47 protein-coding genes, 1 tRNA gene, 1 pseudogene and 1 riboswitch (2 of these 50 only partly in view) are annotated in these 57671 nt (G+C 42.5%); of the genes and pseudogenes, 29 read left to right on the top strand and 20 right to left on the bottom strand.

Annotated features, from left to right (window positions below; genetic code table 11):
• Both QUD05_RS17170 and QUD05_RS17165 read left to right on the top strand, forming a co-directional pair.
• Positions 1-426 carry the 3' portion of a protein tyrosine phosphatase family protein gene (locus QUD05_RS17170; RefSeq protein ID WP_289797129.1) on the top strand. The gene continues 18 nt to the left of window position 1, outside the view, so only the last 426 of its 444 coding nucleotides appear in the window; the start codon falls outside the window, past its left edge; the stop codon is at positions 424-426.
• Positions 419-1199: pseudogene (locus tag QUD05_RS17165) on the top strand (chromate transporter). Before QUD05_RS17170 ends, QUD05_RS17165 begins: the two are co-directional and overlap by 8 nt.
• 288 nt (positions 1200-1487) lie before the next feature.
• Here the strand turns inward: QUD05_RS17165 and QUD05_RS17160 are convergent.
• From QUD05_RS17160 to QUD05_RS17145, 4 genes are all read right to left on the bottom strand, one after another.
• Positions 1488-2795: a CO2 hydration protein gene (locus QUD05_RS17160; protein WP_289797128.1), complete on the bottom strand. Its 1308-nt coding sequence runs from the start codon at positions 2793-2795 to the stop codon at positions 1488-1490.
• 134 nt (positions 2796-2929) lie between these two features.
• Positions 2930-4426, bottom strand: a complete 1497-nt coding sequence (locus QUD05_RS17155; RefSeq protein ID WP_289797127.1) for an NADH-quinone oxidoreductase subunit M — start codon at positions 4424-4426, stop codon at positions 2930-2932.
• A 182-nt stretch (positions 4427-4608) separates the two neighbouring features.
• Positions 4609-5322, bottom strand: coding sequence for a carbonic anhydrase (locus QUD05_RS17150; protein ID WP_289797126.1), 714 nt, complete (start codon positions 5320-5322; stop codon positions 4609-4611).
• A 51-nt stretch (positions 5323-5373) separates the two neighbouring features.
• A complete protein-coding gene (locus QUD05_RS17145) occupies positions 5374-7251 on the bottom strand; it encodes an NAD(P)H-quinone oxidoreductase subunit F (RefSeq protein ID WP_289797125.1) in 1878 nt (625 codons plus the stop codon).
• Between the two features lie 1186 nt (positions 7252-8437).
• Here QUD05_RS17145 and QUD05_RS17140 point away from each other — a divergent pair.
• From QUD05_RS17140 to QUD05_RS17085, 12 genes are all read left to right on the top strand, one after another.
• Positions 8438-9787, top strand: a complete 1350-nt coding sequence (locus QUD05_RS17140; RefSeq protein WP_289797124.1) for an efflux RND transporter periplasmic adaptor subunit — start codon at positions 8438-8440, stop codon at positions 9785-9787.
• 280 nt (positions 9788-10067) lie between these two features.
• Complete coding sequence (locus tag QUD05_RS17135) at positions 10068-13241, top strand: efflux RND transporter permease subunit (RefSeq protein WP_289797123.1); 3174 nt, start codon at positions 10068-10070, stop codon at positions 13239-13241.
• Positions 13242-14056: 815 nt separating this feature from the next.
• The gene (locus tag QUD05_RS17130) at positions 14057-14260 is read left to right on the top strand and encodes a hypothetical protein (protein ID WP_289797122.1); all 204 of its coding nucleotides are present in this window, start codon (positions 14057-14059) and stop codon (positions 14258-14260) included.
• Between the two features lie 131 nt (positions 14261-14391).
• Complete coding sequence (locus QUD05_RS17125) at positions 14392-15756, top strand: LLM class flavin-dependent oxidoreductase (protein ID WP_289797121.1); 1365 nt, start codon at positions 14392-14394, stop codon at positions 15754-15756.
• Between the two features lie 242 nt (positions 15757-15998).
• On the top strand, positions 15999-17537 hold the full coding sequence (locus QUD05_RS17120; RefSeq protein WP_289797120.1) for an amidohydrolase family protein: 1539 nt from the start codon (positions 15999-16001) through the stop codon (positions 17535-17537).
• 176 nt (positions 17538-17713) lie between these two features.
• Positions 17714-18382: a carboxylesterase family protein gene (locus QUD05_RS17115; protein ID WP_289797119.1), complete on the top strand. Its 669-nt coding sequence runs from the start codon at positions 17714-17716 to the stop codon at positions 18380-18382.
• Positions 18383-18536: 154 nt separating this feature from the next.
• Positions 18537-19139: a GDSL-type esterase/lipase family protein gene (locus QUD05_RS17110; protein ID WP_289797118.1), complete on the top strand. Its 603-nt coding sequence runs from the start codon at positions 18537-18539 to the stop codon at positions 19137-19139.
• Positions 19140-19248: 109 nt separating this feature from the next.
• Positions 19249-20247: an aldo/keto reductase gene (locus QUD05_RS17105; protein WP_289797117.1), complete on the top strand. Its 999-nt coding sequence runs from the start codon at positions 19249-19251 to the stop codon at positions 20245-20247.
• Positions 20248-20317: 70 nt separating this feature from the next.
• A complete protein-coding gene (locus QUD05_RS17100) occupies positions 20318-21373 on the top strand; it encodes an aliphatic sulfonate ABC transporter substrate-binding protein (protein WP_502911434.1) in 1056 nt (351 codons plus the stop codon).
• Between the two features lie 100 nt (positions 21374-21473).
• Complete coding sequence (locus QUD05_RS17095) at positions 21474-23339, top strand: ABC transporter ATP-binding protein (protein ID WP_289797115.1); 1866 nt, start codon at positions 21474-21476, stop codon at positions 23337-23339.
• Positions 23340-23788: 449 nt separating this feature from the next.
• On the top strand, positions 23789-23977 hold the full coding sequence (locus tag QUD05_RS17090) for a hypothetical protein (RefSeq protein ID WP_094347334.1): 189 nt from the start codon (positions 23789-23791) through the stop codon (positions 23975-23977).
• A 41-nt stretch (positions 23978-24018) separates the two neighbouring features.
• Positions 24019-24264 (top strand): type II toxin-antitoxin system RelE/ParE family toxin, encoded by a 246-nt coding sequence (locus tag QUD05_RS17085; RefSeq protein ID WP_354666183.1) that lies wholly within the window; start codon positions 24019-24021, stop codon positions 24262-24264.
• On the opposite strand, the gene QUD05_RS17080 is transcribed toward QUD05_RS17085, so the two are convergent.
• The 7 genes from QUD05_RS17080 to QUD05_RS17050 all read right to left on the bottom strand — a co-directional run bounded on the left by QUD05_RS17080 (position 24189) and on the right by QUD05_RS17050 (position 33918).
• Positions 24189-24359: a hypothetical protein gene (locus QUD05_RS17080; RefSeq protein ID WP_289797114.1), complete on the bottom strand. Its 171-nt coding sequence runs from the start codon at positions 24357-24359 to the stop codon at positions 24189-24191. The two genes, QUD05_RS17085 and QUD05_RS17080, sit on opposite strands and share 76 nt — an antisense overlap.
• Before the next feature lie 20 nt (positions 24360-24379).
• The gene (locus QUD05_RS17075) at positions 24380-25957 is read right to left on the bottom strand and encodes a tetratricopeptide repeat protein (RefSeq protein ID WP_289797113.1); all 1578 of its coding nucleotides are present in this window, start codon (positions 25955-25957) and stop codon (positions 24380-24382) included.
• Positions 25914-27260, bottom strand: coding sequence for a P-loop NTPase fold protein (locus tag QUD05_RS17070; RefSeq protein ID WP_289797112.1), 1347 nt, complete (start codon positions 27258-27260; stop codon positions 25914-25916). The genes QUD05_RS17075 and QUD05_RS17070 overlap by 44 nt, the downstream gene beginning before the upstream one ends.
• 277 nt (positions 27261-27537) lie before the next feature.
• The gene (locus QUD05_RS17065; RefSeq protein ID WP_289797111.1) at positions 27538-28884 is read right to left on the bottom strand and encodes a hypothetical protein; all 1347 of its coding nucleotides are present in this window, start codon (positions 28882-28884) and stop codon (positions 27538-27540) included.
• Positions 28885-29244: 360 nt separating this feature from the next.
• Positions 29245-30090: a hypothetical protein gene (locus QUD05_RS17060; RefSeq protein WP_289797110.1), complete on the bottom strand. Its 846-nt coding sequence runs from the start codon at positions 30088-30090 to the stop codon at positions 29245-29247.
• A 515-nt stretch (positions 30091-30605) separates the two neighbouring features.
• Positions 30606-32621: a pentapeptide repeat-containing protein gene (locus QUD05_RS17055; protein ID WP_289799989.1), complete on the bottom strand. Its 2016-nt coding sequence runs from the start codon at positions 32619-32621 to the stop codon at positions 30606-30608.
• A gap of 283 nt (positions 32622-32904) precedes the next feature.
• Complete coding sequence (locus QUD05_RS17050; protein WP_289797109.1) at positions 32905-33918, bottom strand: zinc-dependent alcohol dehydrogenase family protein; 1014 nt, start codon at positions 33916-33918, stop codon at positions 32905-32907.
• 336 nt (positions 33919-34254) lie between these two features.
• Between QUD05_RS17050 and QUD05_RS17045 the strand changes: the two genes are divergently transcribed.
• Together QUD05_RS17045 and QUD05_RS17040 are read left to right on the top strand one after the other, a co-directional pair.
• The gene (locus QUD05_RS17045) at positions 34255-34935 is read left to right on the top strand and encodes a HEAT repeat domain-containing protein (protein ID WP_289797108.1); all 681 of its coding nucleotides are present in this window, start codon (positions 34255-34257) and stop codon (positions 34933-34935) included.
• 75 nt (positions 34936-35010) lie between these two features.
• Positions 35011-35577, top strand: a complete 567-nt coding sequence (locus tag QUD05_RS17040; protein WP_289797107.1) for a phycobiliprotein lyase — start codon at positions 35011-35013, stop codon at positions 35575-35577.
• A gap of 101 nt (positions 35578-35678) precedes the next feature.
• Here the strand turns inward: QUD05_RS17040 and QUD05_RS17035 are convergent, their stop codons facing one another.
• Positions 35679-36182 carry a 2TM domain-containing protein gene (locus tag QUD05_RS17035; protein WP_289797106.1) on the bottom strand — a complete coding sequence of 168 codons (504 nt, stop codon included), beginning with the start codon at positions 36180-36182 and terminating at the stop codon, positions 35679-35681.
• A 415-nt stretch (positions 36183-36597) separates the two neighbouring features.
• On the opposite strand from QUD05_RS17035, the gene QUD05_RS17030 reads away from it, so the two are divergent.
• Positions 36598-37314 carry an ROK family protein gene (locus tag QUD05_RS17030; protein WP_289797105.1) on the top strand — a complete coding sequence of 239 codons (717 nt, stop codon included), beginning with the start codon at positions 36598-36600 and terminating at the stop codon, positions 37312-37314.
• A gap of 644 nt (positions 37315-37958) precedes the next feature.
• Positions 37959-38513 carry a peptidoglycan-binding domain-containing protein gene (locus QUD05_RS17025; protein ID WP_289797104.1) on the top strand — a complete coding sequence of 185 codons (555 nt, stop codon included), beginning with the start codon at positions 37959-37961 and terminating at the stop codon, positions 38511-38513.
• A 167-nt stretch (positions 38514-38680) separates the two neighbouring features.
• On the opposite strand, the gene QUD05_RS17020 is transcribed toward QUD05_RS17025, so the two are convergent.
• From QUD05_RS17020 to QUD05_RS17005, 4 genes are all read right to left on the bottom strand, one after another.
• Positions 38681-39337 (bottom strand): DUF4276 family protein, encoded by a 657-nt coding sequence (locus tag QUD05_RS17020; RefSeq protein WP_289797103.1) that lies wholly within the window; start codon positions 39335-39337, stop codon positions 38681-38683.
• Complete coding sequence (locus tag QUD05_RS17015) at positions 39334-40428, bottom strand: AAA family ATPase (RefSeq protein ID WP_289797102.1); 1095 nt, start codon at positions 40426-40428, stop codon at positions 39334-39336. The genes QUD05_RS17020 and QUD05_RS17015 overlap by 4 nt, the downstream gene beginning before the upstream one ends.
• Before the next feature lie 551 nt (positions 40429-40979).
• Positions 40980-43400 carry a sucrose synthase gene (locus tag QUD05_RS17010; RefSeq protein ID WP_289797101.1) on the bottom strand — a complete coding sequence of 807 codons (2421 nt, stop codon included), beginning with the start codon at positions 43398-43400 and terminating at the stop codon, positions 40980-40982.
• 1878 nt (positions 43401-45278) lie between these two features.
• Positions 45279-45351 (bottom strand) — tRNA-His (locus QUD05_RS17005).
• A 124-nt stretch (positions 45352-45475) separates the two neighbouring features.
• Here QUD05_RS17005 and QUD05_RS17000 point away from each other — a divergent pair.
• From QUD05_RS17000 to QUD05_RS16965, 8 genes are all read left to right on the top strand, one after another.
• Positions 45476-45859, top strand: coding sequence for a DUF4359 domain-containing protein (locus tag QUD05_RS17000; RefSeq protein ID WP_289797100.1), 384 nt, complete (start codon positions 45476-45478; stop codon positions 45857-45859).
• Between the two features lie 383 nt (positions 45860-46242).
• Entirely contained in the window at positions 46243-46968 is a 726-nt protein-coding gene (locus QUD05_RS16995) for a sirohydrochlorin chelatase (protein WP_289797099.1), read from the top strand.
• Complete coding sequence (gene cobA, locus QUD05_RS16990) at positions 46965-47744, top strand: uroporphyrinogen-III C-methyltransferase (RefSeq protein ID WP_289797098.1); 780 nt, start codon at positions 46965-46967, stop codon at positions 47742-47744. The genes QUD05_RS16995 and cobA overlap by 4 nt, the downstream gene beginning before the upstream one ends.
• Positions 47745-47822: 78 nt before the next feature.
• A riboswitch (cobalamin riboswitch) is annotated at positions 47823-47984 on the top strand.
• A 22-nt stretch (positions 47985-48006) separates the two neighbouring features.
• Positions 48007-48420, top strand: coding sequence for a DUF1636 family protein (locus QUD05_RS16985; RefSeq protein WP_289799988.1), 414 nt, complete (start codon positions 48007-48009; stop codon positions 48418-48420).
• Between the two features lie 222 nt (positions 48421-48642).
• Positions 48643-49446: a cobalt-precorrin-6A reductase gene (locus QUD05_RS16980; RefSeq protein ID WP_289799987.1), complete on the top strand. Its 804-nt coding sequence runs from the start codon at positions 48643-48645 to the stop codon at positions 49444-49446.
• A gap of 77 nt (positions 49447-49523) precedes the next feature.
• Positions 49524-50012, top strand: a complete 489-nt coding sequence (locus QUD05_RS16975) for a PEP-CTERM sorting domain-containing protein (RefSeq protein WP_289797097.1) — start codon at positions 49524-49526, stop codon at positions 50010-50012.
• 168 nt (positions 50013-50180) lie between these two features.
• Complete coding sequence (locus QUD05_RS16970) at positions 50181-51056, top strand: inositol monophosphatase family protein (RefSeq protein ID WP_289797096.1); 876 nt, start codon at positions 50181-50183, stop codon at positions 51054-51056.
• Positions 51057-51195: 139 nt separating this feature from the next.
• Positions 51196-52176, top strand: a complete 981-nt coding sequence (locus QUD05_RS16965; RefSeq protein ID WP_289797095.1) for a 2-dehydropantoate 2-reductase — start codon at positions 51196-51198, stop codon at positions 52174-52176.
• Between the two features lie 175 nt (positions 52177-52351).
• Here the strand turns inward: QUD05_RS16965 and QUD05_RS16960 are convergent, their stop codons facing one another.
• Positions 52352-52558 carry a hypothetical protein gene (locus QUD05_RS16960; RefSeq protein WP_289797094.1) on the bottom strand — a complete coding sequence of 69 codons (207 nt, stop codon included), beginning with the start codon at positions 52556-52558 and terminating at the stop codon, positions 52352-52354.
• Between the two features lie 112 nt (positions 52559-52670).
• Between QUD05_RS16960 and QUD05_RS16955 the strand changes: the two genes are divergently transcribed.
• Together QUD05_RS16955 and QUD05_RS16950 are read left to right on the top strand one after the other, a co-directional pair.
• A complete protein-coding gene (locus QUD05_RS16955; RefSeq protein WP_289797093.1) occupies positions 52671-54161 on the top strand; it encodes an ABC transporter permease subunit in 1491 nt (496 codons plus the stop codon).
• Positions 54154-54888, top strand: coding sequence for an amino acid ABC transporter ATP-binding protein (locus QUD05_RS16950; RefSeq protein WP_289797092.1), 735 nt, complete (start codon positions 54154-54156; stop codon positions 54886-54888). Before QUD05_RS16955 ends, QUD05_RS16950 begins: the two co-directional genes overlap by 8 nt.
• Here the strand turns inward: QUD05_RS16950 and QUD05_RS16945 are convergent.
• A complete protein-coding gene (locus QUD05_RS16945) occupies positions 54885-55373 on the bottom strand; it encodes an NUDIX hydrolase (protein WP_289797091.1) in 489 nt (162 codons plus the stop codon). The two genes, QUD05_RS16950 and QUD05_RS16945, sit on opposite strands and share 4 nt — an antisense overlap.
• Before the next feature lie 63 nt (positions 55374-55436).
• On the opposite strand from QUD05_RS16945, the gene QUD05_RS16940 reads away from it, so the two are divergent.
• Positions 55437-56057 carry an NADPH-dependent FMN reductase gene (locus QUD05_RS16940; RefSeq protein WP_289797090.1) on the top strand — a complete coding sequence of 207 codons (621 nt, stop codon included), beginning with the start codon at positions 55437-55439 and terminating at the stop codon, positions 56055-56057.
• A 1083-nt stretch (positions 56058-57140) separates the two neighbouring features.
• On the opposite strand, the gene cas2 is transcribed toward QUD05_RS16940, so the two are convergent.
• Both cas2 and cas1d read right to left on the bottom strand, forming a co-directional pair.
• Positions 57141-57428, bottom strand: a complete 288-nt coding sequence (cas2, locus tag QUD05_RS16935; RefSeq protein WP_069070563.1) for a CRISPR-associated endonuclease Cas2 — start codon at positions 57426-57428, stop codon at positions 57141-57143.
• 53 nt (positions 57429-57481) lie between these two features.
• Positions 57482-57671, bottom strand: the 3' portion of a protein-coding gene (gene cas1d / locus QUD05_RS16930; protein ID WP_289797089.1) for a type I-D CRISPR-associated endonuclease Cas1d. 815 nt of this gene lie beyond the right edge of the window; the window shows 190 of its 1005 coding nt (coding positions 816-1005); its start codon lies beyond the right edge, outside the window; the stop codon is at positions 57482-57484.

Raw genomic sequence — 57671 nt, 5'->3', positions numbered from 1 at the left:
GTTAGTGACGACTTGAGCGCTGCTCCTCAACTAACTTCTGAAGAGTTAAAACAGGCAGCCCAAGAGGGATTTAAGTCAGTGCTGAACCTGCGTTCTCCCGATGAAGCAGGTTTTCTCAGTGACGAACAGCAGCAAGCTCAAGCGGCTGGACTGCAATATGCTAATGTCCCATTAAAGCCTTCAGAAGCAAATCAAGAGCAAACAGAGTTAGCAATTCAGGAGATTGAGAACTTACCCAAACCAATTTTAATTCACTGTGCTGCTGGAGCAAGGGCTGGTGGTATCGCCTTGATTGCCAATGCTATTAGTGAAGGTCTGACTTATGAGGAAATTAGTCAGAAAGCGCAAAAGCTTGGTTTAAACTTAGAACAACCGCACCTCAAGCAATTTTTACTTGAAAAGTATATTGCCAAGCAAAATGACTAACTCAACACTAAGTCGTTTGGGTGAACTCGCCAACCTGTTTTTTAAATTGGGCGTCATCGGCTTTGGAGGCCCAGTTGTCCATATTGCCATGATTGAAGATGAAGTGGTTAAGCGGCGTCAATGGTTGACAAGGGAGCATTTTCTAGATTTGCTGGGTGCAACTAACCTAATTCCTGGGCCAAATTCCACAGAAATGGCTATCCACAACTGTAACCAACGTTTCTTTATGGCAATTGGGTTGGTTTTTTCTCAAAGTCGGTAGTGTTTTGTTTGGTGGTGGCTACCTTTTGGTGGCTTTTCTGCAAGGGGGATTAGTTCAAGAATACGGCTGGCTGACACAACAACAGTTATTAGATGCGATCGCAATTGGTCAATTTACCCCTGGGCCAGTACTTTCCACTGCTACGTTTATCGGTTATGTGATTGCTGGCATACCTGGCGCAATTGTTGCCACCATTGGAATTTTTCTACCTTCTTTTGTTTTCGTTGCTGTCCTCAATCCCCTAATCCCACGCTTACGAGCCTCTTCTTGGACTAGAGCATTTTTGGATGCTGTGAATGTTAGTGCCGTAGCGCTAATGGTTGTGACTACTCTGCAACTGGGGGCAGCGACTTTAACATTACCACAAGCCCCATTTGTAGATTTTCTCGGCTTGGCGATCGCGATCGTCTCAGCCATTTTGGCTATTCGCTTTCGCATCAATGCTGCATGGCTAGTCTTTGGTAGCGCCTTCATTGGCTGGGGTGCTTTACTCTTGGGCTACACTCGATGAAATTCCAAGTATTTTAGATTACTAGCATCTCTTAGCTTGGCATCTCTTTATTAATGATCGCATTTCCGAGTCATATCATGTCCGCTTGATTACTTACTAAACCCCAAGAACCCCACCCCGCCAAAGCTGCGCTTTGTCTCCCCTCCCGAAGAGCGGGGAGGGGCTGGGGGTGGGGTGCAATGACTGTGGAAATCATAACTAATTATGCGGACATGATATCATTTGCAAAAAAATGAATGTAGAGACGTACACTGCTACGTCTCTACAAAGGTTTTAGATGGAGATATTTTATCGATAATCTTGACTTTGAATGCTCCCTAAACGGGCAGCATCACGAATGTTGTAGTCAGCACGGGTAAAGCGATTTAGCTGCATTTCAAAAAAGTCTCGATTAGCTTGTAAATGCTTGGGATTTTGGTCATCTAAAGGATATAAAAGTGCAGTTCGCAAAGCTTGAATTACCGCAGAAGTGACACAGTACATTGACCGTTGAAAACTCACTCCTAACTGAATCAACATATCTTCTTCACCCCGGCAATGTTGGCTGTAATAATCAATAAGATATGGTGGCAAAAAATGCAACATATCTTGCATTAATAATGTGGGGGGAATGCCAGCAGTACCCACTGGAAATACATCAGCGTAAAGAATACCATAGTGAAAGTCTTTCTGGTCTTCTGGTACTTGACGCGCTTGAGCATTATAAGATTTTGTGCCTCGGAAGGGTGCAGTGCGGTAGAAAACTGCTTCTACGTATGGTAATGCGGCTTCGTATAACCACATGAAACCCTTAGATTTGGGGACAATTTCGTAGCATTCACCACGAATATAAACGTGATGGTAAATGGGACGACCTGCGATCGCAAATATACCATTAACTAAGAAGCTCATTGCCTCTGGAACACTGCTAATGGTACCTTCATCATAGCGATCAGACATTTCAAAGAATACTGGGGCCATGATTTCCCAGAATAAGCCCAGATTAGCGTAGTATGACATCTGGCGGCACTGTTCCAAAAACATATCGGGGAACAGCTTGTAAAGCCCCAGCATGACGGGGTTTCCTTGGAAATAAGCTTTAATTGCCCTGTCGGCGTTGGCTTTGTATTCGTCTGAATCTAGGTAAGGGTCAAATTGTCCACCCATCCCTCTGTGCCACAGCATCGCCCGCATACAAGCTTCCGCAAATTCCATGTTAATGCGATCGTGGAACAAGTGATGCAACAACTTCGGCATTTTGAAGGTTTCACCCTTTTCGATAAATGCCAAAAGTTCTGGATGTGCAGTAGCTTCACCGCGCCAAATTCGTAAATCGGCATCATCGCCAGCGTAATGATTATGCAGTTCTAAATACTCTTTGGGTAAGAAGTATTTAAAAAACGGTAACGGGTTTAAAAATTCGCGTTCGGCAATATAAAGTAGGTCACGCCAGTAGAAATCCATCGGCACGGCATAAGCTTTGTATAAACCGATGATTTGCATCAAATTTTCTGGAGTATCGGGTAACATTGCACCGCCAGCTTCTAAGCGGTGAATTACATCAGCAAATTCATGATTAGAAGGAGGTAATTTAATTGCTGTTTTAATTGCTGTCATAGTAATAGTAAATTGCTAGAGACGCGATTTATCGCGTCTGGGGGATAGGTTTTGAAACGCAATTTCTCGCGTTTGGAGGGATAGATTTTAAGACGCGATAAATCGCCATCTCTACAAGTGTTTTGATGTATTTTCTATTTCAGGGCGACTTCAGAGATTACGGTTTTTTCCAAAGAGGGAATTGCAGCCACCATTGTTGTAGTTGTAGATTCACTCCAACGCACTAACCAAGTGGGTTGCACTCCCAAAAAGATAATGAAAGCTGCCAAAATTAAAGCTGGGATTTTCTCAGACCAAAGAACTTTGGGATAGTAAGCTAAGTTATCAAGTCTGCCAAAACAAGTGCGGTTCAGGAGGATGAGAAAATAAACTGCGGTTAATCCACTAGCTACTACACACAAAATGGTTGGGATGGGAAAGGCAGAGAAGCTACCTTGAAAGACGATAAATTCCGCGATGAATCCTGTTAAACCGGGAATACCTGCGCTAGCCATCCCACTTAAAACTAGTAAAGCGCTAATTAGGGGTAAGCCGCGTATGGGACTCATTAAACCGTTGAGTTTATCTAACTCGCGGGTACCGACTTTGGCTTCTACGACTCCCACCAAGTGGAAGAGAATTGCCAAGATGATACCGTGGCTAAACATTTGGGCGACTGCACCAACGAGTGCTAAGGGAGTACTAGCAGCACCAGCTAGCAAGATATAGCCCATGTGACCAACGGAACTATATGCTACCATACGCTTGATATCTGTTTGAGCGATCGCAATTACTGCCCCATAGATAGCGCTGATTGCTCCCCAAATTGCTAAAGTCGGTGCAATAATGCTCCAAGCATGGGGAAACATACCCAACCCAAATCGCAGCAGTCCATAAGTTCCCAGCTTTGCTAACACGCCACCGAGAAGAATGGCAATTGGCGCTGAAGCCTCAACATAAGCATCGGGTAGCCAAGTATGGAAGGGAATTAAGGGAATTTTAATGCCAAAACCTAATATTATTCCTGCTAGCAAAAGGATTTGCTTTGTTGTTGACAGATTTTCTGTAGAGACTGCATCAAAAGCAAAATTGGTAGAACCACTCAGCCACACCATACCCAAGAATGTCGCCAGAATCAAGGCTCCCGAAACAGCAGTATAAATCAGGAATTTCATCCCAGCATAACCCCGTTTTGTCCCTCCCCAAATGGAAATTAGCAAATAGAAGGGGATTAATTCTAGTTCGTAGAATAAGAAGAATAGCAGCAAATTCTCCGCGAGAAAAGCACCTGCGACTCCTCCACTAACTAATAAAATCATCGAGTAGAACAGCCGAGGACGTTCAGTTTCTTTATTGCTACTGTAAATCGAAATCCAGGTGAGCAGGCTATTTAACACCAACATCAAGATAGAAAGCCCATCAACACCTAATTGATAGCTCAAGCCAAGGGTTTCATTCCAGGGTAAATACTCTTTAAATTGCATTCCTGGATTGCTAATATCAAATTTTAGCAGGATAAACAGGTTCCAAAAAAGAACTATTCCAGAAAAAATTAATGCTGTTAAACGAATACGATGATTAGGGAAGCTTACGGGTAATATTGCTATAAGAGCGGCGGCTAAAATCGGGAGCCAAATCAAAACACTTAACATGGTAATTTAGGATTTAGGAAAATTGGTAATTGTTATAGTTTTTCTCGTTTTCAGTCAGAGATTGGAAACGCACATCATTGCGGCTCTGCCGCGAATTCGTGAGGCAGAGCCTCTGAAATTTGCATTCCCAGTCGAAGACTGGGAACGAGATTTAAAGTAACTAATGACAAAGGACAAAAAAGCTAACTGACTACGTTAATTTTTCCGGTATCTAAATCGTAATAGCCACCGACTATTTTCAGCTTTTCTGCTTTGATTAACTCAGATAAAACTGCCGATGATTTCAATTTTTCAACTTGCGCTAAAATATTTGCTTTACAAGCATTTTCTAGCTTATCTCCTGATTGCTCTTTTGAGCTTTCTACACTTGGTTTAATAGCTTCAAGCAAACTTCCAATTCGCCCTGGTACTTGAGCACCTTTAATTGCCGCCTCTACTGCACCGCATCTTTCATGCCCCATGACCATAATGACTTTAGTGCCTAATACTAAGCTGCCAAATTCTAAACTACCAATTAGCTGTGTTGTGGCAATATTACCAGCTATACGGCAGACAAATAAATCTCCAAGTCCTTGGTCAAAAACAATCTCTGAAGGTACTCGTGAATCTGCACAGCCTAGAATAGAAGCAAAGGGATTTTGACCTTTGGCAACTTCGACTAAACGTGATTGATTTTGGTTGGGATTGCGGCGTTTTGCTTTAACAAATCTGTCATTTCCATCTAATAATTCTTGCAGTGCCTTATCGGGGGTAATCTCATCTTGTGCTGGTTTTGTTTCGGCTGCAAGCAAGTTTGAACCAAGTCCGGCTGTCAATACACCTGTACCGATCGCACCTGCACCAAACTTCAATAAACCTCTTCTGGAAAGATTGATTTGGGGATCTTGTATGCTCATGAAATTCTCCTCACAATATTAAACTGTTAGCTTTTAGTAGGATAGTTACTCCTATCCAATTGTCGAGATTTGAAAAACCATATTTAAAAATTGCATTCCCCAAAATGGCCAAGTTACCCACATTCCTAAAAAACTCACTCCTAAAAGAACAGTGAATGCATAAAATTGGGTTTGTCCAGAGGTGCTGTATTTAAGACCTTCACCACCTAATAGCGAAAATAAACCAACGAAGTTAACGATGCCATCGACTACAAAGCGGTCAATCATATCGGCAAGTTGGGAAATTTTGGCAACTCCAAAAATTATGGTCATTTTATAGAGTTTGGGGGTGTAAAAGTCGTATGCGAACAAGTCCTGCAAACCTTGCCAAGGGAGGCGAATCGGTTTAGGAATATTGCTTAAATAAATCACGCCAGTGATACTGCAACCGAAAATACTCGACCAAATTAAAAGCAGTGCGACATCTTTATTTAGACTTGCCCAATCTGGTAAAAGTGATAAGCTTTGCAACACTAAAGGAAGATGTAGACTTACACCAAGTAAAATCATTGTTGGCAAAATCATCGGCCAGTGAGCTTCCGGCGATCGCTGACTCATTTGTCTAGCTTTACCGCCAAAAACTAAACTAAATTCTCTGGTTAAACTCACGGCTGTTAAAGCATTTACCGCGATTACTACTCCCACTAACCAAGGTTGCGTTTCCCATAATCCATCTGCTAGTTTCACCAGCGCCCAAAAGCTACCCAGTGGTGGAAAACCAATTAATCCCAATGTCCCAACGATAAAAGCGATCGCCGAAATCGGGCGACGCGTCCACAATCCGCCTAATTGGGTAACATCTTGGGTAATGCTATTCCAAATAATTCCCCCAGTACTCATTACCAACAAGGCGGCGGATATGGCGTGAGTGAGTACTAACAATAGCGCCGCTTCGTATTGTTGCGTTCCTACAGCGATGAATATTAAACCCATATATGCGCTGACAGAATAAGATTGGCAGCGTTTAAGATCGATTTGAGCGATCGCAATTAAAGAAGCACCCACGGCTGTCACCGCACCAATCGCAACCATCGCCGAGGAAGCTATGGGCGAGATGGTTAACACAGGTTGCAATTTAATTAGCACCCATGCACCACTAGCTACTACTACCGAGTTCCGCAAAATCGTACTAGGAACAGGGCCTTCCATTGCTTCATCTAGCCATAAATGCAGGGGAAATTGGGCACATTTACCCATCGGTCCAGCAATTAAAGCTAAACTTACCAGTGCCATAGTTGTCGGGTTGACGTTAGCAGTAGCCGCCCACTTAGCTAGTTCTGGATAACTCCAAGTTCCAGCTAAAGGCCATAATGCCAACACGCCCATCAGTAAGAATAAGTCTCCCACCCGCTTAGTTAAGAAAGCGTCTCTCGCACCTGAGACTACCAACGGTTGGCTAAACCATAAGCCAACTAGTAGATAGGTTCCTAGCGTTAGGACTTCCAAAATTACATAGCTGAAGAACAAATTATTACACAAAGCAAGGGCACATAATCCCGCTTCAAATAATCCTAATAAAGAATAGAAGCGTCCCCAACCCCAATCCATTTCCATGTAGCCGATGGCATAAATCTGCGCCAGCAAATTCAAGCCAGTAATCACAACTAAAGCGCCGACACTCACCGAGGATATATCCAAAGCAATGGTTAAGTCTAAACCAGCCGTAGATAACCACGGAATAAATACTTCTTGGGCTGGATAATTCCAAGTTGCTTGTAAGGCGATCGCACTATGTACAAACGCCAAAAATGTCATCACCAAGTTTAGATAACCCGCCGGTCTTGGCCCCGTTTTCCTAATGATCCCTGGCGACCAAGGCACGGCTAACAAGCCACCTATTAAGGCGTAGCACGGAACTAGCCAAACAGTCTCTAGTAGAAACTGAGCCATTAACTTACCTCTAAATTTGTCATCAAAAACTATGGGTTTTGAGTCAACTGGCGTTGATCCCAGTTAACCCAGGGATGTCTACGACGGACGACGCCTACGCAGAACATACAAATTTATGTTTATTTAATTTTGTTAGAAACAGCTTACCGTTATATCTGTCAAAATGGAATTAGTTAATTAAATAAATTTAAGATAATAACTCTAATTATTTCTTATATGATCAACTATTTCAGCAAGGAATAATAGGTATTTATTCTTAATCTATGCATTGAGTAAGGAATGAATCAATAGTTATCATTAGTTTTATCAATTGATATTAAGCTTCTATTGTTACAAAGGCGGTTAGAAACCACGTCTACACAGGCAAAACGAGAGACACGGGTTTTGCCAAGAGGAACATTAGACCACCAAGCTCACATCCGGGAGAGATTAATGGCGGCAGCAGTAGCGAATTTCAAGGTACAACACTCCTAGTTCATCCCGCATTGTCGTATATACGTTTCCTTGGGGAAAGTATTTTCGTGCTATAGGACTCATATTTGATTTCTGAAAAAACTCAGTACACCTTAGAGGTTGTTTGAAAAGTGGTTGGCTGTAATTTTAATCACCCCCCTTAATCCCCCCCTTTACAAGGCTATGGTGTACACACAAGTGCTTTCCACATACGTTTCAACTCTTTTACCCACATTTTTGTCAGATGTCAGAGTTAAGCTGTCATACTTACCGATATCCCGCCCAGAACTAAAGTTCAGGGCTAATAGCTGAAGTCCACTTCAGTGGACTGAATAATCAATTTAGTCCACTTAAGTGGACTTGGGCTATGTATGAGACTCGGAATTTATTCCGAGGCGGGATGGGAACGCAGTGCGAGATTTATTAATAAAGATATGGCTGCGACAAGACTTGTGTGTACAGGGTAGTTGTAAAGGGGAGGGTTAGGGTGGGGTAAAAAATATTTGATACATCAATCATGACTTTTCAAACATCCTCTAACATCCCTCTCCACTCTTCGGACTATCTTTGACATTTCTCTGTCATATTTATCCAATAAACTACAAGAAAGGTAACGTAAATTTACTTTATATCTAAATAATTGACTGTTGATAGCGAACATTGGACTATTCATTGTTCACTTTCAACGGTTAATAGTTAGTACTTAACCCTCAGTAGCCCACCGTTAATCGCTATGGATACTTCTGAAACTGAAGTTTCAAAGGTTGAAACCCAATCAGATAGTTCTGTGCCTTCTGAGTTAGCACCGACTCGCTCAGGTAAACCTTGGTTCTGGAGATTGCTGATTTCATTTTTGGCAACTGGTGGCATTATCCTCTGGCGGATGTTCGCTCCTGGTGGCACACCACCCTCTTCTGTGGCACAGCAGCAAGGGCCACCTCCAAAGCCAATTGAAACAATCTCCCTCGCAAGTGGAAGTGCTACCAGAAGTGTCCAGTTGTTGGGACAAGTAGAAGCCACTCAGCAGTCAACAATCCGCGCTCAAACTGGCGGAATTGTCAAGCAAATTTCAGTGCAACCAGGCGATCGCGTCAAAGTCGGAATGGCGATCGCTTTACTGGATGATACCGATCAGCAATTGGCAATTAGCCAAGCACGAGCGCAACTGGCACAACAACGGAGCAATCTAGCACGCTTGGAAGTTGGCACTCGTCCTGAAATCATTGCTCAACGGCAAGCGGCTGTCACATCTGCGAAGGCGCGAGAACTGGAAGCACAGGATAACCTGAAACGCACTAGCGATCTTGTTAAAGAGGGTGCTTTATCTCAAAGATTGTTAGTGGAAGCCCAAGCACAATTGAATAACATTCAAGGAGAACGGTTAGAAGCTGAGGCAGAACTTGCCGAAGCTAAAGCTGGGCCGATTCAAGAAGAAATCGCCGCCCAACGAGCAAATGTAGAAGCAGCTAAAGCCACCTTAGCTCAAGCAGAATTAGCCCGACAGCGCACGCGGATTCTGGCATCGGAATCGGGAATAGTGCAGACTCGCCACATCAGCAATGGTGATTTGGTACAAAGTTCTGGTGAAATTGTCACCTTAGTAGCAGGCGATCGCTTCGATATTTTCCTAGAGTTACCAGAAGAACTCAGTGGTAAAGTTACCCCAGGGATGACAATCGATCTGACAACTCGCGCTCTACCGCAATGGAAGCAACGCGCCACCATCACTGCTGTAGTTCCTTCTGCCGAAACTGCTTCACGTCGCCAGCGTGTGCGTGTCCAAATTAACAAACCCCCGTCAGGATTAATACCAGGAATGGCGATCGCAGGTAACTTGAATATGCCCTCGAATCGCTCCAGCTTTGTGGTATCACGAGATGCATTAACCAGAAGACAAAACGAGTGGCTAGTTTTTGCAGTTGCAGATGGCAAAGCTAAACAAATTCCAGTCGAGATGGTTTCTGACATGGGTAAAAATGTCGCAATTTATCATCCCACTTTACGCACCGGTCAACGCATTGTGTTACGTGGTGGTGATGGATTGCAAGATGGTGCGCCTGTAAAGATAGTTGATCCAACTTAAAACATAACCCGATGTGTGACTTATTCTTGAAACCCCACTTCCATTCCTCTCCCCGAAAGGTCGATAGGCTTTGATTCTTGCTCCCCTTCCCTTGTAGGGAAGGGGTTGGGGGTTAGGTCTGAGAGAAAGTCGCACACGGCGTAACATAGGTTGCACCACACTTCCATAGACTTCTTGCAGAAGTTGGTTAAAGAGGAAGAATCGTCTCTTTCTCCTTTAACCTTTCCTTCAAAATACTGGAAACCCAGTTTAAATATGATTTTCTGAATTACCAATTAATATGAACTTTATTGAAACCGCCGTTCGTTGGCGACATGGAACTTTTGTTTTGTTTTGCTTGCTGGCAATGTTTGGGGTATTCTCCTTACTAAAGTTACCCCTAGAATTGCAACCAGGAGGCGATCGCCCGGAAATTACAATTACAACTACCTATCCCGGCGCAGGGCCAACAGAAGTAGAAGACCTGATTACCCGCCCCATCGAAGAACAGATGGAAGAGGTGCTAGGTGTCCAAGAAATTAGCAGTACTTCTCGTGCTGGACGCAGCAGCATTACCTTGGAATTTGCTCAGGATGCCAACGCTAAAGAGCGGATGGTAGATGTTCTCAACCGCTTGCAGCAGGTGGAAAGCTTGCCACCAGAAGCACAGGAATCGAGTGTGGAACTGGTGGGTGGTAACAGTTCACCAATGATGTGGATTCCCTTTGATACCAAAGAAGGATTTAAACCGGATGCAAATCGTTATCGGGACTTAGCAGAAGAAGTTGTAATTCCCCGTTTGCGGCGAGTCGAGGGAACTGGACAATTTCTGTTAGTAGGTGGACAAGAACGAGAAGTCGAGGTGAAGGTTGATCCAAAAGCATTAAGCGATCGCAACCTGGGAATTGGGGATGTAGTGCGAGTCCTTCAACAAAACAACCGTGATATTCGGGGTGGGCCATTAATTCTCGGACGACGGGAATATCGAGTCCGCACAACCAGCCGATCGCAAGATTTATCAGAACTTGAAGGCTTTGTGTTGCGACGCGACCAATCGGGCACTGTTTACTTGCGAGATGTGGCAAAAGTACAGATGGGACGCAAACCCCAAGATGGGGCGTTGGTGTTCAACGGCAAACCTGGGGTAGCAGTCGGTGTAATTCGCCAAATTGGGGCGAATGTGCCAGAGGTGGCTAAAGGCATTCGGGCGGAAATTGCGGCACTCCAAACTGAGTTTGACAAGCAAAATCAAGGTATTCGCTTTGTCTACAACTATGACGAGAGTCAGTATATCAATCAATCCATCGAATTTGTCCAAGGCAACTTAGTTAGTGGGGCGCTGTTAGCAACCATTGTCTTGGTTTTGTTCCTTGGTTCCATGCGTACCGTTGCAGTGGTGGCAATTACAATTCCCATTACACTGATTATGGTGTTTATTGTCATGTCTGCATTTGGACGCACATTAAATATCATCAGTTTGGCGGGATTGGCGTTTGCAGTGGGTATGGTCGTAGATAATGCGATCGTTGTGATTGAAAATGTCTTCACCCACATGCAGCAAGGTAAAAGTGCGATGCGGGCAGCCATTGAAGGTACGCAAGAAGTTTGGGGCGCAATGCTTGGTTCCACGTTAACTAACGTAGTGGTATTTGTACCATTGTTAATGGTGACGGGTGAAGCTGGGCAACTCTATGCTGATATGGCGATCGCACTTTCTGCCTCTTCTCTATTCTCCCTGTTTGCGGCATTAACTTTAGTACCCATGCTATCGGGATTGTTCCTGAAACAATCGGAAGCCATGCAAATGATGCAGGGTGGTGAATACCGGGGCGGTAATTGGTTTGAACGGATGGTGGCTAAAACCTCTGCGGTGTTTCGTCATTTCCAAACCAAACTGGAAAACTTTCTCGTCGCTACTGTTAGTTGGTCACTGGGGCGTAAGCGTATTGGGCGCAGATTAATTGTGCTGTCGATTCCGATTGTTTTGCTCGTGACTAGTATTTTTCTTTTACCACCTGCCGATTATCTACCCGAAGGAAATCGGAACTTAGTTGTATTGCGGGCCGAACCGTTACCGGGAACCAGTATACCCGAAGCAATTCGGCAATCTGAACCTGTGCAAAAATTTCTGCGATCGCAACCAGAAGTTGAACGCATCATGTATGTTGACCGTCCAGGAGCATTACGCGGGATTGCAACTATTTTAAAACCAGAATTTGCCACCACTACCGGACTGGCTGATATGGTGGATCGGTTACGCGCCCAAAGCAGCAACTTTGCTGGATACCGTTTTATAATCCCAACCCGGATTTCTATCTTCCGCGATCCGGGTAAAGAATTTGAAGTGGATATTGTTGGGGCTGATTTAAACCAAATTGGTGACTTAGAAAAGCAAATTACCGGCAAATTGCGATCGCTTGCAGGAGTGCAGAATGTGCGCTCAAACTTCGTCTTGGGTGCAGGTGAATTGCAAGTGATTCCCAACCGCGAACGCATCGCGGAAGTAGGACTTTCGGAAGCAGAAATTGGTTCAATGGTAGAAGCAGCATTGGGTGGTCGAGTTGCTTCCGATTACATTGATGGCAAAGAAGAACTAGATGTCTCAGTGGAACTGCAAAATACTGCTGTGGAAACACCAGAACAACTGCGCCAATTGCCTCTATATGCACAAGGACGACAAGTGCAACTGGGCGATGTTGCCGAAGTCCGCGAAACAACGGGAGCCGATGCCATTAACCACGTCAATCTAGAGCGCTCAATTAGCCTCACTGTCTCCCTTGCACCCGATGCTCCCCTTGCTACCCTGGTAGAACGTACCGAAGCAGAAATTCTGAATCCTCTGCGTGCGAGTTTACCAACAGGCTATCGGCTAGAACTCGCAGGTTCAGCGGATCAGTTAGCAACAACTGTTGGTCAATTAGCTGCTGCATTTGCATTTTCGATTTTGATTACTTACTTATTACTGGTGGCATTATATCGCTCATTCCTGTACCCAGTGGTGATTATGGCAACAGTGCCGATGGGTATGAGTGGCGCACTATTGAGCCTAGTAATCGCCAACATGATTCCGGGAATGAATGTGGCATTGGATATGATTACAGCCTTGGGATTTGTGATTCTGACGGGTGTGGTTGTGAACAACGCCATTCTGTTGGTCGATCGCGCCTTGCAACTCCAGCAAGCAGGTGAAGATTTTGATGCATCCTTATATAATGCGACGAGCGATCGCTTACGTGCCATTTTCATGTCTGCTGGAACTAGTGTCTTAGGGATGTTACCGCTAGCAGTTTTACCAGGTCAAGGTTCAGAGTTATACCAAGGTTTAGGCATTGTCTTGACTGGTGGGCTGGCTTTTTCGACAATTTTGACTCCCACTGTTGTACCCGCACTTATGGGTTTACTATACGATCTTTCTGGGCGGAAATCGCCGCGATCACCAGCTGCAAAAAAGCCGGACAAACTAGCTACTAATTAGGCCCGCATTTCTCACAAGCTCCAAAGCGATTGATGATGAGTAATAAGTAATGGGTAATGAGTAATAAGTAAAAGAGCAACAGGCGCAATACCAGTGCAAGAACTTGTACATTCTTGACGAGTTACTCCTTACTCACTACTCATTACTCCTCCATTCGAGGTGTGGTGAGAAATCCGGGTTAGGGTATTGACATTGTGACCTTGCGGGGGACGGCATACCTTCCCCCTATACCTTGCCATATAATGTTGTACCGCATTTGAATGGGAAACCCCATCGCGTAGCGTGCGGCGATCTGCCAAAACGGGATGCTCCCTAGAAAATTGTGTAATATCATGTCCGCTTAATCACTTATGATATGTCACTGCGAGTGAAACAAAGCAATCACAAAATCATTGCGATTACTTCACTCCGCTATCGTTGCGTACCCTGCGGGAACGCTAAGAGCGAACGTAATGACAAGTATTTAGTCGGACATACGATAACAAGGTTTCGGTATCATAAATAACTATATATTCAATAAACATTGATTTGCAAAACTTAATGTTTGCAAAACTAATTATTAGCTTTACGTGTTATTGTGATTTCCAACACATCTTTTTTTGTATTTATTGTGTAGGCTCTATCTGGTGGATAAAATTACTAGATAAATTTATGTAGTTAGAGCGCCAAGCAGCAGCATTCCTAATTCTGCTGTGGTATTAACCTGACTTACAGTTAGGTTATTTGATTTTTGAGCAACTAGTAAGTAACTGAACGGCAAGTTTAGTTACTAGAAAATCTTTGCATGACGACATTCAACGTCTAGCAAGAGGTGAATGCCTGAATGTCTGACACCAATACCTCAAAGTTTTACGGGGAAAAGATTTTATCGATATGCCATCCGAGGATTTTTTGGACATATATCAATGCTTAAAACCATGATGCTGTCGTCTTTTCATAAGCACTTACCACCTAATTATGTGGGTTTGACCGAAATGTGTAATGCATTTGAGCAGTTAGGAATTGCCAACCTTTCGTAGCAGCAGTAATCATAACTGGCGTAGCGCAAATCAGCGATACCGACCCTAAGCTTCTCTACGAGACGCTCCGCGCCGCGTAGCTTGCTTCCCCGGAGGGGTAGGCTAACGCACTATAAGAAAAGAAAAAATATATGAGTACAACACGCAAGTTTCGTTTAGGTGCATTTATTCAAGCCACCGGACACCATGTCTCCGCTTGGCGACACCCCGATTCACAAACAGATGCGGGACTGAATTTCGAGCATTACAAGGAAATTACTCAAACCGCCGAACGCGGCTTATTCGATGCAGTTTTCCTGGCAGATAGTCCAGGAGTCTGGGGCGGCGCTCCAGAAACTCAGCATCGCAATGGTAAAATTGCCCATTTTGAGCCTGTCACCCTCTTCTCGGCCTTGTCCTCTGTAACCCAAAACATCGGCTTCATTTCCACTGCCTCGACTACTTATGAAGAACCCTATACCCTGGCACGTAAGTTTGCCTCGTTGGACTATTTGAGTAAAGGCCAGGCCGGGTGGAATGTAGTTACTACAGGCAATGAGAATGCTGCACGTAACTTCGGACTAGAGCATCATCCAGAACACAGCCAGCGTTATGAGCGAGCTGAAGAGTTTGTGGAAGTGGTGAAAGGTCTATGGGATAGTTGGGAAGACGATGCTTTCATCCGGGACAAAGAGTCTGGTGTCTATTTCGACCCTGATAAACTGCATACATTGAACCATAAGGGCAAATATTTTTCTGTAAAAGGCCCTTTAAACGTTGGTCGTCCGCCCCAAGGTTATCCGGTGATTGTTCAGGCTGGAGCCTCCGAATCGGGACGGGATTTAGCTGCACGTACTGCTGAGGTGATTTTTACCGCCAATCAAACCCTAGCCGATGCCCAGGAATTTTATGCTGATGTCAAAGGTAGGCTAGCACAATATGGGCGATCGCCAGACGATCTCAAAATTATGCCTGGTGCTTTCCCAATCATTGGCCGTACTGAATCAGAAGCTCAAGAGAAGTACGAATTTCTGCAATCATTAATCCATCCCGATGTGGCTTGGGGGATTTTAAAGAACTATTACAAGGGTGTGGATTTGTCGCAATATTCTTTAGATGATGTAGCTCCCGAACTACCCAGCGATACCAACACTAACAAAAGTCGTCTCAAACTAGTTAGAGATTTGGCTACTCGTGGGACTCTCACACTGCGCCAACTGTATCTCTCTCTTGCTACTGCACGAGGTCATCGCACCATACTCGGTACTCCCGAAACCATTGCCGACCAGCTAGAAGAATGGTTCAACAACGGTGCAGCCGATGGCTTTAATATCATGCCGCCAATCCTTCCCACAGGATTAGATGAATTCGTTAACCTAGTCGTTCCCGTTCTACAGAAACGGGGACTGTTCCGTACTGAATACGAAGGCAGTACTTTGCGCGAAAACCTGGGATTGCGTCGTCCGGCCAATCGTTTTGCTGCTAAACAACTAGATGAAAGATTGGTGTTGGCGTAAATGACTTTTCATATCTGCACTGTGTTTATAGTGCTGTTGCATAAATGAATTTTTCAGGGATGCTTATGCCATACCTTTTAAATTGCACCTTCTGTAGATCGCCGCCTTACGGAAAATTGTAGGGAGACGCGATGGTGGAAAGACGCGATAAATCGCCGTCTCTACAGGAAATTTATTTGTCAATAGCAGCATTGGATGCTGAAAAAACTCTGTAATTTTTGTGCCGTAGGCAAGGAAAAAACATGACTGAATATAGCCGATTGAAGACCTCACGCTCTGCTGCAATCAGAGCAACCCTTGATTATCCAGTAATCGACACCGATGTTCATACCAATGATTTCACGCCAGCTTTTGAGGATTACATCGCTAAGTACGGCGGTGTGAAACTTGTAGATGAGTTACGTAAGACGGAAGCTTCTCGTCTGAACTCCAAGAGCAACGGTAAAGACTGGTATCAGCAAACTCCTGAAGAACGTCAATACAACCGGACAATTCGATCGCCTTGGTGGGCTAGAGTTACCAAAAACACACTCGATCTCGCTACTTACACCCTCCCCGGACTCCTCTATGAGCGTCAGGCGGAGCAAGGATCGGACTATTCGGTGCTGTTTCCCAACAATGTCTTAGCACCGGCTGGAGCGAGTGCAGAGAATCGTCAAGCACTGCAACGCGCAGTCAATCACTATCATGCTGATATCTACCGGAAATATAGCGATCGCTTGACACCAGTAGCTGGTATCCCATTAACTACTCCCCAAGAAGGCATTGAGGAGTTAGAGTTTGCGGTGAAAACACTGGGCTTAAAAGTGATTAATATCACTGGCGGTGTGAAACGGCCGATAAAAGCGATCGCTGATAAATATCCAGCCGATAAATATCCCGAAATCGCCAAGTATGCTTCTTATATCGACTTCTACGGACTAGATAGTGAATACGACTACGATCCTTTCTGGGCAAAGGTCGTGGAACTTGGCGTACCTGTCACCACCCATTACGGCAGTCAGGGTTGGACTGGTCGTTCCTCCATCAGTAACTACATGAACAACCATATCGGTCACTTCGCCGATGGTTCGGAAGCATTTGCGAAGGCGCTGTTTTTCGGTGGTGTTACCAAGCGTTTTCCCCAGCTGCGCGTAGCGATGCTGGAAGGTGGTGCAGATTGGGGTGCGCGTGTCTACATTCATTTGGTAGATCGGTTCTTGAAGCGCAATATCAAGGCACTGCAAAACTACAATCCAGCCTTGACAAATGCCGATGAGTTGTTTGAGATATTTGAGCGCTACGGTGCAGAAGTTACTCAAGGACATTCCCTCGATAAGGACGAATTGACCAAGACTGTACTGGGAGCTTCATTTAGCCGTCATAGCCGTGCGCCCATTGGTAGCGAATTGGATGATTTTGCCGCCGCAGGTATTGAAACAATTGAAGACATCCGCGATCGCTGGGTGAATAGTTTCTTCTTTGGTTCCGAGTCTGACGATCGCACGATCGCTACAGCATTTAATGACAAAACCAATCCCTTGGGAGTCAAGATCAACGCCATCTATTCCTCAGATGTTGGTCACTGGGATGTGCCAGACTTAACTTCCCCATTGGCTGAAAGCTGGGATCTCGTGCAAGAAGGCGTCCTGACCGAAGCCGACTTCAAGTCCTATGTATTCGCTAATCCCTACAAGTTTTACACCCAAGCTAACCCTGATTTCTTCAAGGGTACAGCGATCGAATCCAAGGTAAGTAACACCGAATTTAAACAAGTGGACAAGAGCCTAGTAGTGGCGTAAAAGGTGAGATCGGGGAGTGGGGGCAGGGAAAAAGGTTAAAGGTTAAAGGGAAAAGGAATAAATTTAATCTTTCCCCTTTTCCCCTTACCCCTTTCCCAATGCCCAATGCCCTATGCCCCATGCCCCATGCCCAATCCCCAATGCCCAATCCCCAAATTAAATTAGGAGTCATAACAATGCCTGTTGAACAACGCTCTCATGACACTAACAATGGTTCCTTGCCTTATCTGTTCTCACCTGTTTCTGACAATGCCAAGCAACCTGCACCCTTAGTACTTTTTCTGCATGGAGGACGCGATCGCGGCACAGATTTGAATGTGCTACTGAAATGGGGTTTACCTCGTTTCGTAGATTTATCCGACTCGTTACCTTATGTCTTCGCTGCACCCCAAATTCTGGCCGAACAGACTTGGACAGATCGAGCCGATGATGTGCTTGCTTTGCTTGATGAACTGATCGTTTCTCAGCCTGTCGATCCAGCGCGGGTGATATTGGCTGGGTTCAGCTTAGGCTCGGCAGGTATTTGGCATATCGCTGCTTTACATCCTGATCGCTTCGCAGGTTTAGTTCCTGTGTCTGGACGTGTACCAAAAACATTAGCAGAAAGCGAACTAGCTGCACTCAAAAACATTCCTGTTCAGATATTCCAAGGTGGACAGGATAAAAATCTGCCGATTGAGGATACAGAGAATTTTGTTGAGCGCTTACGCAAAGTCGGCGGAAAAGTTGATTTCACAGTGCTACCGGAAGGCGATCATTTTATTGCAGATGAAGTATACGGCGATCCGAAGTTACAACAATGGCTAATTTCCCAGAATCGGCGTGAAATTTCTGTAGTTGCTTGAGGTGAAATGTTCAAAAACTAACTTGCAATATCCAGTGGGGTGGGCAGTGTCCTGCCTGCCTAACATAACAATATATTAATATCTTCTAGAATCATGAACATAATGCTTCTTCTCAAGGCAAAACCGAACTTTTTCGGCAAAATTCAGTTGAATTATGTCAGATTCTCGCAAAGAAATCAGAATTTGTTTTATTGGTGAATCCTTTGTCAATGGCACAGGCGATCCAGAGTTTCTGGGTTGGACAGGTAGAGTGTGCCGCAATGCTGAGTCAAGAGGATACGCTATCACCCATTACAACTTGGGGGTGCGGGCAGAGACAAGTCGGTATCTCAAACAACGTTGGTACTCGGAAGTCTCTTATCGTCTCCCAAAAGAATCCGATGGTCGAGTAGTGTTTTCTTTTGGGGCAAACGATTCAGGATGGGCGGGTAAACAGCAAGGAATCGAACTTTCAGAGTCGATCGCAAATGCTCGTAGTATCTTAAGCCAAGCAAAGCAACTCTATCCAATCTTGATGGTTAGTCCGCCACCCTGTGGTGACAATCAAATTCTTGCCAATCTGTCACAGGAATTCGCATTGGTTTGTAATGAACTAGATATTCCATATCTTGATGTGTTTTCCAGTTTGCTAAAGTCACCAATCTGGCTAGCAGAAGCAAAAGCTAATGATGGCGCTCACCCAAAAGCAGATGGTTACGCGGAATTTGCTGCGATCGTCCAAAACTGGGAAGGTTGGTTAAATTGGTTTACACCTTAAAAAATGCATTTATTGCATAGCGTTTTAATTCCGCCCCGCTTCGCTAACGCAGAACGCACGTCGCATTCTATTTAAAAATTTTAAAACTTTCTCAATCAACAACATATCTATGACCTTACCAACTATCAATCTCGGTAAAACTGGATTGACCGTTTCGCGCCTCTGTCTCGGCACTATGACCTTTGGTTTGCAGACTGACGAAGAAACTTCCAGGCACATCCTCGACACCGCCGCCGATGGTGGTATCAACTTTTTAGATACAGCCGACGTTTATCCCCTCGGCGGTGGGCTTGCTACTGCGGGACGCACCGAAGAAATTGTTGGGCGCTGGCTCAAAGGCAAACGCGAACATTTTATTTTGGCTACCAAATGCGTCGGTCGAGTTGGCCCTGCACCTTGGGATCAGGGGGCTTCGCGGAAACATATTTTGGATGCGATCGATGCTTCTCTGCAACGCTTGGGAACTGATTATATCGACCTGTACCAATTGCACTCCGATGATGCTTCAACCCCTCTTGATGAGACTCTGGAAGCGCTCGATGCAGTGGTTCGTGCTGGCAAGGTGCGCTACATCGGGGTTTCCAACTTCTTAGCTTACCGACTCGCCCGCGCTTTGGGTCGTGCCGAGACGGGCAATTTAACCAAGTTCATCTCAATTCAGCCCCGCTACAACCTGTTATTCCGCGAAATTGAGCGAGAATTATTGCCTCTTGCCAAAGAAGAAGGACTGGGTGTAATTTCTTACAATCCTTTGGCGGGTGGTCTACTTACAGGCAAACACAATTTTACTCAAGGCCCCACATCAGGTACGCGTTTTACGCTAGGTGCTGCCGCAGAACGTTATCAAGAACGCTACTGGCGCGATCGCGAATTTAATACTGTCGAAGATTTACGCACAGTAGCAGATTTGGCGGGATTGTCCCTCACCACCTTAGCAGTAGCTTGGGTTTTATCTAATCCCATTATCACTGCCCCGATCATTGGCGCTAGCCGTCCAGAACAACTTGCTGACAACCTCAAGGCGTTAGAACTAAAACTTGACGACAATTTGAAACAAAAGTTAGACGACATAACTGCCGAATACCGAAGAGGAGATTCTCTTCGTTAGAAACTAGGGACGCAGCGAATAACAAATGACAAATGATTCAAATCAGAAATATCTCATGGATAAAATAGCTATGATTAAACGCCGTCGTTTTCTCCATGTTGCTACTTCCGGTCTATGTGGCTTTTCTATGGCATATCTGTTAGGAAGTTGTAGCGAACAAAGCCAACAATCTTCTTTGATCAATAGTATTAATGCCAGTGAAAATTCCCTTGGGATAAAAACTAAAGTTCTACGCATGGGATATCAGAGTGCGGGGGATCTTTTCAGAAATCGGAAAGTTTTAGAGAAACGCTTGGAGCCATTGGGCATTAAGGTAGAATGGGCGCAATTTGTCCAAGGGCCCCAACTGATGGAAGGGATGGCTGCGGGAAAAGTTGACGTGGGATCTGTGGGAGAAACACCACCAATTTTTGCACAAGTGGCTGGCTCAAAACTTGTTTATGTAGTCGGTACACAAAGAGACCAAAGGACAGGGACAAGTAGTGTTATTGCCGTTCCCCCTGAGTCTCCACTTCAAAAGTTTGAGGATATCAAGGGTCAAGAAGTTTACTTTCAAAAAGGCTCGGCATCGCACTACTTTATTATCAGAGCGTTGCAATCAATCGGCTTGACCCTCAAAGATATTAAAATCAGAAGTTTGCCGACTATCGAAGCACGGGCTGCTTTTCTCGAAGGTAAAATTCCAGTTTGGATGACGGGAGATCCACACTATGCGATCGCTCAAAAGATGGGTCGAATTCGAGTGCTTAAAGATTCTGTTGGGCTAGATTCTCCTGGTGGCTATTATATTGCTGACAGAAAGTTTGCCGAAGAAAATCTTGGCTTGCTAAAAATTATCATTGAGGAGCTTAATAAGCTCGACAAATGGGCAGAGGCAAATCGAGGCGAAGTTGCCAAATTGATGATAACAGAACAAAAGCTCGATCCAGATGTGGTAGAAATAGCGATGTCTCGGCGTACTTTCGCAGGACGCAGAGGACTTAGCCCTGCACTAATTAAGGAACAACAACGTGTGGCAGATTTGTTTTTTGACGAGGGTGTAATACCAAAGAAAATTAATATTCAGGAAGCGTTACTCCCGCCTGATATCTATGCTGCAATCACACCAAAAGAAATTATGGTCTAGTGGAGTACTTATAAAAGTCTCTAATGCCATCGGACGGCTTATCGAGTCGTCCATTTTTATCTGGTAGAAAAGTTAAAATGATGCTAAGAGATCGGCTTTCATGACGAAAAAAGCTAGACAATCTAAATCCTTTCAACGTGCTCCTGATGCACCAGATTTACCATCAACTCCATTCAGATTCATTTGCTATTTCGTTAACCAGTTTCGCTGGTGGTATTTGTTAATGGTGATCCTGGAGATAATACACGCAACCTGTGGCATTATGTTGCCTTATGCTATTGGCGAGATCATCCGGGGCGTGGCGCGATCGACAAGTGACAGCAAGCCGATTTTTGATGCCATGAAGCAACCCCTGATGCTGTTTATCGGCTTGAGTGTGGGTGAAGTGGTATTCGGGCGATCGGCTGGACTCTTGCAAACGATTCTCCATCCCATCCACCGACAGCACATTGTGCGATCGCTATATGCCTACTTGCAACACCATTCACATCGCTACCTAAGCAGCAGTTTTTCCGGGGCATTGGCACATCGAATTAGCGAAACTTCTCTGGGAGTTACCCAGACGATGCAAATGATGATTACTGAATTTATGCCAGTAATTGTTGTGTATACTGTCGCCACGACGATACTGTATCGCGCCTATCCTCCACTGGCTGCACTCGTGGGAATATGGGCAGTTCTCTTCATCAGTATTTCGTTCTGGCTGGCAACTCGCTGCCGATTTTATTCCCGGAAAGCCGCAGCCGCCAGAAGTGAGACAACTGGCATCATTGTAGATACAGTCACGAATCTCACTAGTAGCCGACTATTTGCTCGCTTTGGTTTTGAACGACGTTATTTGAATGAGCAATTAAGGCGCGAACTCAAACACGTGAGAGAGTCCAACTGGTACTCAGAGCGCATTCGCTGGTTTCAGTTCATCTCAGCAGCTATTCTAAAAATTAGCACACTGTATTACTCGCTTTCTCTTTGGAGTCAAGGAGCGATCGCTACTGCTGACTTTGTTGTAGCAACTAGCTTATCACTGTTGATCATCAGTGAAGCCCGCAATTTGAGCCGCCGCTTTCTGGAATTTTTTGAACATGTTGGTAATGTCGCCAATGGTGTCTTCACCATCGTTCAACCGCACGAGTTGGTCGATCGCGAGAAGGCGATCGCCCACCCAATCACTCAAGGTAAGATTGAGTTTCGGCGGGTGAATTTTAACTACACAGAAGAGAAGAAAGTTTTCAACAACCTTTCTGTCACCATCCAAGCGGGACAGCGTGTTGGATTGGTAGGCTTATCCGGCTCTGGAAAATCCACCTTTGTCAATCTGATTTTGCGTTTATTCGACCCACAATCTGGACAGATTATCATTGATGGGGTCGATATTCGAGACATGACTCAGGATGCCTTACACGCTCAGATCAGTTTGATTCCCCAAGATCCGTCTCTGTTCCATCGCACTTTGCTAGAAAATATTCGTTATGGACGTTTGGATGCAACCGATGAGGAAGTAATCGAAGCTTCGCGAAAGGCTCATGCTCACGATTTCATCGTCCAAAGTAAGGATGGTTACAATTCTCTGGTGGGCGAACGTGGTGTCAAGTTGTCTGGAGGGCAAAGACAGCGGATTGTAATCGCACGGGTAATCCTCAAAGATGCACCGATTCTGATTTTAGATGAAGCCACCTCTAGCCTGGATTCAATCACCGAAAAAGCGATCCAGGATACCCTCGACTTGGCAATGAATGGGAAAACGGTTATTGTGGTAGCTCATCGATTATCTACCATCGTCCATTTAGATAGAATTTTGGTGTTCGACAAAGGTCGGATTATCGAAGATGGTTCCCACACCAAACTGCTGGCACTCGGCGGCGCTTACTACAGGTTATGGAAAATGCAAGCAGGTGGATTTCTACCGGAAAATCTCGACGAGATTCGCAGTGGCACAGATAATATCGAAAAGGGAATGATCGCTTGACATTTAGCGCTACTTGAGGTTTATTTGCAAATTCAATTCAATAATTGTCCGGGAAAGAGTTCACAAAACTAAAGTAATGTAATTGTTGAGCGCAGTCGAAACTCGGTTTATTGGTACTTTATTTTTACGCAAGTCCCTAAGTATACGGATGCAGGTGACAGGGGAACTTTTCCACCAGGGAAATAAAATACAGATGCGATCGCTTCCTTAAGAGGAGCAACGCGAAAAAGTGAGATTATCGTGAAATGAGTAGGGGAGTAAAGAGAAATTTTGAGTAATTTTTACGACTGTTATAGCCATCAATACACTTATTTATTTCTCTCCCCATCTCAAAACCCCAAAACGCGTAGACGCAACGCGGCTTGTCGTTAGACATCGCACCTCCACAAACCCCAAACGCGATTCCCGTTGAGCATAGAATATAGAAAAGCAAGTTATCTGTAATCTCTATGGAAAAGCTCAATATTAAAGAAGAAGCTCGAAAGCTAATTGATAAATTACCTGCTAACTCAACATGGGATGACCTCATGTATGAGATTTATGTTAGGCAAGTTGTGGAAGCTGGACTTGCTGAGAGTCAAGCTGGTAAAGTAATTTCCGTACAGGAAGTTAGGGCAAAATTTGGACTACCAGAGTGAAAGTTTTTTGAACAGAAACAGCAGTAGAAAACCTATCGGCAATTTATACTTACATTGCCCAGAATTCACCTCGGTACGCAACCAGGATTATCGACCGTATAACCAAACGTTCCCAGCAGCTTGCGAATTTCCCTCTATCTGGTCGAATTGTACCAGAGTTTGAAACCGAGCAAATTCGGGAAGTTATTGAAGGTTCATATCGAATTATCTATTACATCAAGCCCGAACAAATTGATGTACTTGCTGTTATACATGGGGCACAGGAAATTACACCAAGTATAGAATGAATAGCGATCGCTCTCCCAAACCAATCAAGCAAACGCGATCGCCCTTCCCCACAAAACCCAAATGCGTAGACGCAACGCGGCATGTCGTTAGACATCGCACATTGTCCATATCCCCCTACTCCGGTAAACTCTCTAAAATCTCCCCTGCTACCTTAGCCCAATATTCATCCTGATACTCAACATATATCTCCAACGCTGTCTGCAAATTAGCCCTAGCCGCTGCATAGTTTTTCTCTGCTTGTGCAAGCGTTCCTAAACAATGAAGCGTGAGAGCTTGCGAATAGCGATCGCTAAATTCGATTGCGATTTCCAGGGCTTGTTGATAATAATCCCGTGCCTGGTCGTATTCCCGCAAATCTTGGGCAACGATTCCCAACTGGTGGTAAATGCTAGCACACTCATAGCGATCGCCAAATTCGATTGCGATTTCCAGGGCTTGTTGATAATAATCCCGTGCTTGGTCGTATTCCCGCAACTCTTGGGCAACCATTCCCAAATTGTGATAAATGTTAGCACTCGAATAGCGATCGCCAAATTCGATTGCGATTTCCAGGGCTTGTTGATAATAATCCCGTGCCTGGTGGAACTGTCGCAACTCTTCGGCAACCCTTCCCAACTGGTGGTAAGTGATAGCACACGAATAGCGATCGCCTAATTCGATTGCGATTTCCAGTGCTTGTTGATAATAATCCCGTGCCTGGTGGAACTGTCGCATATCCAGAGATACATTACCTAAATAATGCAATGAATTGGCGACAGCACGACGATTTTCCTGCTTTTTGGCAATATCTAAAGCTTGTTGATGATAGCTGTTTGCACTTTCAAGCTGTCGTTGCTGCTGATAGCTTTCACCTAACCGATTAATGACTTCGATTTGTAAGGAATAATCAGGAAATTGGTTGGCAATTTTCCCAGCTTTTTCTAAATATTCTCTAGCTTTGATTGGTTTGTGTTGGCTTAAATATGCTTTGCCCAATTCATTTAAAATATTACAGCAATTGCGGAGATGTTCTGGGCGGGGTATTTCTCCAGTTGGGTTATATTCCATCAACAAGCTATGTAATAAATCGATCCGTTCTTGTTGTTCTGGTGTTGGTAAGCGTTCTATATTGGTGTCTGCATTCAGAGTATTGGCAATTGCCTTATCTCTAGTCAATTCTGTGGTTTTAAAGCGAAATAAACCTGATTTCCAAGCCCAAAAATCAGGTGCAAATTTTGCTAACCGCGAAATTGCATAATCTGGCAAGATAAATAAAAGCGGATGAGGTACGGTTTTTCGATAGGAATCGCGGACGAAGTTTAAATCCTGTAAAACTGGTGGATAATCTCCAAAAACACCAATCGATTTTTCTAAATTCCGAATTAATAAAACAAGTTTTTTATTTGTTTCTTTGGTAATCTCGGCTAATTGCTCCACCAATTCATCCCGCAAAAATCGCAAATTTCCATCAGGAAAATCTAAAACCACAAATTGGATTTCTTCACATTGAGGATTCTGTTGCAATCCAGCAATTAATAGGTCTATATCGGGTGTAAAATTAATTTCAATAAAGCCTAATGTAAATTTTTCTGCAAAATCGACAAATGTCACTAATTCAGCAAATTCATCTTTATTATAGGCAATAAATTTACCTATTTCTGCTTGAAGTTCACTGTTTTTGTACTGATTGGAGAGCTTCTTGGAAGAACTCATTTCGCTTCACCACTGGATTTGGATAATTCCACCGTTTATCACCGTTATATTCCAATACGGAAGTATTAAATAACATTAATTGTCCAATTTCATCTTTGCTGACATTTTTAGTTAAGCAAACCTGAGCCAAATGAGCGTAATGTTCTTCAGGAATAAACCGCTCAAAACTAAATTGTTGCTGTTTAACTGCATACTCTATATCTTCGGAGATAATTTTTGTATGTTTTCGGGTACTCGCTGTTTGACATGCAGAGCGCATCATTTGCATTAACTGACGCACATGCCCACCACTTGCTTTTGCTAATTCTAATAATTGATTACGGCTCTCGAAAATTGCATCAATATCAACCCGCTTTTCAATTACACTTGCCATCGCATCTAAGCCCGTCTGATCGTAATTTAAATCGCATTTATGCCGTTCAAATTTATAGATATTAATCATCGGTATAATATGAGGATCACCATCAAACTGATTTAAGGGATTTTTCGGCGAGCAAAGAATTGAAATTGGTACTGTATAAATGATTGTACAATTTAATTCTTGCATCTGAGCCGCATAATCAAAGAACAAATGTTCTGCTACGGCAGGAGGAACCCGATCTAAATTATCGAAGATAATTAATAAACCTTTACATTGAGGAAATTTTTGCCTCAATTTTGCGTAAGCGTCGCTTAATAACAGATTAGTATCAGATTTGAGGCGAGATAAATCTTTTTCTAGAGTTTGCCGAATAGTTGTCTTTTGCTTGTCCGAGCCTTTAATTTGTGCCAGCAATTTGACCATTAGTTTGGCGAGAAATGGCGCAGTAGGGCTGAGAGTGGCTTCTGCCTCGACGTTGACTGATTTTTCGACACTTTGCTCGTTTTCTTGAGTAATGTCTTTAAACCATGATTCAAAACTTTTTAATAAAGCTTGATTAAAAGTTAAACCTAGTTTTCGTAATTCAAATTCAACTTGTTTAATTACAATCAAATATAAATCTGTATACCGGGTATCATTAATATCTGTCTCTTCGTTCGCTTCTAAATAAATAACCCGATAATTATTTTCCCAAAGACTCTGAATTTTTTTTAACTCCGTACTTTTTCCACAACCGCGATGTCCGGTAAATAAAATTGTTGTAAAATCACCTGCTTCTTGAAAATCCAAAATTGTACTGACATTATCAATAGCCGAAGTTTTCCGCACCAGCGACAGATCGACATAATACCGTTCCATTTCTGCTGGTTCAAGCGGCTCAACATTACAAGCCAAAAAAGCCGCTCTAAGAGTATTTGCACGCTGAAAAATTGACTGAGACATTGTTTTGGGCAGATAACAATCATCAACTTCTAAATTTTAAGCGATCGCCCATCAAATTTAGCAAATACAGCTATAAAACTCATAAAACTCCGCGCGCAAGTTCAAAAATTAGTTATGATTCCTACGCGTGTCGCAGACAAGCAATCGCATGGACTAGTTTTTAGTTGGAGATTTTGCGATCGCTNNTCGCTTTGTTTTGCTCGCAATGACATANNNAAAAGTGGGATGCTCCCACAGAAAGTGCGATCGCAATAAGTTTAGAAGGATTGAATTTACCTTAACAGTGTTGCTTTTTTTTGAACAGTGACAACAGCAAACACACGAATCCCATTACTACCAACGACACTGAAGAAGCAGGTTCTGGGACAGGCTGAGGGTTTTGCACAGGCTGATAATTGATGAAATTTTCTTGAATTGGGCTGAGTGATGCCAAAAGTTGCTCAATATCGCTAGATATATCAGTGTCATTACCAACACTTTTAGAAGAGATGAGGCGTTTAAAGGTTTGGCTACTTGATACATCAAAATTCCCTGTGAACCCAAGAAAATTTTGACCTACTTTACCTATAAGAGAGTCAATCAGATTGTTAACATCAGTTTTTATTCCTAGTGGGGATAAATTTAAACTGCTGATATTGTTAGCGTTTCCAATCTTTGTGTTATCAGTCTTTGTTAACCAATTGCCATTACCAATAATTTCATTTCCATTGGTAAAAACCCAGTTACCATTACCAATAATTGTGTTATTAGTACCGAAGTCCCAATTGCCGTTTCCAATGGTTGCGTTGTCACTGCCAAAGTGCCAATTACCATTACCTAATGTTGAATTATTACTTCCATCGTCCCAATACCAGTTGCCGTTACCAAGAGTTGTGTTACTCTTTCCAAATAGCCAGTTGCCATTACCGATGGTTGCGTTGTCATTATTAAAGTTCCAGTTACCATTCCCAATGGTTCCACTGTTACTGCCATAATCCGAATTAAAATTACCAATAGTTGCGTTATTATTACCAAAATTCTTGTTACTTTTCCCAATCGGTGCGTTGCTCTGATTAAAGGTTTGGCTACCTGAATTAGATGTATTCCCAATGTTACTAAAGAGTATATTGTTACCAAGAACTTCTTTCAACGGATCGAAAGGCGATTGTTGAAGCAGACTTCCAGCACTTGCTATAGGATTACTTCCTCCTGGAATCGCATTACCACCGCCTAAAAACGGATTACTACCGCCTGCAAATGGGTTACTTCCTCCTGAAATCGCATTACCACTGCCTGCAAATGGGTTGGTAGCCCCACCTGGAATCGGATAACCACTGTTTGCAAAAGGATTACTACCTCCTGCCAATGTGTTGTCAATACCTTTGAAAAAGTTATCACCTAAAATTGACTTTAATCGATCAAAGATTAATTGCTGAAGCCCACTGCCAGCATCGCCTGCAAACGGGTTAATACCGCCACCTGGAATGGGATTGTTACCGTTACCTAATAACAGATTGCTACTACCTGTCAACATGCTCCCTTCAGCAGACAAACTGCCATTGGGAGCAAAGGAACTAACGCTGTTAGGGACACCTGCACTTAAGAGAACTCCACCATTAAGGGGATTGACAGCAGACTCTTCCATTGGCGCTAATTTTCCTATCTTTAGTTAAAAATTTAGTAAGGATTCAGTACTTTTTATAACAATTATGAATTTGCTAAACCCAAAATCTCTTTAAAATAAAGGCTTTAATTATCTTACTGTCAAACTAACAGAAAATATTGCTTAAATTATTACCTATAAAGAGTTACAGGACATAAAACAGCAAACTAGTACAATAAGGCAGAAGGCACATCAACGATAATAATACATGCTTTTGAGCTTTATCGAATGGTATGTTTATTTGCGCCAAACTGTACTAGCATACTATGTACTGAAGAACTCATTATTGTTCCGTCTATTTATCTGCTCATTTTTGCAAGGATTCTATTAAGCAAACGGGATTTATTGACCGCTAAATGGTAGGGTTTGACCACCACCAAATGGGGAGGTTTGTCCACTACTACCAAATGGGGAGGTTTGTGCATCACCACCTAATGGTAGGGTTTGTCCACCAGCAAATGGAGAGGTTTGTCCACTACCACCAAATGATAGGATTCCTCCACCACCCAGTTCCTTGTCAAGCCTTGAGTCAACTACCTTGTCAATAGTAACCCTCAAATCGAATCCGTTTGGTATTTCACTTGTGCTAATACCATAGGTCTGGCTACCAGCACCAGTCAAAGGGTCGCTACCAGTACCTTGGTTACTACCACCTGCGGATGGGTTCCCGCCACCAGCACCAGTCAAAGGGTCGCTGCCACCACCTGCGAATGGGTTGCCGCCACCTGCGAATGGGTTGCCACCGCCTGCGGATGGGCTACTACCACCTGCGAATGGGTTGCCACCACCTGCGAATGGGTTGCCACCGCCTGCGGATGGGCTACCACCACCTGCGAATGGATTCCCACCACCTGCGGATGGGTTGCCACCACCTGCGAATGGGTTCCCACCACCTGCGGATGGGTTACTACCACCTGCGGATGGGTTTACACCCCCTGCAAAGATATTCCAGAAGTTGTCGCCAGCGAAGGGATTACCACCATAGGCTAAATCAGGGTTACTACCACCGCCAGCACCACCACCAAATGGGCTACCACCACTTTCTCCATTACCAACACCACTGAATATCTTGGGGAGGTCTTTCTCAGGGATAACTTCACTCAAGCGACCGAAGGGCGAATCTCTAATCGGACTATTCTCACTAGTAGGGGAGTTGCTGCTACCACTATTACTTGAATTTTCTGCCATTAGAATTAATCCTCTTATTGTTTTGATAAAAGTCTTGCTAGCATCGCAACATAAAATAGACAAAAATTAAGTCTGTTTTGTCATTTTGATTTGTTGTCTTTTTGTTAGCAAAGCTAGTTAGTAGCTATTAGATTATTTGATTATCTTGGTTAAGTGGAGATAATCGATTTTTAATCAATGCTACTTACACTTACAATCTATGTGATTTAATTTTGAAGGGCAATGAAAAATATTTTGATGAATTTATCAAACTTGTAGATATTTTTAGACAATGATTTAAAAAGTTAACTGATATGTTTGTATAGTCAAAATTAAATTTGGTTAAATATTATATTGCAATGAACAATGTTTGGGTAAATTTGCCAAATTTTTAGGTATTTAATTAATTTGCATTTAACCGATGTTCTATCACTTTTATCTGATGTAATACTGCCAGACTGATAACAATAAATAGCACGGTTCCTGGCACTCTGGAATACGTTGCATAATATTAGCACCACTACGAAGTGCAGAGATTACTTCAGATAAATCAGCAAATTCAATCCCGGAATTGTGCGAGAAAGTGTCCACAAAACTAGCGTAATGTAAATTAAACCCAAACTCCATTGATACCAAGCAAGTGCAGAGATAATACCTGGTAAATGTTCATCTCGCAGGCGAATATCATTAAATCCTAATTTAACTAAGTTGTTGAGACTAAAATCATAGTAGTTGAGCCAGTTCCAACGGCGATCGCACAACAAGGGCATATATCGTTCACGAAACGTCTGATTCCTTGGTATGACTGGCAAACGCCCAATCAATAATCGTAACTGGCGAAATGTGCCGTCTTCTGTAAAGTAAGAAACGTCCATTAAGTCATGATAACGACCTTGTTGGTAAAGTCGGATCAATAAAGCCATTGGGACGGGGACAATAATTATGAAAAGACATCCCAATGTCAGCCAAGGTTGTTCAGCATTGCGAAAGATCGCTAGTAAGCTGAAGAATTCTAAAATGCTAAAACTGACTAATATCGAAATGGTTTCGTAGGATGTGGGAATAATTGGTACGGGATGCAGCCGACGGTAGCGATCCACTAGCCAAAATAGTAAGCCGAAATAAGCGATCGCTAATCCTCCTACGCCAAACACTAACCAAAAATTTGTCCCATAGCCACTCAACAATAACAATACACTCAACGCCAACCAACTCCAAGCTTGCAGCAACCACCCAACTATAGAAAGGGTTTCGCCAACAATTAAGCGATCGCTTAGTTTGGTATATTTTTCTAAATCGATGTCTGCTATGGTGAGTAACTCACTACTGTTGCGAAAGGATTTTACCAGACGACGCTGGGCGATCGCTTGGGCTTGAGTTGCAGAAAAACCCAGATTAATCAAACTGGCAACAGTTGCACTATTAATATTTGTAGCCGTCAAACGATGGCCAAATTCGATTAATCGCAGTCGTTGTTTTGTGTATTCCAGTTCATTAGCATCGGCAACTTGCTGCTGCTGACGGAAATTTTGCCCCAAATTCCGCAAGATGTTTTGATTACCTTGTAATGTTGGGATGCAGAACATCTTACCAATCTCACCGGGATTACCTAAAATTTTCGCTTGGTTAGAGTTAAAAGTTAAACCAGATACGCTTAAACAAGCCTCCTTAGCAAACCTGGCATCACTAAAATCTGCAAGGTTCAGAATATTTGCACCTTGCAGATTTACCAATTGGTTAAACTCCGCTTCTCGGAAGCTTACAGATTGCTCGAAAGTCGCTTCTGTTAAAAGGAGGAACTGATTAAAATCTGCTTTAGTAAACTGGGCTTGATTGGCAAAATCCACTTCAGAAAAATCAGCATTTCCTTGCCATTGGACACTACTAAATTTAGCCAACTGTTTAAAAGTTGCTTGGTTAAAGTTGGCAGTTGTCTCAAAGATACTACCTTGAAAATCAGCCAGTTCCCGAAATTTAATTTTTTTAAAGTTAGCTTTCTCAAAAAATATACTGCCCTGAAAATTGCTTGGTTGCTGGAAGTTAGCACTGGTGAAACTAACAGGACGAGCAAATCTCGTTTCAGTCCAGTTAGTGGGTTGAAGAAAAGTTGCACCTTGGGCATCCACAGACTGAAGAAAAAATGTATTGGAGAACTTCACTTCGCCATTGAAGCGAGTTTGCACCAGTGTTAAGACACCACGAAAGACGGCGATTTCACTGGCTGGGGTTGACTCTGTTCCTAGAAGCGATCGACAATCTTTGGAGTTGGGTAAAGCGATGGCGAGTGACTCTAGACAAACGAAGCGCAAACGTTCTAGTTTTTCTTGTTCGGTAGCAGTGAAAATGGGTGCGTAGACGCCTCGCGGCTTGTCGCCAGACATCGCTTTTGCATACAATGGTGTTCTTAAACCCAAATCGCTGCCGACAAAATCCCCCAGAATCAAAGCATAGCTGAGGTCTAAACCTAGAGGTTTTGTTCCAAGTTCTTTTCGCAGTAGTTGGTAAAAAGTATCACGGAAGCTGGCGTTTTCTGGGCGCAAATCGATCGCCATCTTCTGCAAATCGATAGTTAAATTACCTTCGCGGAGTGTCGGTGTGCGTAGTCGTTCTTGTAATAATTCTAGGGTTAAGGGTGTGCGTTCTAGTTGTGTTTGTGCTGCCGAAGCTGGTAGGGGGAGGAGGAGAAGTAAAACGCAAAGGAACGCTAAGGGAAGCGCAGAGGTACGCAGAGAAACTCCTTTGTGTACCTTTGCGTTTAACCTCTGCGTACCTACCCTGCGGGAAGGCGTTCGCGTAGCGTCTCGTAGAGAAGCGCCTATGCGTTTAAAAGATAAATTATGCAAATTCGTCGCTAATCAGCAGAACAATTTTACCTGCCACAGACCCACTTTCAATTAATTGGTGGGCTTTAGCTGCTTCTTTTAAGGGAAATTTGTGACTGACATGGATTTTTAATTTGCCTTCATCGATCCAGGTGGCAGATTGTTCGAGAATTTCTGCATGATGGTGGAGACTATCTTGTAATCCTAGCAATGCTGGTGCCAACATGAATTCTAAACCGATGCGGAGGTTGCGAATTCTAGCAGTTTTCCAAACAGTATTGGCATCTGGTTCGAGAATGGTAACAATATCGCCATAGACTCGCACTGCGGGGAAGGTTTTGTGAAAGGTTTCGCCGCCTACGGTATCAAAAGCCAAGTCTACACCTTCGCCACCAGTCCAATCTAATACCGCTTGCACAAAGTCTGTTTGTTTGTAAAAAATTACATTATCGGCACCGAGTTCTTTGACGAAATTAGCTTTTTCCTCAGAACCCACGGTGGTGGAAACAGTAGCACCTTTGAGTTTCGCCAATTGAATTGCTACATGTCCGACACCACCAGCACCGGCATGAATCAAAACCCGATCTCCAGGTTCTAATCGTCCCCGTTCATATAAAGCTTCCCAGGCGGTGATTAATACTAAAGGCGCTGCTGCTGCTTCGGCAAAGGAGATAGAGGCGGGTTTACGTGCCACAAACCGCTCATCCACAACGGTATATTCAGCGTAATTTCCTTGGTGTGCGCCCAAGCCACCATAGCAAAAATATACTTCATCACCTGCGCGAAAACGCTGAACACCAGCACCCACTGCTTCAACAATACCTGCACCATCACATCCTAAAATTGTCGGCGTGCGATCGGGGTAGAAACTGCCTCGACTACGAAGTTTAGTGTCAATGGGGTTAATGCCAGCCGCCACCAAACGCACTAAAAGTTCAGTATTCCCGACAGGAACAGCGGGGTTTGGCACATCCTGTACTTGCAGAACTTCGGGACTGCCAGCTGCTGTCATCAAGACTGCTTTCACAACTCTTTCCTCCTGGCTTTAGATGCACGTTCTTATGCAACTTTAGCGTAAGAGGGTGGACACAAAGCTATGTTTGAGGGAAAAGTGCGATTTTTGACGACAAGGTGCGATCGCCCTACATCTACATTCAACAAAAAACAAGCGACTGAAGCTTTGAAGATTATCCCTTAATTACTGCTAAATTCAATATATATTCTCACGGTAAGTAACATTTGTTTATTCTTCACTCATAATTGAGCCATTTTGTAAAGTCGCCAAACTCCTACTTCACGATGGCGACAGCCTGATGAACAGATCGAGTAAATTAAGATAAGTAAAGAAAACGCTTTGAACTAAATGGCAGCTCTAAGCTTACAAGAAATTTCTACTCAGTTAGAAAGTCCGAATTTACGCGATCGCATGGTAGCCCTTGCTAATCTGCGTCATGTTTCCCCTGAAGATGCAGTCCCTTTGATTAAAAAGGTACTAGATGACGAATCTTTGCAACTGCGATCAATGGCAATATTTGCTTTGGGAATCAAGCCAACGCCAGAATGTTATTCTATTTTGGTAAAAATTCTCGAAAATGACCCCGATTATGGTATACGCGCTGATGCCGCTGGTGCTTTAGGATATTTGGGTGATGCCAGAGCCTTTGAGGTGCTTTCACGGGCATTTTATGAAGATACTGATTGGCTAGTGCGATTTAGTGCAGCTGTTTCTCTAGGTAATATTAAAGATCCTCGTGCCCGTCAAATTCTTCTTCAGGCATTGGATAGCAAAGAAGTCGTGTTACAACAAGCTGCAATCTCTGCACTGGGAGAAATTAAAGACATCGAATCTGTAGATAAAATCCTGCGTTTCGCCCAATCAGATGATTGGTTAGTCAGGCAGCGTTTGGCAGAAGCCTTGGGAAATCTTCCCACTCCCAAGAGTGTCTCAGCTTTAAAATACCTGGAAAAAGACAATCATTTCAACGTTGCTGAGGCAGCTAGAATTGGCCTCAAGAAGCTTGAGGAAATAGGCAATCAAGCTTAATATTAAAGCCTCCTGTTACCTTTTAATAATAATTAAGTGGGAATTTTAGCATTTTGATGCAGGGTAATTTCATTCATGAATATTGAAGAGTTTTTTCAGTTAAGTACTGGTAAATGGTTTTCTCATCGTACTAGTCAACATTTGGCTTTTAACCAATCGGAACATAGCAAGTCAGATATTATCATTGAGGCGCTGGCATTAGATCATCCAGAAGCAGTCAAGCTGTGTCAAAGTTACAACATTAATCCTAGTTTTGCTTCCTGTGCTACCAAAATTACCTGGAACGGCACAATGGAGAAGGATCAAGCAAAACACACTGGTTCAACTGTGTTAGTTTCGGTACCTGATGCGGATAATCCGGCTCAAGGCAGTTTACTGAGAGAAATAGTTGATGCCAATAAAACTCCAGTTCCCGGACGCTATAAATTTGACAGTGATGGTGCTTTAATCCTAACTACAGAGGATGAAACCATCTTCTCAGAGGAACGCCTGTGGTTTGCTAGCCCCAATTTACGAATGCGGGTAAACGTCCTTAAGAGTTTTGGTGGATTTAGTATCACTTCCTTCACTTCTGAGATTCGTATGGGTGGCTTTCCACCAGCCGAGAAGGTTTCCGAGGCGGCTAATTCAGTATCTAGTTAGTTCGAGCGTAAACATTCCCCCCGTTTCTGGCTACGGTTTACACAGTAGGCGTTTCTGGGGGGAATTAAGTAGAGATGGGTTAGGGTTAGGGAAAGTTTTGATTAAGCCTGTAATACCTTAAACCACTTATTCAAAACTGTGCTGATGGTTTTCTTAATCTGATGGTTACGACTCCACTTTTGGAATGCCATTTCATACTCTTCACCTTTGATTTGAAAGGTATTCCAGACATCAAGCGCTACAGGCAATCCGCAGAATAGCAAAATGTACAGCGACCAAGAAATTCCGCCACCTGTGATTAAATCAAGCAGTATAAAAAAGCCAGTGGAAATTGCATATTTGCTTAGGCGTTTCTGAAATCTTCTGATGCGATAAGCGTCAAAAGCTTTTCGTTGTTGGAGTTGCCCCTGTTGTGCAACCCAATCACGTTCTGCTAATTTTAAAGACTCAGGTGAAATTTCTAACTCAGCAGCAATTTCTAATATATGCTCATAAGAAAATTCTGTGTCTTTATCATCTGCTTGACGAGCGATCGCTAAGTGCAGAATTTGTTGGACATCTTCTTGGCTATACGAGCGGATGCTTTGAGGTTCAAACGCCGTCATAATTCTTTCTCTTATATTACTTTTAATAGAAATTTGCTGCCCGATAGATTTTAAGCAGCTACGCCAGTACTATCTCTATTATTCTTAGATTAACAAATCTAGATGCTGTCCGGCATTGAATGTATGGGATTTTTAACTTTGGGTATAGGGTAAAGAGGCAGGGGGCAGGAGAGCAGAGGGGCAGGGGAGCAGGGGAGCAGGGGAGCAGGGGAGCAGAGGGGCAGGGGGGCAGAGGGGAAAAATTTACTGCAACTTCTTCTTGGTTACTGAGCGTAGTCGAAGTGCAGCCTCTCGTAGAGAAGTGCTGCTTCCCCATTTCCCCACCAATATAAAGACTCTCCAAATATCCAAGATATTATCAAATGCAGCAGAGCATAATAACGAAATAACAAGCATTAACAAGGANTGTAACTCAATGGTTGAAGAAAATGGATCAATTCGTACCCTATCGGTTGATATTGGCGGTAGTGGCGTTAAGGCGATGGTTTTGGATATTACGGGGCATCCTGTAACGGAAAGGGCGCGTTTAGATACACCGCAACCTGCGACACCGGAGGTTGTAATTAATGCAATTGTAGTTTTAGCTGCCGCTCAAGGTGAATTTCATCGCGTTTCGGTCGGTTTTCCCGGTGTGGTGCGGTGTGGAGTTACGGAAACAGCGGTAAACTTACATCCAGATTGGATCGGATTTGATTTGGAAACAGCATTATTAAAACACTTAAACAAGCCTGTACGGGTGATTAATGATGCAGATATGCAGGGATTTGGTGCGATCGCAGGTAAAGGTGTTGAATTAGTTATTACTCTGGGTACAGGCTTTGGTTCGGCTTTATTTGTGGATGGTAAGCTGGTACCGAATATGGAAATGGGGCATCACCCGTTTCGCAAAGGAGAGACTTTTGAGCAGCAGTTGGGGCGTGCAGAGTTAGAAAAAATTGGTGAGAAAAGATGGAATAGGCGTTTAGAAAAAGCGATCGCATCTTTGCAACATCTGTTTAATTATGACTACCTTTACATTGGCGGTGGTGAAGCTGTGAAAGTCAATTTCCAGCTACCGTTAAATGTCAAACTCATCCCCAATATCACTGGTTTATTAGGCGGTATTGCTTTGTGGCGAGATGAAAAAAGGTAAAAAGTTTTTCAATATCCACAACTGAGAGTACTCAGCGATATCTAAGGGCGGCCTACGCCTACACGCTTTTTGGTTAAGGTGCATTCTTTCTCAAAGTTTCAAAATGATATAAAAATTAACACAGATTAGACAAGAGAATTGCACAAACATTATGTTCAGTGCCCCTGTGTGATTTTTTATGTGGTATCTAAACTTTAACTCAAATTCCATACCGTGCAACAAGGTTGTGCGGTTTCATTCTTTTGAGGTGAAAGTGTGCGCTTTTCGAGAATAGCTTGAAAGAGCGACATAAGTTGCAATACAGTTCAGATAAACCCAAAACCCTTATTGTAGAGACGCGATAAATCGCGTCTTCAAAGACCAATAATCCTTAACTAAAAGGTAAATTTGTTTGATGGCATTCCCTGGCGATCGTATAGTATGTTATTGTCTAACCCATTGATTTAGATAGTAGGTCTGATTACTTGATGGCTTGATTAATGATATTAATCTGATTAAATGGAATCGGAGGTGAGCAAATATGAACATAAAAATATTATCTAGAAAAATTAGTACATGACTTTTTTATTTGGTCAGTATGTACTATCCCGGACAAGAATAATGTTGTTGGTTAAAAAAAATTGCTTGAAATAAAATAAACTAAAATGAATGAAATTGGCCTGATGATGACGGGCGTATTAACAATAAGACAAGCATCTGGGGTCAATTTGCCACAGCAGCAATTATTGCAAATGGAAAATGACGTAAACCAGTCAAAACAGAGTCAGTTAGAGATAGCGGCTAAAGTTACGCCACCTGAATTTATGCAGACAGATGAGATTTCTCAGGCTTCTCTCTCAGCGCTGAAACCAGAAAAAGAACACATACTTCAGAAAATTAGCAAAAAGAATCTGGGACTAATTTCTTCTAACTTAGGTAAGCCTAAGAAGTCTTTTCAGTCTGGAGGTAAAGTCCGTACAAAGGCTACAGGAAGGTTCCAGAAGTTTAGTAGCCAACCTCTACCGACTCTTTATTTTGGTAGTTCTGGTATTGCTGTCAGAGCCTTACAACAGTTATTAGTGACTAACGGTTATGCTGTGAGAGTAGATGGGATTTTTGGCGCACTAACAGAGACTGCTGTCAAAGCCTTTCAAAATCAGCAAAATTTAGGTGTAGATGGAGTAGTTGGTCAACGAACTTGGAGTGCGCTAACAATTTAGTTAGAAGTTAGGAGTTATGAAACTTCGTATTATTCATAATTCCTGATTCATTTATGGAAATCTCAGAAAAAATCACTTTTGTAAATTAGTAATAATGCTGAAAACTTTCTAAAATATGGAGAACACAAATAACATTTTTACTGTCTTTTGAGGGCAATATATTTTCTTTAGCCATTACTACCGTTGATCTTTTCAAGACGCATTAACCATTGATTGAAATGCTGGCATTGCTGACGTATTGTATCCAACCCAATATCCATTGCAATCAAGGAGCCATGTAATGGCTTTTCATATCCAAGGCAACATCTAATAATTCGTTTAGATGGGGCTGTTGTCGGGCCTTCATTAATATGTTCAGGTGAAAGGAATAAGTCACGCTCTGCCTGTAGACTATCTACTATACTTTGGTCAAACCATGCGAGAAAAGCTTGTGGATTGCTGTACAGGAGTCCCTCAAACTCATGAACCAGTAAATTGGGGAGAAAATTTTGGTGTTTAATATCTGCGCTCATTTGCTGCTCAAGATATTCAGCTTTCTGAAATGGGTCATTCGTACTAGGCAGAGAACTGCTTCCTGGAAAATCATTTGGCAATCGATATAAATCAAACATCGTAGTGACGAACGCCGAAACATCCTCAAGGCATTTACGATTTAATTGCGGCTTGATCTTTGCATAGCTCACTACACCACCCTTATTTGTTGAGCTAGTTCGCACAAGAATGGGGTTGAGATATATCTCTTTTCGCTGAAGATGTTCGCAGAGTACTTCTTTTACAAAAGTTTCTTCCGTCTGTCCTTCTACAAAAACGTGTATTCGGATCATCGTGAAGGTCTCCCGCCAAGGATGTTCTTCTTCCACAGTTCTCCTAAGCTGTAGTCTTCAAGCCACTCGTGTAAATCATCCTCATTCAATCTTCGGAGGGATGATTTACCACGATCGCGATCTACAACAATTACATCTTTCGCCCTAAATTCATTGAGCAGTTCAACCGACTGAGTTGAAACAATAACTTGTTTTTCTTTTGCAGCGGAACGCATTAACGATGCAAGAACAGTAATTGCATACGGGTGAAGACCTAGCTCAGGTTCATCAACCAAAATCGTTTCGGGCTGAAGGGAAGTAGGTTGCAAAAAGACAGTGGCCAGGCATATAAAACGAAGTGTTCCATCCGAAAGAAGATGAGCTTTAAACGGAATATCTTGACCTTGCTCGACCCATTCCAACTCGATCACCTCATTGTTTTGTGGAGAATGACGTAGATAAAAATCACCAAAGAAAGGAGCAACAAGTCGAATTGTTTTGACAATTCGCCGATAAGATTCCGAATAATTTTCACTTAACAAATATAGGAAAGCTGCAAGATTACGCGCATCAGAACGCAAGTAAACATTATCATTAATCTTGTGTGGTTGCTTCACATAAGCGCTGTCGCTTGTATCATGGAAATGATAAACCCGCCACTGCCGCATGGTGGGTAATATGTACTTGTCAATTCTTGTGCCACTGCCTCGTAAAGCCTTACTCTCAAAATGACCACTACCGATTTCACGCTCACCGCTCATATTCCACCAAAAAGATTCTTTGGAAAACATTAGACGGTTGTCTTGAGTTGGTTCAAGAGTAGCGAAGTACCCGTTGTTTCCAAAATAAAGCTCAATCTCTAGTTGCTCAGTTGTTTTACGGCCAAAATGCAAGATCGCATCGGGGCCACCCTGGCGGCTTACCAAAACTTGCAGATTCCTCTCAAGCATCTGCTGAACCATGCGAAAGAAGCCTATGAAGTTAGATTTACCTGCACCATTACATCCAATAAGTACGTTTAGTTTCAAAAGCTTAAGGTCACATTCAGCAATAGACTTAAAGCCTTTCAAAACAATCCTTGATAGTTGGCTGTCACTGGTCAGATCGCTCATGGAATGGTTTCCTGATTTTTAAGCTTTTGGACTGCTTATTTCACAAATAGACCTTAATAGTAATTGTGATTTAGCTCATCTAGCTAGGATCAGCACATTTTATCAAAAATTTCTCATATATCCGCATGAAATCTTGCTTGTTGACAATATCTTCTCCGTAGGCGTAGCCCATCGTAGACATTGCTTTCGGATCTGGAACACTAATCAAAAGGTAAATTCTTCTTATATCATGTCCGCTTGATTACTTACTAAACCCCAAGAACCCCACCCCGCCAAAGCTGCGCTTTGTCTCCCCTCCCGAAGAGCGGGGAGGGGCTGGGGGTGGGGTGCAATGACTCTGGGAATCATAACTAATTATGCGGACATGATATTATTCGATTAATATATAAATAAAGATTTTTGTCCACAGTAATTTAAATATCCTTACTATACGGTTTAGTTAAGCCCGCAATCCTTTTTAGAGACGTTGTATTGCAACGTCTCTACATATCAAAAATTCTTAAACCAAGCGTATTGAGTTAAATATGGAACAGCTTATCCCTTCTAACTTATTATCGGTACTGATGCTGCTCTAATAGCTGTTGCGCTCTTGGCTTGTAAATTAAATAGAACAAAGCCTCAATATAGCGCAATAAATCTTCCCGATTTTCCTTTGAGGTAAAGTTCCAGAAGCCATAAATCCGTGCTAATGATAACAGCTTGCTAGTGTGAATTTTCCAAGTATAGGTGCTGTAAACTCGGTCAATTCCTCGCTGGGAAATTTCACTCCAATAGTTAGGATTTTGTTCGCATTTTGTGATGAAATCCACAATTTTGCTGGCTGTCTCCTCTAAATTTGTTGGGTTAATTAAAAATCCATTCACCTTATCTTGAATAATCTCTAATGGCCCACCAAACTGTGTGGCGAAAGTCGGTAATCCTGAAACCATTGCTTCTAAAATTGTCAAGCCAAAAGCTTCAAATAAAGCTGGTTGTACAAAAATTCCCTGATGATCGGCAATGACTCGATAAATTTCACCGGAATCAGTTTTGGAGAGGCGCACACCCAGCCAACGAATCTTTCCGTGGAGATTGTACTGGTCAATTATTTGGTAGAGTTTGATAATTTCGTCGCGTTCTTCGTTGTCGCCTGATTCTTCGACGCGTAATTTACCGGCTACCAAAATTAAGTTGCAATGCTCTTGTAATTCTTTACTTTGACCATAACATTCAGCTAAACCTGTGAGGTTTTTGATGTGGTCGAGACGCGCCATTGAGAAGAGAGGACGCTTGTTAGGATCGTCGAGTTTACCAAAGATTTGTGTGGGATCTTCCAGAGTAAAGAGGGTTTCTGCAAGGCGTTGGCGATCGCTCTCTACCCGATCTTTATTTCGAGTGTAGGGGAAGTAATTATTTTCGTTTACTCCCGGCGGTACAACATTAAATTTGGGACTAAATAATTCAATGCCATTGGTAACATGATACAACTCCGGCATGGTGAAGCACTTATAAGATTCGTACTGTCCCACACTATCCGGTGTTCCGACAATTTCTTGGTAGGTGCTGCTAATCACAAAATTAGCAGCATTCATGGCAATCAAATCAGCTGTGAATTGCAAGGAAAAATGATATTTCTCCTCTAATTCTTGCCAGTAGAGGTTACTGAACAAATATTTAGATTTTTCCAAAGCATGGGCAACATTGCATTGAGTAACTTTCAGCCGTCGCGCCAGCAAGAATGCTATTAAATTCCCATCAGTATAGTTTCCAACTATTAAGTCAGGTGTGCCGTGAAATTCTGCCCGTAGTTCTCTTTCAGAATCAATGGCGAAAGTTTCTAGATAAGGCCAAAACTCAAACCGAGAAATCCAGTTTTGAGTCATGTTAGGGTTAAATTCCCGTAAAGGCACTCGCAAAATCCAGGCATTTTCAGTCCCGTGGACTTTTTCTAGCCGTTGATTACAAAGAGTACCATCACTATTGGGAATCAAACGGGTGAGAATAATTACCTTTGGCTCGACATTCAATTTCTCTAAACCCGCAAGCAGAACATCTTCTTGTAGCTGCTTCTCTAAGCTCTTTGCCTGGTCAAGGACGTAAACTACCTGACCGCCGGTATCGGGACGCCCTAAAACTCCCTCTTGCCCAAACCAACCGTGAGCTGACACCAAGACGATTCTAAAAATCATCGGGATGCGAGAAATGAATGCTTCTAGGGTTTGAGGATCGGCAGAATCAATCAATTCATCGAGAATATTTAGGGTTTCCTGCACTCGCGCTGCGGTGTTACCCCAACCCGGCTCAAAACCCATTGACTGCAATTGGAAGCGGAATTGTTCGTAGGGTTCATCTGCGGGGCGATTACTAACAAAACTGATAGCTTTCTTAACTTGCTCAGAAAGTTGCTGCTGTGATTGAATGCGATCGTTGACTAGCAGTTGCACACCGTTGTAGTGGTGCAGCCGCAAGAAATTCAACAAGCTGTCCAGCAATTGTTTGGAATCTTGAAATATTTTGCTGGATAGATAGCGGTTGAGGAATTGCACCCCTTTACCAATATTTTTGGGGTCGCGGATGACTGGGGTGTAGTCATAAAAGGGGCCGAAATCCAATTCTAGCAAGCCGCCGTCGTTAGGATGAAATTTGTCCACCAAGCGATCGCGCAGATCCAACAAATCCTGCACCGTCATCGGCTCAATGCTTAAGTCTGATGTCAACCAATAAACTTCTTGGCTGGCAATCTTAGAACGGATGATGAAACAGAAGTTTGAGTCTTCCTGAATAATTTCCTGAGTATAGTAAATGAGTTTGCCTAACTCCGAGGAAGTGTAAAAGCCTTCAGGTTTCTGGGATTTGGAGCAATACTCACTATATACATTGAGTATGTCGTTCCGTAGCAAGTACTTCTTTTCTTGTTGGCGTAATTCACTAATAAAGGAACGTAAATCACTTCTTTCTTCACTATCTAAGACTGCTTGAAGCAATTCAGACATAGCAACTCCACTAAATGACGATGTTTGCATTGTTAACTTTCTAGGCGAGACAAATAAGCCTCAACCTTTTGTTAGACATATATAAACACGAAACAACACAGATAAATTATATTTACCTGTGTACCTACAAGTATCAACTTTTCAGCAGGCACTTAAATCATGTTCTACTTTACTTAAAGTATCTATGACTCAGTATTTTTGGATCTCACTAAAGGAATACAATTTTTATTTCTTTTGATAGATGTTAGTAAATAAGTCCATCATAAGATTTGGGGCACAAATTATCACGCCCTCAATTGCTTAATGTAATCTTTACTATATCATTGATTTGCGTATATTTTGATGAGCGGCACATACAGCATAATTCAGAATTGATAATAATCAGAATAAGCTGCGCTAACAGAATTGACATCCTCACCGCCGTGAACGCACGGTGATTCTGGAGTAATGAGTAATGAGTAATGAGTAATGAGTAATGAGTGGATGAAAAATGGGTAATGAGTAATGAGTAATGAGTAATGAGTAATGAGTAATGAGTAATGAGTGGATGAAAAATGGGTAATGAGTAATGAGTAATGAGTAATGAGTAATGAGTAATGAGTAATGAGTAATGAGTAATGAGTGGATGAAAAATGGGTAATGAGTAATGAGTAATGAGTAATGAGTAATGAGTAATGAGTGGATGAAAAATGGGTAATGAGTAATGAGTGGATGAAAAATGGGTAATGAGTAATGAGTAATGAGTAATGAGTAATGAGTAATGAGTGGATGAAAAATGGGTAATGAGTAATGAGTAATGAGTAATGAGTAATGAGTAATGAGTAATGAGTAATGAGTAATGAGTAATGAGTAATGAGTAATGAGTAATGAGTAATGAGTAATGAGTAATGAGTAATGAGTAATGAGTAATGAGTAATAAGTAATAAGTAATAAGTAATGAGTAATAAGTAATGAGTAATAAGTAATGAGTAATAAGTAATGAGTAATAAGTAATGAGTAATAAGTAATGAGTAAATACCCATTTTTCATCTACTCATTACTCATTACTTATTACTCATTACTTTAAAGCTGTGTTAGAAGCACGGGGCTTTAGACCCAATATTCCGGTAAAATAGGCTTTGATAGCTTGTATAGCTCACCAACTTGAAATCTGTTGTACATAAGGTAAATAATTTCAAAAATAAAATATGATTCATGTTTTGCATTAATTTTGGGAATAAGTAATAGTCTTGGCATTAATCTCTTTTTAAATAGTTGAAACAAAAGTTAATAGTTTTACTGAAGTTTAACTATTTAGCTCAACTTAAATGAATTAAAATAAATTTTTGTTCAAAAGCAGACTAATATTGATTTGCCATAGTTATAATTTAGGCAAAGGTTGTTTAAATTGGGTCGATTTATATGGCTACCAATACAGATAAGTTAACACCTTCTGACCACAGTATAGGCAACATTCTGATTATTTCTTTACTTGCCTTCTGTGGGCTGACTTTGATCATTCTTCTAGGCATTTTTTAAGAGTTAAATGTGCGTTCAAAAACTTCTGACACTCAAATTCCCGATTTCTTGGAGAAGTCGGGAATTCTTAATATAAATAGCTCAGGCTCCAGAGAAGTAAGAGCATCTGCTTAGTCCGATAGCATAGTAACAGGTTCTCTATCTATAGCCCGTCTCCTAGAGAAGCTGCTAAAAAGTAGATTTGCTTATATACATCAACTTCTTGATAAGATAAAGTAATAAATCATTATAGGTTTGTAACCCTTCCAAGTCTATGAACTCGTATACAACAAATCATTGCTAAAGTAATGGTTATGAATCTTCAGAACCACAACCTATCTTTATATAGGAATATATATATATCAATATAAAATTATATAGGGCGAACGATGGGAATCGAACCCACGAATGGTGGTACCACAAACCACTGCCTTAACCACTTGGCTACGCTCGCCATTCAACAATTTGAATTATAGCAATAATTTGGCAATCGATCAAGAGTTTTTGTTCAAGGAACGGACTTAGTTGATTTAGAGTCTCTGGAATCTAACGATTACAACGAATTTTACTTGGCAAATATGAAACCATTGACCATCATTGCGTATACTGGAGCAGCAGTAGGTCTCGCCGCCTTGGGTGTGACAATGGCGAAAACCAATCCCGGTCAAGTTGAATATGAAGAATATGCAGTTCAACGCCTGACAAAATACTTAAAAACCGATGTATGTAAAAAAACTACGAATATTATAGAAAATTTAATCCGTTTTAATTGTGATAAATTGGTTGACTCGGCTAGCCCGCAAATCCAAGAAATTATTGCCAAGACTACAGAAAGGCAAGATTTCCTTATTTTTAGTGTTTACCGTACAGATTTAAAAATAAACTCTTGGATACCTTCATACAAATTTGAAACGGTAGGAGCTTTTAATCAATTTTATACTTACACTGCCGAAGAACAATAAGGTAAGCAGCAGGGGAAGAATATACAGCAGAATTCAGTAATCAGAATCGGCTGCGCTAACAGAATAAAAACAAGCTTTATACCTGCTTTTGAAACGAATAGTTGTGTACTTTACAACTTGAATTCCGCTGTAAAAGTGATTAAGAATAATTCTGGGTGTTGCTGAATTAAGGGATGATTCTTGTGGGGTGGGCATCCTGCCCGCCCGGAACTACAAGGGACGCTCATGTTGCCCATCCCACAAAAATAGTAAAATCATCCCGCAAATATGCAACCCCTAATTCTGTTTAGTAATTGATAATAGTTTCAATAATTACCAGAGTACTTATGAACCCAAGCTGAATCTTAAGTAAGATATAGTAACTGAAAGTTCAAGCTTTGCCGATGTCATCTGCCTATCTATTATTATCTCATGGAAGTCGCGATCGCCGCCCAGAAATTGCTATGCAGCAACTAGCTAGTCTGGTATGTCAGAAATTGCCAAGCGAACATTTAGTTGGCATCGCTGCTTTAGAAATGAGTCCTCAACCTTTACACGAGCAGATTAAACAATTTGCTAAAAGCGCTTTTGGCGATTGCACACAGTCTCAAAATGAGAATCGCCTCAAAATTATACCGCTATTTCTATTGCCGGGAGTGCATGTGATGACAGATATTCCTGCCGAAGTAGCACTCGCACAACAGGCTACTGGTCAAGATATCATCATTGAGTTGCAACCATATTTAGGTTCTCATCCTAATTTAGAGAAATTGCTGGCAAAGCAAATAGCTGCTATCAAAGCAGAAGCATGGATTCTCTTAGCTCATGGTAGCCGTCGCCCAGGTTCGCAAGAAACTGTGGAAGCAATGGCGGCGAGTTTGGGAGCCGTGACTGCTTATTGGGCTGGGCCTCCTAGTTTAGAATCACGGGTGAAAGAGTTAGTAACTGCTGGTTATCGGGAAATTGCAATTTTGCCATACTTTTTATTCGCTGGTGGAATAACCGATGCGATCGCCACCTCAATAGAGGAGCTAAAATTACAATTTTCTGCGGTGAATTTCCAACTGGCCAAGCCACTGGGAGCAAGTGCAGAATTAGCCGAGCTAATTTGGGATTTAACACAGAGATGAACCGCACAGAAAAGCAGGAGAACAAGTATTTGGGAAAGGTTTATTTAGTAGGTGCGGGGCCAGGAGATCCAGGATTAATTACCCTGAAGGCGAAAGGTTTATTGGAATGTGCAGATGTAGTCATCTATGATGCCTTGGTGAGTCCGGCAATTCTGGCAATGATTAATCCCCAAGCCGAGCAAATTAATGCTGGTAAACGGGCGGGGAGACATTCGTTGTTGCAGTCAGAAACAACTCAATTGCTGATTGATAAAGCGCAGGATCATGCAATTGTGGTGCGGTTAAAGGGTGGCGATCCCTTTATTTTTGGTCGCGGTGGCGAAGAGATGGAAGAATTAGTCAACGCTGGAATCTCAACGGAAGTTGTGCCAGGTATCACATCGGGAATTGCAGCAGCAGCATATTCAGGTATTCCTTTAACGCATCGGCTGTATAGTTCATCGGTGACATTTGTCACTGGACATGAGGCGGCAGGTAAGTATAGACCGCAAGTGAATTGGAGTGCGATCGCTCACGGTTCCGAAACCATTGTAATTTATATGGGAATTCACAATCTGCCTTATATTGTGGAAGAATTAAGTACTGCTGGGTTGAATTTAGAAACGCCCATTGCTTTGGTGCGCTGGGGTACGCGCCCAGAACAAGAAGAATTAATTGGGACATTGGAAACAATAGTCACACAAGTAGAGGAAACTGGATTTAGTGCGCCTGCGATCGCAGTTATTGGACAAGTAGTGAAAATGCACAGTATTTTATCTGGCTGTCGTCCAGTATAAGCAATCCTGAATCAAACGCGCACAAACGAGATCCCCGACTTCTTCAATAAGTCGGGGATCTTGGCTGTTGCGAGTGTATGATCGATAAGGTTATTCGGTTCTGGTGGGAGTCAGCTACCAGAGGTAACGGGGAAAGTTCGGTGCAAATCCGGCGCTGTCCCGCAACTGTGAACCAATTTGAGATTAAAGAAAATCTCAAGTTGAGTGAGTCAGGATGCCCGCCGAAATCGATTTATTAGTTTCACATATCTGCGAGGTACAGATGACTACGACTGTAAATATTTCCCCAACCAGTCCAATGGAAGTTGCCGAACATACTTTATTTGTTTGCAAAACCTGTGCCAGTGTTTGGCAAAATGGAAAACGTTTAGGTGAAAGTGGTGGTGAAAAGCTTCTACACCAACTTCAGCAGCTGGCACAAGATTGGGACTTACGAGATCAATTCCCAATTCAGGAAGTTGAATGTATGAGTGCTTGTAATCGTTCTTGTGTAGTCGCCTTTAGTGCCAAAGGTAAATTAACATATTTATTTGGTGATTTAGCTGTTGATGGTAGTGCCTCTGCCGTACTGGAATGTGCTAGTCAATACTACGCTAAAGCAGATGGTTTACTGCCTTGGTCAGAGCGTCCAGAAGCAATGAAAAAGGGCATTTTAGCAAAGATTCCACCTTTATGAAGAAGAAGTCAGAAGTCAGGAGTCAGGAGTCAGAATTCAGTAAAGTTTTCTGTACGAATAGCTGATAGAGCCAAGCAAAGCGAGTCCGCGAGAGTGTAAGTATAGATTAAAACCTCTTTCTCTGTGGGCAAAAAGAAATTCAAATATTTCTTCCTTGAACCTGTCCTTTTATGGGTACAGTATTCTGAATCTTGAATTCTGAATTCTGACTCCTTTTTAATGATGCGTGTTTTGATTTTGGGTGGGACGGGTGATGCAGCAGAACTAGCTGCCAAAGTTACGACTATCCAAGGGTTAGAAGTAATAACTTCTCTAGCTAGCCGCACCCGCGAACCGTCAGTACCGTTGGGCGATTTGCGGGTTGGAGGCTTCGGTGGTGCGGCTGGATTGGCTAACTATCTGCGAGTCATGCAAATCGACTTGTTAATTGATGCAACCCATCCTTTCGCTAGCCAGATTTCCTTCAATGCAGCAGATGCGGCAACGGAAGTTGGAGTACCCCGTCTAATGTTAATCCGTCCACCTTGGGAAAAAGAAAGTGGCGATCGCTGGATTGAAGTTGATAATGTTGCAGCCGCAGCAATAGCCCTGCAAAATCAGTCACAGCGGGTATTTTTGACAGTTGGAAGGCAAGAACTGGGCGCTTTTGCTCATTTGGAGGAAATTTGGTTTTTGATGCGGATGATTGACCCTCCTGGCGAAGATGCTTTAGTACCGCCGGGGATGGTATTGTGCGATCGCGGGCCTTTTACCCTCAATAATGAGAGACAAATTCTGATTGAGAATAACATTGATACCATCGTCAGTAAAAATAGCGGTGGCGATGCCACAAAGCCCAAGATAATTGCAGCGCGAGAACTGGGCGTAAAGGTTGTGATGGTAAATCGCCCGGCTGTACCGCCAGGAGAGCAGGTTAGTAATGTTGATGCTGCTTTGGCGTGGTTATGCGTAGGCGTAGCCCGCACTTCGACATGGTTCGACTCCGCTCACCAGCCACTCAGTGACCACCGTAGGGATCGCTGCTAAATAATATAGGCAAAATTGATAATACGATCTTTCCTAATTCCGTATAATACACGGGAACGATCGCAGTCACAAATTCCATGAAAAATCTAGCTTTATCTGTTATAGCCCTTGCCACCATATCTGGATTAGTTTTCGGGACAATGCCAGCCGCTTCTGCTTTAAGTTGGAGTTGGAATTATTCTGGTACTGGCATAGCGGCGAACGGTACTTTGACGACTAATGACACCCCTAACGATTTGGGTTTTTACCTGATTACTGAAATTACTGGTACACGAAATGGTGAAACAATTACTGGCCTGCAACCCGCTGGTACTCCAATGCCAGGAAACGAACCTTTTGATATTGATAATTTAATTAGCCTTAATACTCAGCAATTAACAGATAAGGGTTTTGCCTATTCCACTTCGGGAGGAAATTATTCTAGTCCATTTTTCGCTAGTTTTTTGCCGACACCAGGTTATTTAGAGGTTTTTTCTGCACCAACTAAACCAGGTTTTGAAAATTTAGGATTAGAAGATAGGGAATTACCCATTAGTTTTTCTGCGACCCTAATCATTGCCCCTTAACCCACTTCTATTTTGAGCTTACTCCTCTATAGGCTCTTAGAGACATACAGATTAAAGTAATATAGCAACGGTGGTATCATTGCATCCAAATGATACCGTAATTTTGTCTAGATATAGAATTCTATTGCCTTGCGGACGGTAGATCATTTCTAAAAGGAGTTTGCTGCAATGTCCACAAAACCAACTACTCGATTAATTTTAGAGACTTTACTCCCCCATCTCAAAGTAGCAGCAGCCTATGCCCATTTTCTACAACCAAAAATTGCTGCACTTCCTGCCAAAGAACAAGCAAACAACTTTTTTAGTGCCGCTCTTACTGATGCAGATGTGGCTATTCAAAATTTAGTAGAAGTAGTATTACTAGGAACTTTCCCAGATATTCGCTTTTATGGTGAAGAATATGAAAGTTCTAATAATACCAAATATTTTCGCGCTACCGAACTCGGTTCAGAAGGTGATTACTTAGTAACACTTGACCCGATTGATGGCACAAAGTTTTATATGGATGGACATTCTAATTACCAAATTATTCTCAGTATTCTAAATGCGGATGACTTTGAAGCAGTAATTGCCATTTCTCCTGCCCAAAACATTTATTTTTACGCCCTTAGAGGTGAAGGTGCTTTTAAAGGCACGCTGGAGATGAATTTAGAAGCTTGTGCCCCATTAGATATAACGTCCGCCAAACCTTCTATTTTATTGGGATGGGGAATGAATTCCATCGCACATTTATTAAAAGATCGATATAAAGTAATCGATATAGCGGCTGATTACTCTAGTGATATTCAAATTCCCAATCTTAATGGTATTCTCAGTGGCGACTTGAGCGGAGCAGTCATTAAATCGGGCAAATTTCTTGATAGTGCTGCACTCGCTTTTATTGCAAAAGAGGCTGGCTGGATTGTAACTACTTTGGACGGTTCGATTTTACCGCCACTGCATACTTGTCAAAACTATAGTATGCCTGGATTGATCGTAGCTGCTTCAAAATCTGTTCATCAAGATTTATTAGAAGCGATGCGAAGCTTTAGGAGTAATGAGTAATGAGTAATGAGTAATGAGTAATGAGTAATGAGTAATGAGTAATGAGTAGTAGTTGTGAATTTTTCCACTCTGATCTGGAGAATTTACTACTGGGAACTTAATTGGATACCGTTTTCTACAAATCATATTTTTTGGCTAAATGAAAATCTGTATTGTTGGCGCGGGTGCGATTGGTGGATATTTAGGGGCGAAATTGGCACTGGCGGGTGAAGAGGTGACACTAATCGCGCGTGGTTCTCATTTGGAGGCAATTCAAAAAAATGGGCTGAAGTTACTCATGGCAGATGGTTCTAGCCAAATTGCTACTCCATTTCTGGCAACTAGCGATATTCAAGAAGCGGGGCTACAGGATGTAGTAATTTTAACTGTGAAGGCTCACAGTGTTCGTGCGATCGCACCTTTTCTCCCTGCACTCTACAATCCTCACACGATGGTGGTGACAGCTCAAAATGGCGTTCCTTGGTGGTACTTTCGCAAGCATGGCGGTGAATATGAAGGTACGCGGATTCAATCTGTCGACGCAGATGGGATTATTGAAGCTAGTATCGGTGCTGAACGCGCTATCGGTTGTGTGGTTTACCCGGCAACTGAGATAATTGAACCGGGTGTAATCAAACATATTGAAGGCGATCGCTTTACTCTCGGTGAAATCGATGGTAGTAAAAGCGATCGCATCCAATTATTAGCACAGACTTTAAAACAAGCAGGATTCAAAGCACCAATCCGCAATCAGATTCGCACGGAAATTTGGATCAAGTTGTGGGGAAATGTAGCGTTTAATCCCATCAGTGCCTTAACTGGTGCGACTCTAGAGGATATTTGTCGTTATCCCCTCAGCCGCGAACTAGCGCGACAAATGATGACAGAAACTCAAGCGATCGCAGAAAACTTAGGTATAAAGTTTGGCATCACTTTAGAACAGCGAATTAATGGCGCAGAAAATGTTGGTTCCCATAAAACCTCAATGTTACAAGATATTGAAGCCGGACGCGCTACGGAGATAGACGCGATCGTTGGTGCGGTGGCAGAATTGGGAAAACTTACTCAAATTCCTACACCTTATATTGATGCGATTTATGCCAGCGTTAAGTTGCTGGAGGCGACTAAAGTCAGAATTTGACAGTCCCGAAGTTTTTATGGGATTAAGGGACTTCCAAGTAATAAAATATCACAATATTTCTTGTGGGATGGGCATCTTGCCTGTCCTGTGAATTGGGCGCTCATGTTGCCCACCCCACAAGATTGAATAATTTATTTATTAGAGTTCCCTAAGCAGAGACTTTATTATGCATTAATTAAGGCTTGCAAGTCGATGCAATGGCATAACAAGCCGATGCAATGGCATAACAAGTCGATGCAATGGCATAACAAGTCGATGCAATGGCATAACAAGCCAATGCAATGGCATAACAAGCCGATGCAATGGCATAACAAGTCGATGCAATGGCATAACAAGTCGATGCAATGGCATAACAAGTCGATGCAATGGCATTGCAGAGCAAGAAGTGGGGAAATATTTAGAAAATTTGTGTGTACACCATAGCCATTCAGCGGACATGATATCACAGGTATTATTTGCTCGATTGATGTAGCAGTTTAAGTGCGGAATATTTTATGAAGAAAAAAAAAGGATGGCTATTGACGATACTGGTTGTAGCAGCAGTAGGAATCAGCATCATCATCGGACATAGTAATTCTCTAAAAGCTGCTTCACCTTTAGGGAAAGACACCCTAACGATGATTACTTCCCCAGATTATCCTCCTTATGAGTTTTATGATACGAAAGGAGGCGATCGCCAAATTGTTGGCTTTGATATAGATATTGCCAAAACCCTTGCTGAAAAGCTAGGGTTTAAACTTCAAATAATGGAATCTGATTTTAATGGGTTAATTCCTGCACTCCAAGCAAATCGCGCTGATTTTGTCATGGCTGGGATGACTCCGACTCCAGAACGTCAAAAAAATATTGACTTTTCAATTATTTATTACGAAGCCAAAGATACAATTGTCGCTCCTAAAGGTAGCAACCTGAAGCAACCCCAAGACTTATCAGGAAAAAAGCTTGGGGTACAACTAGGAACAATACAAGAACAAAATGCCCAAAAAATTGCTAAAAAAGTTGCAGGTATTCAGCTAAAGCAACTCAACAAAGTGCCGGAAGTAGTTCAAGAAATCAAATCTGGACGAATTGATGCAGCAATTGTTGAGGATACCGTCGCTAAAGGATTCGCCCAAGCTAACCCAGATTTAGAATTTAATACTATTCCCTCAGAGGAAGCAAGTGGATCTGCGATCGCTTTTCCCAAAGGTTCTTCTTTTGTAGAACCCTTTAACAAAGTTCTTCAACAAATGAAGGACGATGGCACATTGGCCAAACTTGTCACCAAATGGTTTTCAGAGAACACCACCGCCAATCCTGCATCTTCAACTCCTACCAAAGGCGGATTGAATCTCGACTTCACCAGAATCCTTCCCGATATTCCCTTTATTCTGCGGGGAATCCCGTTAACTTTGTTGTTCACGCTACTATCTGTAACCTTGGGGTTAATCTGGGGAACAATCTTGTCTCTGTTAAAAATTCTCGGCATCAAGCCGCTTACTTGGGTTGCGAATGCCTACACCTCTGTTTTTCGAGGTACACCTTTGCTATTACAGTTGGCATTAGTTTACTACGCAACACCCCAGCTTACAGGCTATGACATTTCAGCATTGCAGGCTGGTGTGCTAACTTTTACCTTAAATTCTGGCGCTTATATGTCGGAAACCATCAGAGGTGGAATTCAAGCGGTGGATAAAGGGCAAAGTGAAGCGGCAATGTCTATGGGTGTTCCCTATTGGTTGATGATGTGGGATGTGATTTTACCGCAAGCATTGAAGAATATTCTTCCCGCGTTAGTAAATGAAACTATTGGATTGCTTAAAGATTCCGCGCTGGTGTCAACCATTGGGGTGGTGGAAATATTACGCAGCGCCCAAATCGTTGGTGCAAATAAGTATATTTATTTTGAACCACTGTTATTTGCAGGGTTAATCTACTATGTTTTGGTAATGGGTATGACCTTGGGTGCATCCGCTTTAGAAAGGAGGTTACGGGAAAGTGAATAATGTAGTAATTCGCACAGAATTCTTATGTAAATCCTTTGGCAAACTTGACGTACTCAAAGATATTTCCACTGAGTTTTATCAGGGAGAAGTGGTTGCCATATTAGGCCCTTCTGGTTCAGGTAAGTCTACCTTTTTACGATGCATAAACTTGTTAGAACAACCTACCAGAGGCAGAATCTACTTTCACGACCAAGAAATTACTAAGCCTAAAGCAAACATTGCTAAGGTGCGTCAGCAATTAGTGATGGTATTTCAACATTTTAATTTGTTTCCTCACATGAATGTGCTGCAAAATGTCACCTACGCACCCATAAAGGTGAAAGGTGTTAACAAGCAAAAAGCAGAAGAACATGGCTTAGAATTGCTTGCTAAGGTAGGTTTAGAAGAAAAAGTATCTGTGTACCCATCGAAACTATCCGGGGGACAAAAACAGCGAGTAGCGATCGCGCGGGCATTAGCAATGGAACCTCAGATGATTTTGTTTGATGAACCTACCTCTGCACTAGATCCTGAAATGGTCAAAGATGTGCTGGAAGTGATGAAAGATTTAGCGCTATCAGGTATGACAATGGCGATCGTTACTCATGAAATGGGGTTTGCAAGAGAAGTTGCCAATCGAATTATGTTCCTCGACCAGGGAAGTTTAGCAGAAGACGCTACCCCTAACGAGTTTTTCCAAAATCCTCAGTGCGATCGCGCCAAGCAGTTCTTAGAAAAAATGCTTTAGAACATAAGGAATTCGCCGCTTTTTTTGTATTCTTGAAACTTTTCTAAAACGGGGCGATCGTTTGGCATTAATGTAGGTAAATCAGCCAAATCAAAAAATTCCAGCGCCAGCGATTCTCCATCTAAGCAAGCGAGACTGCCTGACCATTCAACGGCTCGCAAAATTAAAATGAAATTTTGGACGCGATCGCCGTTAGGATAAGTTACAGCTTCAAAGGCTGGATTAGAAGAAAACCCCACAGCGGCAAAACGCTTAACCGTTAAACCAGTTTCTTCAAAAACCTCTCGTGCTGAACATTCTTCGGCAGATTCACCTATTTCAGGACAACCGCCAGGTAGCCCCCAAAGTTTGAAATCACTCCGCTTTTGCAATAAAACACGCCCTAAATTATCTTCAATAATCACACGTGTGCCAAATAATAGAAGTATGCGATCGCCTACAACTTGTCGTAACTTGCCGAGATAAGAATCTGACCAATTCGCCATAACNGAGAAAATTTGTAAAGAAACTCTAAAGGTAGCAAATAGCGATCGCCTGAAAACAGGATAATGCAGCTGAACAGGTTAATCCTTCCCATTCAACCTAGAATTATGGCATCTCCACCGAAAATCCTCGCCTTTGCTGGCAGCACCCGGATTGATTCTTACAACAAAAAATTGGTAAAAATCGCCGCAGCTGGCGCTAAGGCAGCTGGCGCAGAGGTGACTTATATAGACCTCCGCGATTTGCCTTTACCTCTATATGATGAAGACTTGGAAGCTCAAAAAGGACTACCTGCCAACGCCCGCACGTTTAAAGACTTGATGATTTCTCATCAAGGATTGCTGATTGCTTCGCCGGAATATAACAGTTCACTCACAGCAGTTTTGAAGAACGCCATTGACTGGGCATCCCGTCCAGCCCCAAACGAAGCACCATTGGCTGCTTTTGCAGGTAAGGTTGCTAGTATTATGAGCGCTTCCCCAGGCGCACTTGGTGGTTTGCGGGGGTTGGTTCACCTACGGTCTATTTTGGGAAACATAAAAGTTTTGGTACTTCCCGATCAAGTAGCAGTATCCAAAGCTTATGAAGCCTTTAATGCTGATGGCACGTTAAAAGATCCGAAACAGCAAGAATCTATTGAGCAATTAGGCGATGGCTTAACAAAGATATTGCAGAAGCTTAGGTAATTTACAAGAATAAATATACCGATGCCGTTGGTTTCGACACTTCGACAGGCTCAGTGCATCGCTTCGCTCAACCAACTGATAGATCGAGAGTTGAGCGAACTTGTACTGAGCGAAGTCGAAGTAGTCGAAACTCGCCAACACATAGGGATTTTGATAAATTGCAATTAGCGCCAATCCTTTTTGATATCGCGTCCATTGCGTTTCAATCCCTAATAGGGATTTTGATAAATTGCAATATTAATCACAGCGGTAAATTGAGGAATAGTGCAGTTTCAATCCCTAATAGGGATTTGGATAAATTGCAATTTGGTAGTAGATAAGCTGGTGGATGAATTGCCAGCGCGTTTCAATCCCTAATAGGGATTTTGATAAATTGCAATTAGAGAAATTTCTAATACTTTGATGCGATTTTGTAGTTTCAATCCCTAATAGGGATTTTGATAAATTGCAATTAGCTGAAGAAACTTCTACTCTTGCATTAACAAGTTTCAATCCCTAATAGGGATTTTGATAAATTGCAATAAAATATCGTCTCGAACGTTGATATATCTATTATATTTTGAGTTTCAATCCCTAATAGGGATTTTGATAAATTGCAATTGTTAAGTTTCGTAGGTGCTAGTAACGGTTTTGTGTTTCAATCCCTAATAGGGATTTTGATAAATTGCAATTTAGTTTTTCTTGATAGTTGAAATCAATCTTCGAGGTTTCAATCCCTAATAGGGATTTTGATAAATTGCAATATGCCTGAGATAAGCTATTAGCCAAATTTGAATCAGGTTTCAATCCCTAATAGGGATTTTGATAAATTGCAATAGCGGGAGCCTGAAAGTCAAGCTGTATTTAGTTTTCAAGGTGCGGTTGCGCGATTCCAGAGCAATCATAGCATTAGAGAATTTGTTTGGAAAGAGCGCCAGGAAAATTTAAAGGCTGAAATCGTATTTTGATAAGCATTTCAAAGATTGCGCGGATGAGGAGTAGGCGATTATTGGTTGAAAGCCTTACTGGAGTTGGGATAGAAGCACTTTTNNNTGACTGTGAAATTTCTACACCTACCCTTCCGCGCATTTGAGATGCAGAAACCTAGCTAGAAGGGGACTCAGCAAAGAAAATTGTTTCGTCCCGTGGCTGTTCTCCACCAATACGTTCGACTTTTCGCTGACAACAGCCACAGAGAAAATAAAAGCGCACGCTGTCAGTGTCGGGTTTAATCAATTTGGCTAAACGCGATCGCAGTTTAGCATACTGAGTGGGAGTGATATCACACTCAAACACACTAAGTTGCATCCATTGTCCATAAGACTTGAGAATAGAATGGATTTTAGTACGACGCTTATCTTCTGGAATGTCGTAGCTGACAACAATATACATGAAGGGAGTAGGGAATAGGGAATGGGGAATGGGGAATGGGGAGAAATTACAAGTTATTTGAGAACTAGGGGAGGATATTTATCGATTTCGTTCATTAGGTATTTACTTAATAACCTCGCCTGAATTTCAAAGGATTCTTGATAGGTGCATTTGGTTCCCATAACTGGATGTTTGAAACTCGATAGTTTCTTTTGTTGATAAGCGCGAAGAAATGTATGCAGTCCCTCTTTGGTTAAATTTACC

Origin of the sequence: Nostoc sp. GT001 (genome assembly GCF_030382115.1) — a bacterium.
Classification (GTDB): Bacteria; Cyanobacteriota; Cyanobacteriia; order Cyanobacteriales; family Nostocaceae; genus Nostoc.
Note: the sequence above shows the minus strand (reverse complement) of the source record. Positions and strands in the feature narration are given on the sequence as shown.

What these genes read in the sequence shown, in the direction of transcription:
- QUD05_RS17125 (WP_289797121.1), top strand. Translation starts at nt 14,392, where the DNA reads ATGAGTACAACACGCAAGTTTCGTTTAGGTGCATTTATTCAAGCCACC.
- QUD05_RS17055 (WP_289799989.1), bottom strand. Translation starts at nt 32,621, where the DNA reads ATGGCGATCGATTTGCGCCCAGAAAACGCCAGCTTCCGTGATACTTTT.
- QUD05_RS16955 (WP_289797093.1), top strand. Translation starts at nt 52,671, where the DNA reads ATGAAGAAAAAAAAAGGATGGCTATTGACGATACTGGTTGTAGCAGCA.
- QUD05_RS17155 (WP_289797127.1), bottom strand. Translation starts at nt 4,426, where the DNA reads ATGTTAAGTGTTTTGATTTGGCTCCCGATTTTAGCCGCCGCTCTTATA.
- QUD05_RS17040 (WP_289797107.1), top strand. Translation starts at nt 35,011, where the DNA reads ATGAATATTGAAGAGTTTTTTCAGTTAAGTACTGGTAAATGGTTTTCT.
- QUD05_RS17020 (WP_289797103.1), bottom strand. Translation starts at nt 39,337, where the DNA reads ATGATCCGAATACACGTTTTTGTAGAAGGACAGACGGAAGAAACTTTT.
- cas2 (WP_069070563.1), bottom strand. Translation starts at nt 57,428, where the DNA reads ATGTATATTGTTGTCAGCTACGACATTCCAGAAGATAAGCGTCGTACT.
- QUD05_RS17090 (WP_094347334.1), top strand. Translation starts at nt 23,789, where the DNA reads ATGGAAAAGCTCAATATTAAAGAAGAAGCTCGAAAGCTAATTGATAAA.
- QUD05_RS17080 (WP_289797114.1), bottom strand. Translation starts at nt 24,359, where the DNA reads ATGTCTAACGACATGCCGCGTTGCGTCTACGCATTTGGGTTTTGTGGG.
- QUD05_RS16940 (WP_289797090.1), top strand. Translation starts at nt 55,437, where the DNA reads ATGCAGCTGAACAGGTTAATCCTTCCCATTCAACCTAGAATTATGGCA.
- QUD05_RS17070 (WP_289797112.1), bottom strand. Translation starts at nt 27,260, where the DNA reads ATGTCTCAGTCAATTTTTCAGCGTGCAAATACTCTTAGAGCGGCTTTT.
- QUD05_RS17025 (WP_289797104.1), top strand. Translation starts at nt 37,959, where the DNA reads ATGAATGAAATTGGCCTGATGATGACGGGCGTATTAACAATAAGACAA.
- QUD05_RS17120 (WP_289797120.1), top strand. Translation starts at nt 15,999, where the DNA reads ATGACTGAATATAGCCGATTGAAGACCTCACGCTCTGCTGCAATCAGA.
- QUD05_RS16975 (WP_289797097.1), top strand. Translation starts at nt 49,524, where the DNA reads ATGAAAAATCTAGCTTTATCTGTTATAGCCCTTGCCACCATATCTGGA.
- QUD05_RS17130 (WP_289797122.1), top strand. Translation starts at nt 14,057, where the DNA reads ATGCCTGAATGTCTGACACCAATACCTCAAAGTTTTACGGGGAAAAGA.
- QUD05_RS17150 (WP_289797126.1), bottom strand. Translation starts at nt 5,322, where the DNA reads ATGAGCATACAAGATCCCCAAATCAATCTTTCCAGAAGAGGTTTATTG.
- QUD05_RS17115 (WP_289797119.1), top strand. Translation starts at nt 17,714, where the DNA reads ATGCCTGTTGAACAACGCTCTCATGACACTAACAATGGTTCCTTGCCT.
- QUD05_RS17100 (WP_502911434.1), top strand. Translation starts at nt 20,318, where the DNA reads ATGATTAAACGCCGTCGTTTTCTCCATGTTGCTACTTCCGGTCTATGT.
- QUD05_RS17015 (WP_289797102.1), bottom strand. Translation starts at nt 40,428, where the DNA reads ATGAGCGATCTGACCAGTGACAGCCAACTATCAAGGATTGTTTTGAAA.
- QUD05_RS17140 (WP_289797124.1), top strand. Translation starts at nt 8,438, where the DNA reads ATGGATACTTCTGAAACTGAAGTTTCAAAGGTTGAAACCCAATCAGAT.
- QUD05_RS17000 (WP_289797100.1), top strand. Translation starts at nt 45,476, where the DNA reads ATGAAACCATTGACCATCATTGCGTATACTGGAGCAGCAGTAGGTCTC.
- QUD05_RS16995 (WP_289797099.1), top strand. Translation starts at nt 46,243, where the DNA reads ATGTCATCTGCCTATCTATTATTATCTCATGGAAGTCGCGATCGCCGC.
- QUD05_RS16980 (WP_289799987.1), top strand. Translation starts at nt 48,643, where the DNA reads ATGCGTGTTTTGATTTTGGGTGGGACGGGTGATGCAGCAGAACTAGCT.
- QUD05_RS17135 (WP_289797123.1), top strand. Translation starts at nt 10,068, where the DNA reads ATGAACTTTATTGAAACCGCCGTTCGTTGGCGACATGGAACTTTTGTT.
- QUD05_RS17105 (WP_289797117.1), top strand. Translation starts at nt 19,249, where the DNA reads ATGACCTTACCAACTATCAATCTCGGTAAAACTGGATTGACCGTTTCG.
- QUD05_RS17060 (WP_289797110.1), bottom strand. Translation starts at nt 30,090, where the DNA reads ATGGCAGAAAATTCAAGTAATAGTGGTAGCAGCAACTCCCCTACTAGT.
- cobA (WP_289797098.1), top strand. Translation starts at nt 46,965, where the DNA reads ATGAACCGCACAGAAAAGCAGGAGAACAAGTATTTGGGAAAGGTTTAT.
- QUD05_RS16985 (WP_289799988.1), top strand. Translation starts at nt 48,007, where the DNA reads ATGACTACGACTGTAAATATTTCCCCAACCAGTCCAATGGAAGTTGCC.
- QUD05_RS17045 (WP_289797108.1), top strand. Translation starts at nt 34,255, where the DNA reads ATGGCAGCTCTAAGCTTACAAGAAATTTCTACTCAGTTAGAAAGTCCG.
- QUD05_RS17075 (WP_289797113.1), bottom strand. Translation starts at nt 25,957, where the DNA reads ATGAGTTCTTCCAAGAAGCTCTCCAATCAGTACAAAAACAGTGAACTT.
- QUD05_RS17065 (WP_289797111.1), bottom strand. Translation starts at nt 28,884, where the DNA reads ATGGAAGAGTCTGCTGTCAATCCCCTTAATGGTGGAGTTCTCTTAAGT.
- QUD05_RS17110 (WP_289797118.1), top strand. Translation starts at nt 18,537, where the DNA reads ATGTCAGATTCTCGCAAAGAAATCAGAATTTGTTTTATTGGTGAATCC.
- QUD05_RS16945 (WP_289797091.1), bottom strand. Translation starts at nt 55,373, where the DNA reads ATGGCGAATTGGTCAGATTCTTATCTCGGCAAGTTACGACAAGTTGTA.
- QUD05_RS16970 (WP_289797096.1), top strand. Translation starts at nt 50,181, where the DNA reads ATGTCCACAAAACCAACTACTCGATTAATTTTAGAGACTTTACTCCCC.
- QUD05_RS16965 (WP_289797095.1), top strand. Translation starts at nt 51,196, where the DNA reads ATGAAAATCTGTATTGTTGGCGCGGGTGCGATTGGTGGATATTTAGGG.
- QUD05_RS17035 (WP_289797106.1), bottom strand. Translation starts at nt 36,182, where the DNA reads ATGACGGCGTTTGAACCTCAAAGCATCCGCTCGTATAGCCAAGAAGAT.
- QUD05_RS17160 (WP_289797128.1), bottom strand. Translation starts at nt 2,795, where the DNA reads ATGACAGCAATTAAAACAGCAATTAAATTACCTCCTTCTAATCATGAA.
- QUD05_RS17095 (WP_289797115.1), top strand. Translation starts at nt 21,474, where the DNA reads ATGACGAAAAAAGCTAGACAATCTAAATCCTTTCAACGTGCTCCTGAT.
- QUD05_RS17030 (WP_289797105.1), top strand. Translation starts at nt 36,598, where the DNA reads ATGGTTGAAGAAAATGGATCAATTCGTACCCTATCGGTTGATATTGGC.
- QUD05_RS17145 (WP_289797125.1), bottom strand. Translation starts at nt 7,251, where the DNA reads ATGGCTCAGTTTCTACTAGAGACTGTTTGGCTAGTTCCGTGCTACGCC.
- QUD05_RS17010 (WP_289797101.1), bottom strand. Translation starts at nt 43,400, where the DNA reads ATGTCTGAATTGCTTCAAGCAGTCTTAGATAGTGAAGAAAGAAGTGAT.